55 protein-coding genes (2 of these 55 cut by a window edge) are annotated in these 57,671 nt (G+C 32.0%); 31 read left to right on the plus strand and 24 right to left on the minus strand.

What is annotated here, in order from left to right; all coding sequences use genetic code 11:
- Together ACEN2I_RS14945 and ACEN2I_RS14950 are read left to right on the plus strand one after the other, a co-directional pair.
- Positions 1-808, plus strand: the 3' portion of a protein-coding gene (locus ACEN2I_RS14945; protein ID WP_441766900.1) for a glycosyltransferase family 2 protein. Its footprint begins 83 nt before the window's first position; the window shows 808 of its 891 coding nt (coding positions 84-891); the start codon falls outside the window, past its left edge; it ends in the stop codon at positions 806-808.
- Positions 809-814: 6 nt separating this feature from the next.
- Positions 815-1,750, plus strand: coding sequence for a glycosyltransferase family 2 protein (locus ACEN2I_RS14950; protein ID WP_441766901.1), 936 nt, complete (start codon positions 815-817; stop codon positions 1,748-1,750).
- Here the strand turns inward: ACEN2I_RS14950 and ACEN2I_RS14955 are convergent.
- From ACEN2I_RS14955 to ACEN2I_RS14965, 3 genes are read right to left on the minus strand one after another with little or no spacing between them, the layout of a single operon-like run.
- Entirely contained in the window at positions 1,747-2,742 is a 996-nt protein-coding gene (locus ACEN2I_RS14955) for a class I SAM-dependent methyltransferase (RefSeq protein WP_441766902.1), read from the minus strand. The genes ACEN2I_RS14950 and ACEN2I_RS14955 overlap by 4 nt on opposite strands.
- The gene (locus tag ACEN2I_RS14960; protein WP_441766903.1) at positions 2,739-3,131 is read right to left on the minus strand and encodes a sugar 3,4-ketoisomerase; all 393 of its coding nucleotides are present in this window, start codon (positions 3,129-3,131) and stop codon (positions 2,739-2,741) included. The genes ACEN2I_RS14955 and ACEN2I_RS14960 overlap by 4 nt, the downstream gene beginning before the upstream one ends.
- A complete protein-coding gene (locus ACEN2I_RS14965) occupies positions 3,128-3,967 on the minus strand; it encodes a glycosyltransferase family 2 protein (protein WP_441766904.1) in 840 nt (279 codons plus the stop codon). Before ACEN2I_RS14965 ends, ACEN2I_RS14960 begins: the two co-directional genes overlap by 4 nt.
- Positions 3,968-4,096: 129 nt before the next feature.
- Between ACEN2I_RS14965 and ACEN2I_RS14970 the strand changes: the two genes are divergently transcribed.
- Positions 4,097-5,236, plus strand: coding sequence for a glycosyltransferase family protein (locus tag ACEN2I_RS14970; protein ID WP_441766905.1), 1,140 nt, complete (start codon positions 4,097-4,099; stop codon positions 5,234-5,236).
- An 883-nt stretch (positions 5,237-6,119) separates the two neighbouring features.
- Here ACEN2I_RS14970 and ACEN2I_RS14975 read toward each other — a convergent pair.
- From ACEN2I_RS14975 to ACEN2I_RS15030, 12 genes are all read right to left on the minus strand, one after another.
- On the minus strand, positions 6,120-7,037 hold the full coding sequence (locus ACEN2I_RS14975; protein ID WP_441766906.1) for a hypothetical protein: 918 nt from the start codon (positions 7,035-7,037) through the stop codon (positions 6,120-6,122).
- Positions 7,037-8,470 carry an MBOAT family O-acyltransferase gene (locus ACEN2I_RS14980; RefSeq protein ID WP_441766907.1) on the minus strand — a complete coding sequence of 478 codons (1,434 nt, stop codon included), beginning with the start codon at positions 8,468-8,470 and terminating at the stop codon, positions 7,037-7,039. The genes ACEN2I_RS14975 and ACEN2I_RS14980 overlap by 1 nt, the downstream gene beginning before the upstream one ends.
- A gap of 12 nt (positions 8,471-8,482) precedes the next feature.
- Entirely contained in the window at positions 8,483-9,493 is a 1,011-nt protein-coding gene (locus ACEN2I_RS14985) for a hypothetical protein (protein ID WP_441766908.1), read from the minus strand.
- A 476-nt stretch (positions 9,494-9,969) separates the two neighbouring features.
- Positions 9,970-11,334, minus strand: a complete 1,365-nt coding sequence (locus ACEN2I_RS14990; protein WP_441766909.1) for a class I SAM-dependent methyltransferase — start codon at positions 11,332-11,334, stop codon at positions 9,970-9,972.
- Between the two features lie 6 nt (positions 11,335-11,340).
- A complete protein-coding gene (locus tag ACEN2I_RS14995; RefSeq protein WP_441766910.1) occupies positions 11,341-11,526 on the minus strand; it encodes a hypothetical protein in 186 nt (61 codons plus the stop codon).
- Between the two features lie 103 nt (positions 11,527-11,629).
- On the minus strand, positions 11,630-12,904 hold the full coding sequence (locus ACEN2I_RS15000; RefSeq protein ID WP_441766911.1) for an O-antigen translocase: 1,275 nt from the start codon (positions 12,902-12,904) through the stop codon (positions 11,630-11,632).
- Between the two features lies 1 nt (position 12,905).
- Positions 12,906-14,003, minus strand: coding sequence for a DegT/DnrJ/EryC1/StrS family aminotransferase (locus ACEN2I_RS15005; protein ID WP_441766912.1), 1,098 nt, complete (start codon positions 14,001-14,003; stop codon positions 12,906-12,908).
- Positions 14,000-14,977 carry a GNAT family N-acetyltransferase gene (locus ACEN2I_RS15010; protein WP_441766913.1) on the minus strand — a complete coding sequence of 326 codons (978 nt, stop codon included), beginning with the start codon at positions 14,975-14,977 and terminating at the stop codon, positions 14,000-14,002. The genes ACEN2I_RS15005 and ACEN2I_RS15010 overlap by 4 nt, the downstream gene beginning before the upstream one ends.
- 7 nt (positions 14,978-14,984) lie before the next feature.
- Positions 14,985-15,587 carry a trimeric intracellular cation channel family protein gene (locus ACEN2I_RS15015; RefSeq protein ID WP_441766914.1) on the minus strand — a complete coding sequence of 201 codons (603 nt, stop codon included), beginning with the start codon at positions 15,585-15,587 and terminating at the stop codon, positions 14,985-14,987.
- A 30-nt stretch (positions 15,588-15,617) separates the two neighbouring features.
- Entirely contained in the window at positions 15,618-16,043 is a 426-nt protein-coding gene (locus tag ACEN2I_RS15020; RefSeq protein WP_441766915.1) for a PH domain-containing protein, read from the minus strand.
- Positions 16,044-16,892, minus strand: a complete 849-nt coding sequence (locus tag ACEN2I_RS15025; RefSeq protein ID WP_441766916.1) for a hypothetical protein — start codon at positions 16,890-16,892, stop codon at positions 16,044-16,046. It lies immediately after the preceding gene.
- A 123-nt stretch (positions 16,893-17,015) separates the two neighbouring features.
- Entirely contained in the window at positions 17,016-17,762 is a 747-nt protein-coding gene (locus ACEN2I_RS15030) for an RDD family protein (protein WP_441766917.1), read from the minus strand.
- A gap of 20 nt (positions 17,763-17,782) precedes the next feature.
- Here ACEN2I_RS15030 and ACEN2I_RS15035 point away from each other — a divergent pair, with 20 nt between their 5' ends.
- From ACEN2I_RS15035 to ACEN2I_RS15095, 13 genes are all read left to right on the plus strand, one after another.
- Positions 17,783-18,763: a stage II sporulation protein M gene (locus ACEN2I_RS15035; protein WP_441766918.1), complete on the plus strand. Its 981-nt coding sequence runs from the start codon at positions 17,783-17,785 to the stop codon at positions 18,761-18,763.
- Between the two features lie 12 nt (positions 18,764-18,775).
- On the plus strand, positions 18,776-19,549 hold the full coding sequence (locus tag ACEN2I_RS15040) for a DUF4129 domain-containing protein (RefSeq protein ID WP_441766919.1): 774 nt from the start codon (positions 18,776-18,778) through the stop codon (positions 19,547-19,549).
- Positions 19,542-20,747, plus strand: coding sequence for a DUF4350 domain-containing protein (locus ACEN2I_RS15045; RefSeq protein ID WP_441766920.1), 1,206 nt, complete (start codon positions 19,542-19,544; stop codon positions 20,745-20,747). The genes ACEN2I_RS15040 and ACEN2I_RS15045 overlap by 8 nt, the downstream gene beginning before the upstream one ends.
- A gap of 42 nt (positions 20,748-20,789) precedes the next feature.
- Positions 20,790-21,803: an AAA family ATPase gene (locus ACEN2I_RS15050; RefSeq protein ID WP_441766921.1), complete on the plus strand. Its 1,014-nt coding sequence runs from the start codon at positions 20,790-20,792 to the stop codon at positions 21,801-21,803.
- A 57-nt stretch (positions 21,804-21,860) separates the two neighbouring features.
- Positions 21,861-23,192 carry a DUF58 domain-containing protein gene (locus ACEN2I_RS15055; protein WP_441766922.1) on the plus strand — a complete coding sequence of 444 codons (1,332 nt, stop codon included), beginning with the start codon at positions 21,861-21,863 and terminating at the stop codon, positions 23,190-23,192.
- A gap of 128 nt (positions 23,193-23,320) precedes the next feature.
- Entirely contained in the window at positions 23,321-24,406 is a 1,086-nt protein-coding gene (locus ACEN2I_RS15060) for a phosphoglyceromutase (protein WP_441766923.1), read from the plus strand.
- Positions 24,407-24,516: 110 nt separating this feature from the next.
- Positions 24,517-25,308 carry a TrmH family RNA methyltransferase gene (locus tag ACEN2I_RS15065; protein ID WP_441766924.1) on the plus strand — a complete coding sequence of 264 codons (792 nt, stop codon included), beginning with the start codon at positions 24,517-24,519 and terminating at the stop codon, positions 25,306-25,308.
- 16 nt (positions 25,309-25,324) lie between these two features.
- On the plus strand, positions 25,325-26,863 hold the full coding sequence (locus tag ACEN2I_RS15070) for a serine hydrolase (protein ID WP_441766925.1): 1,539 nt from the start codon (positions 25,325-25,327) through the stop codon (positions 26,861-26,863).
- Positions 26,864-27,025: 162 nt separating this feature from the next.
- The gene (locus tag ACEN2I_RS15075) at positions 27,026-29,245 is read left to right on the plus strand and encodes a RelA/SpoT family protein (RefSeq protein WP_441766926.1); all 2,220 of its coding nucleotides are present in this window, start codon (positions 27,026-27,028) and stop codon (positions 29,243-29,245) included.
- 89 nt (positions 29,246-29,334) lie between these two features.
- Positions 29,335-29,790 (plus strand): Fur family transcriptional regulator, encoded by a 456-nt coding sequence (locus ACEN2I_RS15080; RefSeq protein WP_035649453.1) that lies wholly within the window; start codon positions 29,335-29,337, stop codon positions 29,788-29,790.
- 100 nt (positions 29,791-29,890) lie between these two features.
- Positions 29,891-31,162 (plus strand): adenylosuccinate synthase, encoded by a 1,272-nt coding sequence (locus ACEN2I_RS15085; protein ID WP_441766927.1) that lies wholly within the window; start codon positions 29,891-29,893, stop codon positions 31,160-31,162.
- A 50-nt stretch (positions 31,163-31,212) separates the two neighbouring features.
- A complete protein-coding gene (locus tag ACEN2I_RS15090; protein WP_441766928.1) occupies positions 31,213-31,797 on the plus strand; it encodes an NUDIX domain-containing protein in 585 nt (194 codons plus the stop codon).
- A 139-nt stretch (positions 31,798-31,936) separates the two neighbouring features.
- A complete protein-coding gene (locus ACEN2I_RS15095; protein WP_441766929.1) occupies positions 31,937-32,827 on the plus strand; it encodes a L,D-transpeptidase in 891 nt (296 codons plus the stop codon).
- 120 nt (positions 32,828-32,947) lie between these two features.
- Here ACEN2I_RS15095 and guaB read toward each other — a convergent pair whose 3' ends face one another.
- The 5 genes from guaB to ACEN2I_RS15120 all read right to left on the minus strand — a co-directional run bounded on the left by guaB (position 32,948) and on the right by ACEN2I_RS15120 (position 38,833).
- Entirely contained in the window at positions 32,948-34,420 is a 1,473-nt protein-coding gene (gene guaB, locus ACEN2I_RS15100; RefSeq protein ID WP_441766930.1) for an IMP dehydrogenase, read from the minus strand.
- 368 nt (positions 34,421-34,788) lie between these two features.
- Positions 34,789-36,186: a DUF5723 family protein gene (locus ACEN2I_RS15105; protein ID WP_441766931.1), complete on the minus strand. Its 1,398-nt coding sequence runs from the start codon at positions 36,184-36,186 to the stop codon at positions 34,789-34,791.
- Positions 36,187-36,741, minus strand: coding sequence for a hypothetical protein (locus ACEN2I_RS15110; protein WP_441766932.1), 555 nt, complete (start codon positions 36,739-36,741; stop codon positions 36,187-36,189).
- 83 nt (positions 36,742-36,824) lie between these two features.
- The gene (locus ACEN2I_RS15115; protein WP_441766933.1) at positions 36,825-37,691 is read right to left on the minus strand and encodes a hydroxymethylglutaryl-CoA lyase; all 867 of its coding nucleotides are present in this window, start codon (positions 37,689-37,691) and stop codon (positions 36,825-36,827) included.
- A gap of 107 nt (positions 37,692-37,798) precedes the next feature.
- Complete coding sequence (locus ACEN2I_RS15120; protein ID WP_441766934.1) at positions 37,799-38,833, minus strand: quinone-dependent dihydroorotate dehydrogenase; 1,035 nt, start codon at positions 38,831-38,833, stop codon at positions 37,799-37,801.
- A 462-nt stretch (positions 38,834-39,295) separates the two neighbouring features.
- Between ACEN2I_RS15120 and ACEN2I_RS15125 the strand changes: the two genes are divergently transcribed.
- The 7 genes from ACEN2I_RS15125 (at position 39,296) to ACEN2I_RS15155 (ending at position 48,187) form a co-directional block, all read left to right on the plus strand.
- Positions 39,296-41,740 carry an arylsulfatase gene (locus ACEN2I_RS15125; protein ID WP_441766935.1) on the plus strand — a complete coding sequence of 815 codons (2,445 nt, stop codon included), beginning with the start codon at positions 39,296-39,298 and terminating at the stop codon, positions 41,738-41,740.
- A 137-nt stretch (positions 41,741-41,877) separates the two neighbouring features.
- Positions 41,878-42,465: a hypothetical protein gene (locus tag ACEN2I_RS15130; RefSeq protein ID WP_441766936.1), complete on the plus strand. Its 588-nt coding sequence runs from the start codon at positions 41,878-41,880 to the stop codon at positions 42,463-42,465.
- Positions 42,466-42,507: 42 nt separating this feature from the next.
- Positions 42,508-43,734 carry an OprO/OprP family phosphate-selective porin gene (locus tag ACEN2I_RS15135; protein WP_441766937.1) on the plus strand — a complete coding sequence of 409 codons (1,227 nt, stop codon included), beginning with the start codon at positions 42,508-42,510 and terminating at the stop codon, positions 43,732-43,734.
- 117 nt (positions 43,735-43,851) lie between these two features.
- The gene (locus ACEN2I_RS15140; RefSeq protein WP_441766938.1) at positions 43,852-44,862 is read left to right on the plus strand and encodes a DUF6515 family protein; all 1,011 of its coding nucleotides are present in this window, start codon (positions 43,852-43,854) and stop codon (positions 44,860-44,862) included.
- A 101-nt stretch (positions 44,863-44,963) separates the two neighbouring features.
- On the plus strand, positions 44,964-46,094 hold the full coding sequence (locus ACEN2I_RS15145) for a formylglycine-generating enzyme family protein (protein ID WP_441766939.1): 1,131 nt from the start codon (positions 44,964-44,966) through the stop codon (positions 46,092-46,094).
- A gap of 226 nt (positions 46,095-46,320) precedes the next feature.
- Positions 46,321-47,598, plus strand: coding sequence for a peptidase T (pepT, locus tag ACEN2I_RS15150; RefSeq protein WP_441766940.1), 1,278 nt, complete (start codon positions 46,321-46,323; stop codon positions 47,596-47,598).
- Position 47,599: 1 nt separating this feature from the next.
- Positions 47,600-48,187, plus strand: coding sequence for a YdeI/OmpD-associated family protein (locus ACEN2I_RS15155; protein ID WP_441766941.1), 588 nt, complete (start codon positions 47,600-47,602; stop codon positions 48,185-48,187).
- A 287-nt stretch (positions 48,188-48,474) separates the two neighbouring features.
- Here the strand turns inward: ACEN2I_RS15155 and yajC are convergent, their stop codons facing one another.
- From yajC to ACEN2I_RS15170, 3 genes are all read right to left on the minus strand, one after another.
- A complete protein-coding gene (gene yajC, locus ACEN2I_RS15160; RefSeq protein WP_441766942.1) occupies positions 48,475-48,750 on the minus strand; it encodes a preprotein translocase subunit YajC in 276 nt (91 codons plus the stop codon).
- Between the two features lie 115 nt (positions 48,751-48,865).
- Positions 48,866-49,777 carry a transcription antitermination factor NusB gene (nusB, locus tag ACEN2I_RS15165; protein WP_441766943.1) on the minus strand — a complete coding sequence of 304 codons (912 nt, stop codon included), beginning with the start codon at positions 49,775-49,777 and terminating at the stop codon, positions 48,866-48,868.
- Between the two features lie 244 nt (positions 49,778-50,021).
- Positions 50,022-51,128, minus strand: coding sequence for a Glu/Leu/Phe/Val family dehydrogenase (locus ACEN2I_RS15170; RefSeq protein ID WP_441766944.1), 1,107 nt, complete (start codon positions 51,126-51,128; stop codon positions 50,022-50,024).
- 203 nt (positions 51,129-51,331) lie between these two features.
- On the opposite strand from ACEN2I_RS15170, the gene ACEN2I_RS15175 reads away from it, so the two are divergent.
- The 6 genes from ACEN2I_RS15175 (at position 51,332) to ACEN2I_RS15200 (ending at position 55,599) form a co-directional block, all read left to right on the plus strand.
- Positions 51,332-53,110 carry an ABC transporter ATP-binding protein gene (locus tag ACEN2I_RS15175; RefSeq protein ID WP_441766945.1) on the plus strand — a complete coding sequence of 593 codons (1,779 nt, stop codon included), beginning with the start codon at positions 51,332-51,334 and terminating at the stop codon, positions 53,108-53,110.
- Positions 53,111-53,178: 68 nt separating this feature from the next.
- On the plus strand, positions 53,179-53,547 hold the full coding sequence (locus tag ACEN2I_RS15180; protein ID WP_441766960.1) for a PUR family DNA/RNA-binding protein: 369 nt from the start codon (positions 53,179-53,181) through the stop codon (positions 53,545-53,547).
- 120 nt (positions 53,548-53,667) lie between these two features.
- Positions 53,668-54,498, plus strand: coding sequence for an alpha/beta hydrolase (locus ACEN2I_RS15185; protein WP_441766946.1), 831 nt, complete (start codon positions 53,668-53,670; stop codon positions 54,496-54,498).
- Positions 54,499-54,520: 22 nt separating this feature from the next.
- A complete protein-coding gene (locus tag ACEN2I_RS15190) occupies positions 54,521-55,069 on the plus strand; it encodes an RBBP9/YdeN family alpha/beta hydrolase (protein ID WP_441766947.1) in 549 nt (182 codons plus the stop codon).
- A gap of 109 nt (positions 55,070-55,178) precedes the next feature.
- Complete coding sequence (locus ACEN2I_RS15195) at positions 55,179-55,394, plus strand: SRPBCC domain-containing protein (protein ID WP_441766948.1); 216 nt, start codon at positions 55,179-55,181, stop codon at positions 55,392-55,394.
- A gap of 58 nt (positions 55,395-55,452) precedes the next feature.
- On the plus strand, positions 55,453-55,599 hold the full coding sequence (locus tag ACEN2I_RS15200) for a hypothetical protein (RefSeq protein WP_441766949.1): 147 nt from the start codon (positions 55,453-55,455) through the stop codon (positions 55,597-55,599).
- Between the two features lie 176 nt (positions 55,600-55,775).
- On the opposite strand, the gene ACEN2I_RS15205 is transcribed toward ACEN2I_RS15200, so the two are convergent.
- The gene (locus ACEN2I_RS15205) at positions 55,776-56,111 is read right to left on the minus strand and encodes a tRNA-binding protein (RefSeq protein ID WP_441766950.1); all 336 of its coding nucleotides are present in this window, start codon (positions 56,109-56,111) and stop codon (positions 55,776-55,778) included.
- 130 nt (positions 56,112-56,241) lie between these two features.
- Between ACEN2I_RS15205 and ACEN2I_RS15210 the strand changes: the two genes are divergently transcribed.
- Positions 56,242-57,135, plus strand: a complete 894-nt coding sequence (locus tag ACEN2I_RS15210) for an alpha/beta fold hydrolase (protein WP_441766951.1) — start codon at positions 56,242-56,244, stop codon at positions 57,133-57,135.
- Between the two features lie 117 nt (positions 57,136-57,252).
- Positions 57,253-57,671: the 5' portion of a thioredoxin family protein gene (locus ACEN2I_RS15215; RefSeq protein WP_441766952.1), read on the plus strand. The gene runs 136 nt beyond the window's last position; the window shows 419 of its 555 coding nt (coding positions 1-419); the start codon lies at positions 57,253-57,255; its stop codon lies off the right edge, out of view.

The raw sequence follows: 57,671 nt of genomic DNA on the forward strand, positions 1-57,671 counted from the left end.
AATTGCTTATGAAATATTAGTTCAGGATGACGCCTCCCTTTCTGAATTGAATATTGAAAATGAAAACATAAATACAAATAAAAACTGTTTCTTTTTTGTAAACAAATCAAATCTCGGAAGAGGTAAAAACATCAATTCTCTGGCCAAGAAAGCAAAACATAATTGGTTACTTATTTTAGATTGTGATACCTTTCCTACTCAAAACAATTTTATAAAAAAATATATTACAACAATTACAAATACTGATCATAGAGTAATTTTTGGTGGAATTGAATACGAAAAAGGAAAACCAAAAAAAGAAAAACTTCTTCGTTGGGTGTATGGAAATAAAAGAGAATCACTTTCTTTAAAAACAAGAAAAGAAAAACCAAACAGTCGTGCATTGACTTCTAATTTATTGATTCAAAAGGAACTTTTTATCAAGAATCCATTTGATAATGCAATAACAAAATACGGTTATGAAGATTTATATTTTTTGGCTGTATTAGAAACGAAAGGCATTCAGGTCTGCCATATAGACAATCCTACTCTTCATCTGAATCTGGAAACTTCCGTTCTTTTTCTGGATAAAACAAAAACAGCACTGGAAAATTTAGCCTTTATTGCTGATTCCAAAATTATAAATACTATCGACAGTAAAATTATTACTACACATCGATTGCTAAAAAAAATAATGCTTGTTAAATCGACATCTTATATTTTTCAAAAATTAGAATCCAATATTAGAACCAATTTACTTTCAGAAAACCCTTCTCTATTTCTCTTCGATCTATATAAATTGGGTTATTATTGTACTTTAAAAAAATAATCTGACATGGCTTTTTTTTCTGTTATCATTCCACTCTACAATAAAGCCAGTCATGTTGAAAACACAATAAAAAGTGTTCTCAGTCAAACTTTTACTAATTATGAAATTATTATAATTAATGATGGATCTACTGATGAAAGTGAAGCTGTAGTGCTTGGATTTAATGACAAAAAAATTCAAATTCACAATCAAAAAAACCAAGGGGTTTCTGTCGCCAGAAATCTTGGAATTGAAAAATCTAAAGGAAAACTTATAGTTTTTCTGGATGCAGATGATTTTTGGTTTCCAAATCATTTAGAAGAATTGGCTAATTTATATCATGCTTTTCCGAATTGTGGAATGTACTGTTCCCGCTACAAAATTAAAACAGCGGAGAATCACTTTCAAACTCCTAATTTTTATGGAATAGAAAGCTCTTTTAGCGGAATTGTGGAAGATTATTTTTTTTCAAACAGACCATTTAGAATTACTTGGACTTCGTGTTTGGCTATGCCAAAAGAAATTTTAAACAAAACGGGAGGGTTTACTCCTGCTGTTACAAATGGCCAGGACTTAGAGCTATGGACTAAAGCCGGAATAGAATACCCAGTTGCTATTACAAATACAATTACAGCTATTTACAATTATAACATTCCAAACAGTCTTGCGAAGAACAGTATAAGCATGATGAAATTAATGGATTTTGATCAGTTTAAAATTCCCGAACAACAAAATCCTGATTTAAAAACATTTCTAGATATACATCGTTTTTTTTATGCCATCTTGTACAAAACTTATGGAGATAAAAGCATTGCCAATAAATTTTATCATGGAATAGACAAAAAAAATATAGGTCTGATTAATCGATTACTATTTCATTTGCCGAAAAATTTGTTAAAAATATTATACAAAACCAAGCACTTGCTCAAAAAAATAAGCTTCGAGTTTTCGACTTATAATTAATAGGTTCTTTTTTGATAAACCCCAAATATGGCATCATTCTCGCCAGACAAACTTAAAAATTCATTCTCTTTTTCTATAAGATTATGAATAAGCATTTTAGATTCAACATCTTCAGCCAAAAAATTATGAGCAATTCCTTTAAGAAGAATATGCAAAATGTTTGTCCCTAGCTTTTTTTCTTCCAGAACTTCAAGATTATTATTTAATGACCTTACAAGATTTTCAGAATCTGGTGCCTCAGAAGGATCTACAACTAACATCCTTAGTAATCCTGGTCTAAACACTTTTGTTTTTATGCTTTTACCATCAATTAATTTTTTGAATCTCAAGGGAATACTTTTTAAGATTTTATTAGCTTCATTCAGTTGTGATTTTCTCCATTGTAATCTATTAGGTCCACAATACTCAAACACAATTACATATCCATTTTCATTCAAAATTGGTAAAATATTATTCTTTAAAAAATCTTCAATTTTATCAAAGTGATGTAAACTTGAATCAAATAAGACAACATCAAACTTACCTTTTAAGAGAGTTGTTTTTCTAAAATCATCACAAAAATAATTGATTTTCAGATTATTTTCAGCGGCTAAAATCTTAGCATTCTCTACACTATCTTTTGAAATATCAATACCCACTATATTATTGAAAATTGAGTATTTCGCAAAATTTCTTTCATGTTTACCTTCCCCACAACCTACAGCCAATAAGCTTAGATTTTCTTTGCCTTTAAAATAATTATTACAAACATAATCCTCATAACTCAAAGCAACATTTCCCGAAATTTTATAATTCCATATTTCTGGTATTTCTGGTATAATCCAAAAATCCGACTGAGAAACAAATGAATTCCATTTCGAAGAAACACGATTTTTATAAGAAAATTTAGAAAATTTATAAAGAAAAAATTGGATACCTCTAATTTTAATTTTATGATATACATCTATAAAATCACCAACACTGATTAATGTCGTTTCTTTATTAAAAATCATGATTTATACTCTATAAATTCATCAAAATCCCTAATATAATCGTCTTCAATATAAACATCTGAAGCGACTACTAAACAAACAGAACCCGAAGAAAAATTTTGAAGCTCTCTCCAGATACCTGGATTGATTAGCAGGCCTTCATAGGGTTTGTTTAAAGTAATAATTCGTCCTTCCTTTCCATCATTCAAAACCACGTCAAAACTACCGCTTAGTGCCACTAAAAATTGCTGAAGGTTTTTATGCGCATGACCGCCGCGCTCGGCGCCGCTTGGAACGTCATATAAATAATAAACCCTTTTAATGTCAAATGGAACCGTATCATTTTCTATTACGGAAAGATTACCTCTTCGCTCTTCAATTTTGGGAATTGATATAATTTTAATATTCATTTATATTTTTTGTATGGTTTCAAACTTAAATGTCCCTGATGGGCACTTTTAAGAGCTGTTTTAATATTATTAAATCTTAGTTTATTTTGTTTTAAATCAAAAACTAACTTTATGATTATCCCAAATATATAATTGTTTTTAAAAATCCTTGTAAATAATGCCCCTTGAATATAATATCTTTCAATTATATCTTTCTTAGATGAAGTTGTAAGTCCTTCATGTTTTACAATTACGTGAGACTCAAAAACGAGTTGCTTGTTTTTCCTTTTTAAATCAAACAAAAAAATAGCTTCTTCTCCCATCTCAAAAATTCCTCCTAAGCCAAAATTCACATCAAACTCGACTTTACTTGCATTAAGAATCGCTTTATTCAATGTCATTTCTATTGAACTCGCATTAAAAATATCAAAAATATTTAAATTGCTTTTAGATTTTAAAGGGTATTTTTTTACTAAAATTCCCCTAGAATTTATAGCACAAAAGTTTATCACTGCTGCTTCCGGAAATTTATTGTAAGCATTAATAATCCTGACAAGGAATCCTTCCTGATAAACTACATCATCATCGGCTATAACGAGAATTTTTCCAAGCGCATTTTCTAATGCCAAATTTCTACTCTTAGACAGGCCTTTGTCTGATGAATTTATAACTCTTATATTGAAATAATCAGAAGTTAAAAAAATTTCGTTTTGACTTTGATTAACTATTAAGATTGAAAATTCAGAAAAATGCAAAAACGGAAACATCGGCATTAAAAAATCTAATGAATCTCGATTCATTGTTGAAATCAAAATTTCAACATCCTTAATGGTATAAATATCTTTCAATTGACTCATCTATTTTACAAATGTAAATTATTCTTATACTTAAATACAAATTCTACAGCTTTCATTTGTATCTTCAAATTTATAGTACTTCCCATCAGATTCTCATATATTTGCTATTTTTGTTTTAAAATATAATTTATGCGAATTCTACTTATTGGGGAATACAGCCTTTTACATAATTCTTTAAAAAAAGGTCTAATCGAATTAGGTCACGAAGTCTTTTTGACAGGAAATAGTAATGGTTACAGATGTTATCCTGTTGATTACGATTATGAACCAAAATTCTTTAAAAAAGAAATTTTTACAATTCCCAGAAAAGCAATTTATAGATTATTTAAATTTGATTTAGCAAGCTTAGAATCTGGTATCCGTTTTTATTTGTTGCTTCCTAAATTAAAAGATTATGACATAGTACAATTTGTTAATGAAGCATCTATAAAAACAACAAGAAGCATAGAGCTCTATTTAATTAAAAAAATAGTAAAATATAATAACCGCATATTTTTAGTATCATGTGGACTAGATTATATGACACTTAAATTTTATACGGAGAACAAAAACTACAAGTCCATCTATCAGCCTTCCTTAGAAAGTCCAAAACTATTAAAAGAATTCAACTGGTTCAATGAGTATTTTAAAAAAGGGCACGTTAAAATCCATAAGTATATCATGAATACTTTTGATGGATTAATCGCTACTGATTTTGATTATGTAGATGCAACTAAAAACTATCCTATTTACTCTGGTTTTATTCCTTATCCAATTGACCATACTAAATTAGAATTCAAAGAACTTTATATTGAAGATAAAATTATTATTTTTTTAGGCATCAACAAATACAGTTATTATCAAAAAGGAATTTCTTATTTTGAAAAAGCCCTGAAAATTATAAAAGAAAAATATCAGGATAAAGTTGACATAATAATTACTAATACTGTGCCATACCCTATTTATATTAACCTTTACAATAAAGCTCATATTCTTTTAGACCAGGCTTTTAGCCGGGATCAGGGTTATAATGCTCTCGAAGCTATGGCTAAAGGCAAAGTAGTCTTCACTGGTGCAGAACAAGATTTTACAGATTATTATAAATTAACCGAAAGAGTTTGTGTCAACGCCAAACCAGATGTTGATTACTTAGTCAATGAGCTGTCTTTTTTAATAGAAAATCCGGCAGAAATAATAGCAATCAGTAAACGAGCCAAAGCTTTTATTGATAAGGAACATCATTATTTGAAAATTGCTCAAAATTATTTGAAGACATGGGAAGGCAATTAGATAGATACTCGCTACATATGAGCACTAGTTCGTAATAACAATACAGCTAATTAAGAAAATTCCTAATACTTGTATAATTATTTCTATAAACACAAAAGCCACTCCGTAATGAAGTGACTTTTGTATTTTACCGCGTTGCAAACGCTACGTTTTGTCTTTTAATTTAAGTAGGTACTCGTCACAGACGAGCACCAGTTTGGGTGTGGCACGGAAAGAATTTCCGAGAGATGGTTGCTAAACATGTGCGCGATCGGGCAATCAAAAAAACTTCATCTGTTATCAAAAACTTGACATTACTTCGAGGTTTTGTATTTCTTTTCTTTGTCGATTCTCTTTATGGGCACGGAAAGAATTCAGTGCTATTGTTGTCTACATACTTGCGCAATCGGTATTTTGTACTTCTATTCTTTGTCGATTCTCTTTGCGACACACGAAAGGATTCGTGCGGGAGCGGGGGTATTAGTAGTTGAAATATTTGGCAATACACTTGAAGCTCCTCCAGTACCAGTACTAATCTGGGCATTTAAGGTTGTATTCCAAAAAAGTATTCCAAAAAGTAATATTGTAATTTTATTTTTCATTGTTTGAATTTATTAGTTTTAATTTCATACAATATTAATAAAAAAAATAGATTTATTCTTAATAAAAATAACTTAAAAAACAAGAATGTTGATTTATCCAAAATAGAGATAAATAATTTCTACAAGTATAATTTTACAATAAATTAGTAATGGGAGACTCTAATACTTACAAAATTTTTAATATTTAGTAAGTTGGGTGTAATTGTTTTTACAAAAAGCTCTTTTCGTTTTAATCTTTCAAAATATTTATTCTTGAAATATGTACAACTAAAAATGAAATTTGGATTTTGATATATTCTAGTTTAATTTGACAGAAACTGATTCATTATCAATGAACACTTATTTGCACCTTCATTGTGTAAATGATCTGGATCATAAAAATCATCATCGGTAAAACGAGGATCTTTAAATAAATTCAAATATCGAACATTACTATTAATCTTCTCTAATGTCAAACAGGTTTTAAAAACTTTATTTAATTTCTGTTGGTTTACACCTTGAGCATATCCCTTTGCAACAGGTATGGTTACCAAAATAACCTGAATACCTTTATTTTTGCATTTATCTATAATTGACTGAACCCTATTTATATTATTCTTAAAATCCAATGAATTATCCTCATTTGATTTTAATCTAAATGGAGTAAGCTCCTCAAAATTTGATTTTCTCTTTTCTTTGGTGTAATTTATTCCAAATCCATTTTCATCACAATCAACAATAGTTCCTTCATGAAAATAACGTTCTATCAATTTAACATTTGTATTAAAATCTCTTGTTGATGATAAAAAATAAGATTTGGGATTATAAACAGATATTATTGGAACTTCCAAATCCATATAACTTTTATAGTAATATTTCCTCCAAACATTATCATCTCCATTATCTAATTCGCTTAAGCTTTCATAATCAATATTCAAAATAATGAAATCTAACTTTTTGAATTTACAATAATACTTTTCGAACAAAAGATTATCGAAATATAATGTTTGACTAATATTCGCTAAATTATAAGTCTGTTTACTAAAAAATTTAGGATTCAAACCGTAAAAAGTATGTGAATTACCAAAAATTAAAACTTCTGCATTATCAAATCTACGTTTAACATCCTCCCTCTTAACTATAAAAGTATTTGGAGCAATCCTATAAAATAATTCAATACATAGCAAAACAAGTAAAATAGGAATTGCAAAAAAAAATATTTTTTTAATTAACTTTTTCATTAAAATTGGAAATATAAAAATTGAAATTCTTTACCACTGTAATACAAAACCATTCCTGACAATAAATAATAAAAAACTATTCTGATTTGTTTTCTCCAACTTAATCCGAAGTATTCAATTGCAAAACGATTATTTCTACCTCGCCATTCAATACAAATAAATAAAAACAAATATGCGAAGATCATTTTAGGGAAAATTTCCGGTAAACTAAATAGTGTTTTCGAAAAGATTATAGACACATAATTCAATGCATCATTTATACTATTTGACCTAAAGAATATCCAAGCAAACGTAACCATTCCAAAAGTTAAAAATATCTGACGAATAGTTTTTAAATTAAAATCATTACCAGTAACGATTTTAAGATGCTCACGATTCTTGTTTCTTAATAGTAACGGAAGAAAAAAGATAGCATTAAGCGACCCCCAAATGACAAAAGTCCAGTTAGCTCCATGCCAAAAACCGCTAAGTATAAAAATAATAAAAGTGTTTCTAATTATTTCGTATTTATTTCCATTAGATCCACCAAGTGGAATATATACATAATCTCTAAACCAACTTGACAAAGAAATATGCCAACGTCTCCAAAATTCTGCTATATCACGGGAAAAATACGGGTAAGAAAAATTTTGTAATAATTCAATTCCTAATAGTCTAGCTACTCCTAAAGCAATATCGGTATAGCCTGAGAAATCTCCATAAATTTGAAAAGAAAATAATATTGCTCCAATTACCAACGTACTTCCTGAATAATTTGATGGATTATCATATATCATATTTACATATACTGCACAGCCATCTGCTATGACAATTTTTTTTACTAACCCCCATAAAATTTGTCTCAATCCATTGACTGCATTTTCATAATTAAAATTTCTTTTCATCTTAATTTGAGGTAATAAATGAGTAGCCCTTTCAATTGGACCAGCCACCAATAAAGGAAAAAAACTCACAAAAAGAGAATAATCAATGAGGCTTTTTTCTGGTTTTATTTTATCCTTATAAATATCAATTACATAAGATAATCCATGAAAAGTATAAAAAGAAATTCCAACAGGAAGAATGATTTGTAAACTCCAATGATTAGATTTTAAACCCAGAAGAGTGAGGAAATCAGTAAAATTATCAATAAAAAAATTAAAATACTTAAAAAATCCAAGAAAACTCAAGTTGGCTAAAATACTCAACCAAAGCCATATTTTTTTTCTTGATTGATTCTTTGAATTTAAATAAATTCGGTTTCCTATATAGAAATCTAAGCCAATTGAAAAAAACAATAAAAACAAAAATCTCCAATCCCAAAAACTGTAAAAAGCAAAACTTACAAATAATAAGAAAATATTTTGATCCCTAAGTCTTTTATTAAATACAAACCAATATAAAAGAAAAATTATAGAGAAAAAAACAGCGAAACCAACTGTATTAAATAACATGCATACTTAAATTTAAAATTTTGATTTTCCATTTTCATCAATAGCCATATAAACTTTAGTAAAATCGGATGAATCGTAACAATTATAACTAGTGTTAGGCTGAAGATTCTTTAGTAACCCTTTATTTTTACACAAATTTGCAAAAACCACTCTAAAAAGATTCACTGGTGTCTTCAAATTTCTATCATATTCTACATGCCTTTCATCGTCCCATTTTATGGCTAGTTTAGCTCCAAAAATAGAGTATATAAGTTTAGGATCAATAATTCTATCCTGCGCTTGTAAAGAATATTTAAACCCCACAAAACCACCATGGTCTGCACCAATAATTATAATCGATTTTGGATCATTTTTTTGTATAAATGAGATCATTTTCCGTAAATAATCATTAGCCTTTTTTAATTTCTCAATATACTCAATTCGCTCCTTTTCAATACCTAGACTCCCTTTTTCATATACACTAATGTGCCCTGGTTGAAACATTTCGACAAAGAAAAAATTATTCGTACTCCTATTATTAACTATTTGATTTTCTAAATCTTCATTAATGTTTTTGAAATTCTCCCAGATATCATTAAAAATGGAAATCTCATCGGATTTAAAATTGCAATAATCATAGAACACTTCCGGCTTATTTATTAGTAAATAGGGCTTTTCAGTTATAAAGAATGTTTTGTAATGGTTATTCTTGAAAATTTTCAAAACAGGATTCTCTCCAACTATTAAATCTCTTGCATATTTAAAATTGGAAAATTCATCTGAAAAATGATGTTTCATAAAAAAACAAGAAGAATTTGAAAACAAAGTAGATTCATAATTACTTCTATAATCATTATACAAAGTAAATTTTTCATCTTTTAGCCAGTTGTCAAACACTGAATTATCATATCGATAAAGAGCTCCCTTCAAATTCACATCACTGGCATAACCATCTGGCTGTATATAATAAATATTAGGTTTTTTGATGAATTTACAACTTAAAATATTATCTGGTTGCTGTTGCCATTGAGTAGAATTAATCAAATTCACTACTGTAATTTTTACTAACTTATAAACAGGAATTACGGACATTAGAAAAAGAAAAAGTGTTATATATTTATGATTTTTGATTTTAAACTTCAAAATAATAAAAACAAAAAACAAAAAAAAACTTATCTTTTTATATGAGTACAAAACATTTGAAATCCCAAACAAATAAAACAATAACAACAGCAATGTTAAAATAATAATACTTTGTGACGCAAAAAGGGAAAATCTGTTTTTTTTTAAAATTTTATAGAAAATAATGATAGTGGCAATCGAAATAAAAATATAATAAAAGAGATAAAAAAATAAATGATCCCAGGAATTAACTGAATCAAAATTATTAGAAAAATAAAATACTAAAGAATAAAAACCAACACTAAAACCAGCTAAAAAAGGATAATCCTTTGAATTATTCAAAAAATAATTACACTTTTTTCTAATATTAAATTTCATTTCAACAAATTAAATTATAATTAACGACGTTTTAAACTATATAGAATTCTTTCAGAAGACGGAATTCTTTCTTTCTTAACAATTTCAAAATAAACAGCATATTCTATTTCAAAATTTTCTTCATTATAATAATCAAAATGATTTTTGAATTCTCTTTTACTATCTAATAAAAACTGAACCCAAGAATCATTTCTAGTTGGGAATTCGATTAAAACATTTGATGCCATTGTAGAAAAAAACTGGGCCGATAAGGAAAATGGAATATTTCCTGACAAAGTAATATGATGAATTACAGCCAAAGCCAAACAGCCGTCAAGATTAGCATCTCTTACCCTGTCAATAAAAGAAAAACGTTCCTCATTATTAAAACCATAATTTGCTGCCGGATTTAATACATCTGCAACAATGGGCAATAGTAGTTTTTCTTTGTTTTTTACAATTTGACGATAATTTTGTTCCACTGCATTAGGATCAACATCCGCAACAATTAAGAAGGTTGCCTGCTCTTTCAATTCTCGTGAAAATGTTCCGTCATTACCTCCAATATCAATTAAAGTTTTTCCTTTTATGGATAAAAACCAATCTTTAACAATCTCTTTTTTGAATTGATATGCAACATCATTATAATTGATTTGATTGTAATAATGATCCCATTCTGTTTTTTCATTAACAGATAAATTCGATATATAATCGTAAAGTCCGTCAATTAGTTTTATCTGAGAGGCTTTTGATAAATTATTATTTATGGTTTTCTTGTCAGATTCATATTTCTTGTCATATTTAGCCAATAAATGAATATTAATTAATAGCGTGGGACTGAAATAACTTTTGAAGGGCAATAACCTGGATAACATTTGCAATGAAATTCCTTCCAAGTTTTGGGACAACATTTTCAAATGCTCTTGTCCAAAGTATTTAGACAAAACTAAAGGTCCCAAAAAGTGCATTATAAATTGTTTATAAGCTAGCCACGGATTGTTTTCTTTATAAAAATCAAAAGACAAAGTGTCTATAAAAATAGGTTTTCCTTCATGGAAAGTAATATTAAAAGCCGAGGCATCTTTCAGTGTGAAATTATTTTCCAAAGATAGCTTTTGAATTTTTAACGACAATAAAGCAGCGTGCTTATATTGCAAAAAACTCCACTCATAAGGATAATTCACAAAAGGAATTTTTTGAGTTTCTATAATGATTTGATCTTTATTTTCAGAATACGTTTTATGTGGAATTAAATATTTTTTTTCGAAAAGCGTATTATAAAAGCCACTATCCGTTAAAACTTTGAATTGCTCAAAATAAATTGGATTGATAACTCTTTTCACAATATTATCTTCAATAAAAACATATCCTGAAGGATCTCTGAAAGAAGAAGTATTTCTTTTCAATTCCATCTATTTTTGTTCTTCCTTGGTATCAACATCATCCATGAAGTCGTCCCCATCTTTGTTTTTAATTCCAAAAATAGATTTTATCTTATGCAAAACCGTTCTGTAAAACAGTAAAACGCCAGCCACTGCTGCAGCTAAAAACTGAACAATCAAAGCCCCCGTACCAGGATCGAAATATAATGAAATCATTTTTTATTTATTTATTTTTCAAAAATACCTAAATTTTAGCTATTTCAAATTAAGAGAATCGTTTTTAATTAATTCTAAACGTATAATTTGATTTTTCTGTCAATCAAAATAAACTTTTCCTGAAATATACACTTAAAACTATCAGATAAATAAAATTATCTAATGCTTGAGCCATAACAATTCCCTGTATTCCGAAAAGCAAAACTAAATAACTGCTCAAAATAAACAAGATAACAAGTGATGCTATTTCTGAAATTATAAAAGCTTTAGTCATTTTTTTTGCAAAAAATTGAAATCCTAAAACCCATGCAGCTGCTTTAAAAATATCCCCAAATAATTGCCAAAAAAACAAAGTTGTAACTGGCAGGAATTCATTAGTAAAAAGCAAATTAATTATAAAAAAACGTGCAAGATAAATTATGATTAAAGCAACTGTAAATACTGGTAAAATGTTTTTATAAAAACTCCAAAAAACCTTTTTTGTTTCCTGATTATTTTTAGCAGCAGCTAATTTTGGAAAAAAATAAACGGATAATATTGTTGTTATAAACATCATATAATAGGTAGAAATTCGGGTGATTGTTTCCCAAAAACCGGCTTGCTCCAATCCAACTTCTCCGATTACATTTTTTCGTATTGCTAAATAAACCAATGGTCCCAAGACAGAGGAAACCAAAGCCATAAGCGAATAAGAAGACAAATTCTTTATAACCTGAAAATCAAAATAGCAAAACCTAATTATTTTTAAAAAATTCAACTCTTTATTAATAAAATAAAAAGTCATAAAAAACAATAATGCCGGCGAAATCACTATTGAAAGTAAAGCCCCCAATGTTTTAAAATGCGAAATCATATAAATAGAGGCTAACAAACCTATTGCATTTCCTATGATATTTATCCAAATTACTTCTCTGAATTTCCCAAGACCGTTAATTACCGAAAGCAAAAAAGTAGAAATAGCATACCATGGCAAAACCAAGGCTGTTGCTTTAAAAACTATATGATACTCAAAATTATTTCCAAAAATTTTATCATTCCAAAATCCAGCAAAAAAATACAAAACCAAACTCAAAATAATAGTAACTATTAACAAACTGATAAATGCTGTTGAAATTGTTTTCTGAAGTTGAACTTTATCATCTTTACCTTCAGCAACATATTTTACAATTCCGTTTGAAAATCCTAAAGTAGATATACTCTCTAATGAAGTAACAAAATTACGTAGATTACCAACCAGAGCCATTCCGCTTGAACCAACAAAAACAGCCAATAATTTTGAAGTAATCAGACCTGTACCAATTTTTAATAATACACTCAAACTATTTAAAGAAGTAATTTTAAATAGATCTGTTTGTATTACCTTTTTTATAAAATCCAATTTAATATTTATTTAAAATTGAAATAACAAAATCCACTTCATCATTCGTCATAACAGGACTGATTGGCAAACTCAAAATTTCATTATGAATTTTCTCAGTAATTGGGAAAGATAAATGACTCCAGTTTGAAAATGCTTTTTGTTTATGTGGCGGAATCGGGTAATGAATCATTGTTTGAATTCCGTTTTCTAATAAATAATTTTGTAATTCGTCTCGGTTTTCGGTTCTTATAACAAACAAATGAAATACATGATTGTTCGATAAATCCCAGAAGGGAAGAATGATTTTATCATTTTTAATTCTAGCTAAATAACGTTTAGCAATAACACGGCGTTTCTCGTTGTCTGCATTTAAATTGGGTAATTTCACATTCAGAAAAGCTGCCTGCAATTCATCCAATCTTGAATTTACACCAATATATTCATTTTTGTATTTTGCTTCAGATCCATAATTTCTAAGCGATTGAATCGTTTTTGCCAATTCATCAACATTGGTAGTAACTGCTCCCCCATCTCCCAAAGCTCCTAAATTTTTTCCTGGGTAAAAACTAAAAGCAGCAGCATTAGACAAATTGCCGGATTTACCAAAATCAGAAATAGCTCCATGTGTCTGAGCTGCATCTTCAATTACTAATAAGTTATTTTGATTTGCAATTTTATTAATAATATTCATTTCAGCTAATTGACCGTAAAGATGAACAGCTAAAATAGCTTTTGTTTTAGAGGTAATTTTTTCTGAAATCAAACCTGAATCAATATTATAACTTTCTAATTTTGGTTCAACCAAAACAGGAATCAAATCAGCTTCTAAAATGGACAAAATACTCGCAATATAAGTATTGGCAGGAACAATTACTTCGTCTCCCTTTTGTAATTTCCCTAATTGCATATATCCTTTAAAAATCAAAACCAAAGCATCAAAGCCATTCCCAACTCCTACGCAATATTTTGTCCCACAATAGTTAGCAAAATTATTTTCGAATCTTGTGACTTCATTGCCTAAAATATACCAGCCATTTTCTAAAACCAATTTCAGTTTTTCCTGAAAAGCAGTTTCATACGGTTCATTTATTTTTTTTAAATCGAGAAATTTAATCATTTCAAAACGGTATCTAATATAGTATAATTTGAAGTTTCAACTTCATAAAAATCATGAACAATCGTATTTGCTCCAAAGCTTTCTTTCCAATAAGATAAACCTTCATTGAGTTTTCTTCCCTGATTTTCATTGGAAATTCCAAAATCAAAGAAACGCTTCTTTTTAAAGGCTTCTGAAATCAATTTATAAAATAATAAATCCAGTCCACCCAATTCGTTTTTATCTTCTTTTCCTGAAATATATTGGCTATGAGCCACAGTGGAACTTTCAAAAATAGTGGTTCCGGCAACAATAATGTCATTTTCATAAACATTAAATTGACGTATTTCATTCGGAAATAAAGCTTTCAATCTAGTTATTTCTTCTAAGCTGTGAACTGGTTTCGCCTGATGCTTTTGGGCTAAATTTGGAATTAATATTTCGTTCCAAAAATCAGTAAAATCATTAACTTCTTTAATAATCAAACGATTATTAATTCCGTTTTTAACGCCTCTTTTTCTAAGTTTTGATAGTGAATATGAATTGGACAAATCAACAACAGCCAAAGTATCTCTTCTAATTAAGTTTGCTTCTAATAAAAACAAGATATAATTCAGTTCTTCAGCAGGTTTTTGATGATAAATAGAAGGAATTAATTTTAATTGTAATTTTTGAATATCGTTTCCACTCAAAAAGAATAAAATAGATTTAAAAATTTCTATTACAGATGCCAATTTTATTGTATCATTATAAACCAAACCGCCATAAGTCAATCCCTGATGTGAATACAGATTTTCTCCAGATCTATTAGCCGGCAAAATGGAAACTAGTTTCTCTCCTTCAAAAACCATTAAAGAATAATCTTCAAAACGATCTTTATGATATTCCATAAAATTACGATGAAACAAAAAGGTAGCATTTTTGGCCTGAGCAATAAAATCATTCCATGCTTTAAAATCGTTTTCGGTGTATTTTTTTACGGTATATTTATCCAAGATTTTTCTATTTATGATCAAAGGCAGGTAAATACCATTTGAATTTGACGGCCATTAATCGAACCGAAATTATAACAATTGATGTAGTTAAATACAATATGTCTTCATTTAATTCTAAAATTTTTAAAGCAAAAAATACTATGCCACCAAAAATACAGATAGTAGCATAAATTTCTCTTCTAAAAATGGTTGGAATTTCAGTACACAAAATATCACGTATTACACCGCCAAAACAGGCTGTGATGGTTCCTAATGCTATACAAATTACAGGATGAAGGCCAATTGAGATTCCTTTTTCAAGACCAATCAGCGTAAAAACTCCTAATCCGATAGTATCAAACAAAAATAAGGAAGTACGAAGCTTATCGAATTTTTTTCTAAAGAGAATTGCCAATCCAAAACCTAAAATAATAACATAAACATATTGCAAATCCAGCATCCAGCCAACCGGGGTTCTTCCAATTAAAACATCCCGAAGAGTTCCACCTCCAACCGCCGTAACAAAAGCTATTATAAATACACCAAACGGATCCAGTCTTTTATGCATTGCTGTTAAAGCACCTGACATTGCAAACGCCATTGTACCGATAATATCTAAAAGATGGAACATTTTGTTTTGAGATTCTAAGTTGCTGAGGCGCTAAGATACTAATGTTTTATTCTTTACTTTTACTTCTACGCTAGGATTTATTTTTTGGATTGCTTCCATAAATCCTTGTTTATCTTTCGGAGAAATTAAAACTGTATCGAATTTATTATATAAAATTTCAAGTCTGTCAAAAGATAATGCTGGAGAACTCATTATATTATTAGTTTCCGAAATCTTTTTTATGGATGCAACAGCAATTGAAACATGAAAAAGAAAACCACATTTTATAGTCAATTTTTCATCTTCAATGATGTAAAAAGTAGTGACAAACATATAAACTATACATGCTGTCGTAAAAATCATAAATACTAAACCTCCCCAAAGTCTGTCATAAGCCATTTTTATTATTATGACAGAGAACATAATGCCTAAAAAAAACACAAACCAAAGATCAATTTTCGATTTAAATTTTTCCATTTATTTTTTAACGTAGATTGGGCTTCTTTTTAATAAATAAGTAATAGAATCCATCCAGCTGTCTTTTACAGCAAGAAATGGTTTTCTGGTTTGAGAGTAAATTTTTGTCTTGTTTTTATACATATCAAAATATACCGTGTAGTAATAATACATTTGAGTATTAGCAGTTGTTGTAGAAATATCGTTGGTCTTAAGTTTCTTATTATTGTCACTTACTTTTGCATTTCCGCTATTATAGGTTGTAGCGATAGCACTTTCAGACATTGTAAAAGAAACTTTCGCTGCAATAATATTATCGACTCCTAAAATTTTTTCGAGATCTTCAATTGGAGTTTCATCAATATTGGTATGGTCAATTCCGGCTTTATGCAGTAAACTATTCGTTGTTCTTAAATCCTGAACTGTTAACGGAAAAATATTGGAGGACTTATCCAATAATTTGTTATACATGTCATTCTGTGCAAATTTTGACATATCTTCAGAACTCTTTAAGTTATCTGAATTTACGTAAGGAACCGGTAATACCGCAATTGTATTAGGTTTCATTTCGGCATTTACAATGGTTTGATTTGTGCTTTTTGAAGGATCATTGTTTGAAGAAACATCAAAAGTTTGAGAACGGCCGCTTGCAAAATCAATTCGCGCAATTTGTGATATATCTAATGAAATTTGCATTGTTTCACCCGGTAAAGAATACTCAACTGTTTTATCAGACATTTTTGAGATGGTACATTCAATAATCTGATAATCTCTTTTTATAATTTTATCTAATTTTTTTCCGCTTTGGGCAAAACCAAAAACACAGACAAATAATAACAATGTTACGGTAATTACTTTTTTCAGATTCATAATTTTTAAATTTAATTTCTTACTTCCACTTTTAGTTAATCATCTATTAAACAATATAATAATTGTTAAATTTACAAATTTATATTGTAAGAAAAAACAAGAAAAACTTACTTTACCATTTTGTTACATATTCTGAGTATAGAAATTATAATCTTTTAAAACCGTGCAAATAAAATCGGCAGGATTTCCTATTGATTGATTTTTGATTCCGGTAACACTTTCAATTTTAGAAACTAATTTATAAATGATTTCATAATCATTTTTGGCTTCAGCCCTTAAAAACGTTTCTTTGATAATACGCATATCGTTATCTGATAATTTTATAACCAAAGGATAAGTTGGCACATACGTTTCTCCTATTTCTTCTAAAATAGTATGACTAATATCAACTTTATTTTTTAATGTAATAACTGCTGTTCCTGCGACCATATCACCTAATCGCTGTCCTTTTTTACTTGAAACAACTGTGATTAAAGCTATAATGCCGTTAAAGATTGTAATATCTATTAATCTAAAAAACCAGCGCATCAAATAATCTCCAAAGCCGGCTTGATAACCGTCAATTTTGACAACTTTTATTTTAGTAATTTTTTTACCTATCGTTTGTCCTTCAAACACACTTTCGAGTGTAATAGAATAAATCATAACCGGAAAATAAAACATCAAAAGGATTGTCATTAAAGACCATTGATCTAATTTTGGAAACAACTTGTCTAAATTCAGCCAATAAAAAAATATCCCGTAAACAACGATACAATAAGCTATTTTAATGATCAAATCGAGTAAATACGCTCCTATTCTTTCACCTGCCGATGCCGCTTTAAAATTTATTTTAACATTTTGTGTTGTAGCTATAGATAATTCTGACATATTTTATATTTTAGCCCTCAATGAGAGAAGTTGCATTCATAAAACAAAATAAAGAAAAATGGCTGGAATTTGAACTGGCTATTTTTGGTAAAGCTAAAAAAAATCCTGATGAGTTGGCTAATTTGTACATTCAAATGATGAATGACTTGTCGTATGCGCAAACGTATTATCCGAAAAGTAAAACGGTCGTTTATCTAAATCACCTTGCGTCGCAGATTTATCAAAAGATTTACAAAACTAAACGAACAGAAAAAAACAGGTTATTGGAATTTTTTAAAACCGAAGTGCCTTTATTGCTTTATGATTACCGAAGATATTTGCTGTATGCTTTTGTCCTGTTTTTTGCAACTGTTGCCATTGGGGTAATTTCTGCCAGATTTGATCAAGACTTTGTTCGCTTAATTTTGGGCGACGGCTATGTAAATATGACCTTGGAAAACATCAAAAATGGAAATCCAATGGCTGTTTACGGAACCGGAAGTAACTGGGGGAGTTTTGTAGGCATAACCATGAACAACTTGTATGTGGGTGCAAGATGTTATATTTATGGGATCTTTGGAGGTCTGGGAACTTTTTATATTTCCTCTCAAAATGGAATCATGCTCGGATCGTTTCAATATTTTTTTTACGAACAGAATGTGTTCTGGAAAAGTGTTCGCGGAATCTGGATTCATGGTTCAATGGAAATTTTTGCCATTGTAATTGAAACCGCTGCCGGATTTATTCTAGGGGCTTCCATTTTATTTCCGAAGACATTTTCGAGAGTAAATTCTTTTAAAATGGGTTTTAAAAACAGTTTCAAAATATTCCTGAGTACCTTTCCGTTCACAATTAGTGCCGGATTTCTTGAAGGTTTTATCACCCGATATTCTATCGACATGCCCAATTGGCTTAGCACCTTTATCATACTTTTTACGTTGGGTGTAATTTCTTTTTATTATTTGGTTTATCCTTCTATTGTTCACAAAAAAATACAACATCTACCTGCCAAATCGAATTAACCATAACCAATAATGAATAGAATTTTTCTTCTTTTATTTTTTCTTTTTTGCTGCAACTTATCTAATGCGCAGGATTCTTTGGCTACAGCTGAACCTCCTAAAACAGCTTCAGTTAAATATACCGAAGCTGATATTTATGCCGATACAGATATTATTGAAACCAAAACATTTCAGAAAAATTTTAAAAAAAAATATACAGACGGTAATTTTGTATACGAACAAAAGACACCTGAAAAAAATGCTTGGGATCATTTTAAAGAATGGCTGGCAAGTATTTTTAGAAGAATGTTCACTTTTAAAAATCCGCAGGCTTCACTTAATTTTGTTGCCGTTTTATTAAAAGTATTGGCTGTACTAATCATTGTTTTTGTTATTTATTTAATTGTAAAAGCCCTCATTAACAAAGAAGGGCAATGGATTTTTAGTAAAGAAGCAAAACAAAAAACAATTCACTATTCAGATATTGAGAAAAACATTCACCTTCTGGATTTTGAAAAACTGATTCAGGAAAGTATTCAATCCGGAGAAAAAAGAATTGCGATTCGTTACTATTACCTGTGGCTGTTGAAGATAATGGCACAAAATCATTATATCGAATGGGATATTGAAAAAACCAATTCGGACTATTTATACGAACTTAAAAACCCTGCCCACAAAGAGGAATTCAACTATTTGTCTTACCTCTTTAATTATATATGGTATGGCGAATTTGAAATTGATGAAAGTGCTTTCTTAAAAGCCGAAAACCAATTTAAAAAATCCCTAAAAACCTTTAGAAATGAGTAAATCCATCAAAATTTATATCGCTATACTGGTTTTTATTTTTGCCTTAATTTTATTAGCAGGCCATGATGGACCTAAAAATATTGACTGGTCACCAACATATTCAGTAAACGATAAAATTCCATTTGGGCTTTATGTTTTCGATAAAGAAATCAATGGACTTTTAAAAAAGCAAAAAATTGAAAGAGTTTCTGCTTTGACTCCTTATGAATTTCTGGATTCTAAATATGTACCTGATACTATTGTAGGAACCTATAAAATAAAAGGAACGTTTTTTAATATCACAGAGTTTGCTTCAATTGACGACCAGTCGATGAAAGAGCTTTTCTATTTTGTTTCCCATGGAAACAGTGCTTTTTTAAGTATGAAATCATTCCCTAAGCCTCTCTTAGACAGTTTAAAAATAGAGTTAGATTCAGGTTTTGAACATAATGACAGCACTGCCGTTTTTATGGCTAATAAAAAATTAAATTCTAAAAAATATTATTTTAAGGAACCGCTTGAAGATTTTTTCTCTAAGATTGACACCTCAAATACTACCGTTTTAGGGTATCACGAAAATTATAAAAACAAAAAACGCATTGATTTTATAAAAGTTCCATACGTAAATGGATACTTTTATTTACATATGCAGCCTGCCGCCTTTTCGAACTTTCATTTATTAAAAGATGATCATTATCAATATGCGGAAAGTGTACTTTCATATGTACCAAAAGGTGATGTTTTTTGGTATACAAAAGGGCAAAACAGCGAATCGATCTCCGGTTCTCCATTACGATATATCCTAAGTCAGCCTCCATTAAAATGGGCATTATATTTATCTTTAATCGGAATATTAATCTTTATTCTTTTTAACGCCAAGCGAAAACAAAGAATTGTTCCGATATTAAAACCGTTACCTAATCTGACCGTTGATTTTACCAAAACAATCGGGAATTTATATTATCAGGAAGGCGATCATGATACTATTATTGATAAAAAAATTATTTATTTTCTGGAAAAAATTCGAAATGAATATATGATCGACACCTCAAAACTCGATGATGATTTTATCAAAAAATTGCATCATAAGTCCGGAAAAGAAGAAGCAGATATTAGAGATCTTGTATCTTTAATTAATGAACACCGAAAAAGTTATCACGGAAGTCTGGAAGAAGATTTAATCAGAATCAATAATGCAATAGAAAAAGTTTTACATTAATATTTTTTAACTGAAATTCATCAAAAGAAAACATACCAAAACATGGACGATATCAACACAACAGAAACTGAAATCACTAACGAAAATGTAAATTTTGAAACAAGACTTAATTTAGCTCCTCTTTTAGATCACGTTAACAGTATCAAAAAAGAGCTTGAAACGGTAATTGTGGGTCAGCATAAAATGATTGATCAATTATTGGTTGCTATTTTGTCAAATGGACACGTTCTATTGGAAGGTGTTCCCGGCGTTGCCAAAACCATTACAGCCAAATTATTATCGAAAACACTTAATATCGGTTTTAGCCGAATTCAGTTTACACCAGATTTAATGCCTTCAGATATTTTAGGGACTTCAATTTTTAACCTAAAAAGTTCAGAATTCGAATTTAAGCAGGGGCCTATTTTTTCTAATTTAATTTTAATAGACGAAATTAATCGTGCTCCTGCCAAAACACAGGCCGCACTTTTTGAAGTTATGGAAGAACGCCAAATCACGATTGATGGTTCTGCCTACCAGCTTGAAACTCCGTTTTTGGTTATTGCCACACAAAATCCAATTGAGCAGGAAGGAACTTATCGTTTGCCAGAAGCACAGTTAGACCGGTTTTTATTCAAAATTTCGATTGATTATCCAAAGTTAGAAGAAGAAATCCTGATCATCCAGAGAGAACATTTGCTGCAGGATCAAGGAAAATTAGAAGCCATCAAAACGATCCTTTCTGCCCAGGAAACAAAAGGATACCAGGCTTTGATTAAACAAATTAGAGTGGAGCAAAATTTACTGGAATATATTGCTAGAATCGTTGTAAATACCAGAGAAAATTCTTTTTTGTATTTAGGAGCTTCTCCTCGGGCCTCAATTGCAATTTTGAATGCCTCTAAAGGTTTTGCAGCGATTCGTGGCCGCGATTTTGTAACTCCTGAAGACATCAAAGAAGCTGCTGTTCCGGTTTTACAACATCGTGTAATTGTTGCTCCCGAACGTGAAATGGAAGGGATTACGAGCTCTGAAATAATCAAACAGATTATTGAAGCTGTTGAGATTCCGAGATAGTCATAAGTTATGAGTTAACACTAAACTTGAAACAACAAAAAACATGAAACAAATATAATGAAATTCATAAAAAGTCTATATCTTAATAATTTCTTTTTCTATGTCCTTCTGGGCATTATCGGATTATTTGTTTGTGCTTTTATTTTTCCGAATTTATATGATGGAGTCTGGTTTATTGTTTTAGTACTGATTACTTTTGTCATACTCGATATTATGATTTTGTATATCGCCAGAATCGGAATAGAAGCATCAAGAGAAATGCCTGAAAAACTTTCGAATGGTGATGTAAATCCAATAACTATTTCGATCAAAAATCATTATACTTTTCCAATTTCAATTAAAATAATTGATGAAATTCCCTTTCAGTTTCAGGTACGTGATTTCAAAATAATCAGAAATGTAAAAGCTTCTGCTCAGGATAAAATCGGGTATGATTTACGGCCAACGGAACGTGGAGAATATTACTTTGGAAATTTAAATATTTACGTTTCTTCTCCTTTAAAATTAATTTCCAGAAGATTTACTTTCGATAAAGATAAAATGATACCAACGTATCCTTCTTATATTCAATTGAGAAAATACGATTTACTAGCTTTTTCGAATAATTTATTTCAATACGGAATCAAGAAAATTCGTCGAATTGGTCATACAATGGAATTTGAACAAATTAAAGAATATGTTCAGGGAGATGATCTTCGAACTTTAAACTGGAAAGCAACAGCAAAGAAAAATGCCTTAATGGTAAATCAATTTCAGGATGAAAAATCACAATCGGTTTATTTAGCAATTGATAAAGGCCGCGTCATGCAGATGCCTTTTGATGGTTTGAGCTTATTAGACTATGCCATAAACTCAACATTGGTTCTGGCAAATGTGATTCTCAAAAAGCAAGACAAAGCCGGAATTTTCGCTTTCTCTAAAAAAGTCGAAAACAGAGTTTTTGCTGAAAAAAGAGGCTCACAAATGCAAAAAATCCTAGAAACTTTATACAATATTAAAACCGATTTTTTTGAGAGCGATTATAGCCGATTATATGTTGATATCAAGAAAAATATCAACCAAAGAAGTTTGATTATTTTGTATACCAATTTTGAAACCATGGACGGTTTAAATCGTCAAATGCCCTATTTAAAAGGAATCGCAAAAAGTCATTTATTGGTTGTCGTTTTCTTTAGCAATACTGAATTAAACGAAATCATCAACAAAAAAACCGACACGATTCAGGAAGTTTACGATAAAGTAATTGCCGAAAAATTTATGTTCGAAAAGCGCTTAATTGCAAATGAACTTAAAAAATATGGTATACATTCTGTTCTTACACAACCTGAAAATCTGACTTTAGATGCCATTAATAAATATTTGGAGATTAAGTCGAGAGGTATTTTATAAAAAACAGGAAGTGATTGTTGTCAAAAGGTAAAATGAGTATTATGAAGTCATCAAGTTCATACATTTGATGTTAGAATAATCAAAAAACTTTGAATCTTTGTTTCTATGAACCTTTACAACTCGAAAACATGAAAAAATCATTTCTAATTTTATTCATTCTGGTACATTTTTTAGCTTCGGCACAAAAAACAGAAAACATTATCATTATCACCACAGACGGATTTAGATGGCAGGAAGTTTTTAAAGGAATGGATGCAGAAATTGCTAATGATAAAAACTTCAATCAAGGCGATAGTACTTACATTTATAAAAAATATGGGAGTACTGATTTTAAAGAACGCCGCCTGAAGCTAATGCCTTTTTTGTGGTCAGAAATGGCTTCGAAAGGGCAAATTTATGGCAATCGGGATTTGGGTAATCAAGTTGATGTTTCAAATCCGTATTGGTTTAGTTATCCTGGATATAGCGAAATTATGACTGGAAATGTTGATCTTAAAGTTAATTCAAATGATTATAAACCAAATCCTAATGCGAATGTTTTGGAGTTTTTAAACCAACAGCCAAAATTAAAAGGAAAGGTTATTGCCTTTGGAGCGTGGGATGCTTTTGACAGAATCTTAAATGAAAAAAGAAGTAATTTTCCTGTAATTTCAGCCTTTGATAATGTGGGTGGAAATAAACCAACTGAAATTCAGAAATTATTAAATGAAATGCGCGACAATTCGTTTAAACCTTTTCATGAAGACGAATGTTTAGATGTTTTTACGCATTATGAAGCGCTGAATGAACTCAAAACCAATAAACCAAAAGTGCTTTATATTTCTTATGGCGAAACTGATGAATGGGCACATCACGGACATTACAGATCCTATCTTGATGCCGCCAATCAAGTAGACAAATGGATAAAAGAAATTTGGGAATTTATACAAAATGATCCACAGTATAAAAATAAAACGACTTTACTTATAACTGTTGATCATGGTCGTGGAGACAAAACAAAATCAGAATGGACAAGTCATGGCGATAAAATTGCAGGCGCATCACAAATTTGGTTTGCCGTTATTGGTCCTGAAATTACATCAAAAGGCGAAATCAAAACAGATGCTCAATTGTATCAAAAACAATTAGCTCAGACTATTGCCAAAATTATGGGCTATACTTTTACAGCAGATCATCCTATTGAAAATGAGGTCAAGGAAGTATTTGAGAAATAAAAATATCTAAATTAAATAAATGCCTTAGCCCTTTTACAGCCATAAACCTTTACCATTATTTTAAAAAAATCTCAGTATCTTAGCGCCGCAGAAACTTAGTCGCTTAAAAAATGAAACAAATCACTTCAGTACAAAATCCCTTTATAAAATCACTTGTTTTATTGCAGGAAAAAGCAAAAGCCCGCAAACAAACCGGAACTTTTTTGATTGAAGGATTACGTGAAATTTCATTAGCTATCAAAGGCGGTTACCAGATTGAAACCTTTTTATTTTTACCGGAATTAGTTTCTGAGAATCAGATTTCTAAATTGGTCTCTACTCCTGTTCAGTTCATCGAAATTAATAAAGAAGTTTATCAAAAATTGGCTTATCGCGATACTACCGAAGGTGTTTTAGCAGTTGCAAAAACCAAATCAATGCAATTATCTGATCTAAAATTATCCGAAAATCCATTGATCTTAGTTGCCGAAGCTCCTGAAAAACCAGGAAACATCGGAGCCCTTTTGCGTACAGCCGATGCTGCTAATCTGGATGCCGTTTTAATTGCAAATCCAAAAAGTGATTTATACAACCCAAATATTGTGCGTTCAAGTGTTGGTTGTTTATTTACCAATCAAATTGCAACAGGGACAACAGATGAGATTATTGCTTTTTTAAAAGAAAAAAAGATTAATTTTTACTGTGCTACATTGCAAAATTCAACTCCTTATCACACACAGAATTTTACAGCTCCAACTGCTTTAGTTGTAGGTACAGAAGCAACCGGTTTAACGCAGGATTGGCGTGATGCTGCCACACAAAACATTATTATACCAATGCAGGGCGAAATTGACAGTATGAATGTTTCTGTTGCCGCAGCTATTCTAATTTTCGAAGCCAAACGACAAAGAGGATTTAACTAATTATACATTTCAAATTATGAATTTTAAATTACCGTTTTTAGCATTACTTTTTAGTTTTACTGTTTCGGCACAAATCACGAATACAGAAGTAGATGATTTAGTAAATCGTACAATAAAAGCATTTGATGTTCCCGGAATATCCGTTGCTATTGTTAAAGACGGAAAAGTTGTTTTGGCAAAAGGATACGGAGTAAAGTCGATAAAAACTCAGGAAAAAGTAGACGCAAATACACTATTCGGAATCGCTTCGAATAGTAAAGCTTTTACAAGTGCTGCTTTGGCAATGTTGGTTGATGAAGGTAAAATAAAATGGGATGACAAAGTAACCCAGTATCTTCCAGATTTCAAAATGTCTAGCGATTACATCACACAGGAATTTACGATTCGTGACTTGCTCACACACAGAAGCGGACTCGGTCTTGGTGCAGGAGATTTAATGATTTGGCCTGATGGAAGTGATTTTACAGCAACCGACATCATTCATAATTTGCGTTATTTAAAAAACGTTTCCAGCTTTAGATCCAAATTTGATTACGACAATTTGATGTACATTATTGCGGGCGAAATTGTCCATAAAATTAGTGGTGAAACCTGGGCGGATTTTATCGAACAGCGCATCATGAAACCTCTTGAGATGAATAATAGTGTCGCATCAATCAAAAGATTGAAAGACACTACCAATGTAATTACGCCTCACGTTCCAATTGATGGAAAACTAGTTACCATAAAACGTTATGAAAATCAATTATTTGATGGTGCTGCCGGAATTTATTCTAGTGTAAATGATTTAAGTAAATGGGCAATTTTGCAAATCAATAACGGAAAATATGGTAACAACAAACAATTATTTTCGGAGAAAGAGCACGACGAAATGTGGCAATTGCAAACCATAATTCCAACAAAAACAAGACCTCCATACAATACTCATTTTTATGGATATGGTTTAGGCTGGTTTTTAAATGATGTGAAAGGTTACAAACAAGTTTCGCATACGGGAGGTTTAGAAGGAAATGTTACGCAAACAACCTTAATTCCTGAATTAGGTTTAGGAATTATTGTTTTGACCAATCAACAATCCGGAGCAGCATTTAATGCCATTACCAATACAATCAAAGACAGTTATTTAGATATTAAATCTGAAGATTACGTGAAGATTTACAGCGATAGAATGAAAGCTAATGAAGAATCAGCAGACAAAGTTACCGATGAAGTTTGGGCAACAGTGGCAAAGAACAAAAAAGACAAAATAAAAACTGATTTTTCTAAAATTACCGGAACTTACAAAGACAATTGGTTTGGGGAAATCAACATTACAGAGAAAAAAGGAAAGGCATATTTTCAGTCCAAACGCTCCTCACAATTAGTTGGTGAAGTCTTTTTCTATAAAAATGGAAATTATGTTGTAAAATGGAATAATGCCTTTTTTCATGCCGATGCGCATTTAAACTTCAAATATGACGGCAACGGAAAAGCGGTAAACTTAAAAATGCTTCCAATATCTGAACTAACAGACTTTAGTTATGATTTCCAGGATTTGGATTTCAATAAAAAGTAATTTAAAATTTCAGATCGCAGGTTAAAAACCGAGACAAAAAACTTGGTCAAAAAACTTGAAATCTGAAACCTGAAACATAATAATTTCGTTCTAAAATCAACCTTACATTCCCTTGCGTATATTGCAAGTAATGCTTATTTTTAAGACTTGAAGTATGCCGTCATGATAGAAATAGATATAGAAAAAGAAAATAAAGCAATTGCACAAGAATACAAGGAATTACTTCGGATTAGTTATCAGACTTTAACACCAACTGATAAAAAATTAATTCGGAAAGCTTTTGATGTCGCTGTTGATGCCCATAAAGAACAACGACGTAAATCCGGAGAGGCGTATATCTTTCATCCTATTGCAGTTGCAAAAATTGTAGCTTCAGAAATTGGTTTAGGAGCAACAGCAATTGCAGCTGCTTTATTGCACGATGTTGTCGAAGATACTCCGATGACTGTTGAAGATATTGAGCGTCTGTTCAATCCAAAAGTAGCGCAATTGGTAGAAGGGCTGACCAAAATTTCGATGGTTCAAAAAGACTTGAATGCGTCAATGCAGGCAGAGAATTTCAGAAAAATGATTCTGACTCTGAACGATGATGTACGTGTCATCCTGATTAAATTGGCTGATCGTTTGCACAACATGCAAACCATGGATTCAATGGTCGAATACAAGCAAACCAAAATCGCTTCAGAAACTTTATATATTTACGCTCCTCTCGCCCATCGTTTGGGACTCTACAATATAAAAACCAAACTTGAAGATTTAGGATTAAAATATACAGAGCCTACAGTTTATGAAGATATAGTCAGCAAAATAAGAGAAACCAAAGAAGAGCAAGATGCATATATCAAAGATATTTCGGATGTCCTGAAAAAATCTTTGGATGCTGAAAATATTGATTATATCATAAAAGGTCGTCCAAAATCTATTTATTCGATTCGTCGAAAAATGCGTGCTCAAAATGTGAGTTTTGATGAAGTCTACGACAAATTCGCTCTCCGAATTGTTTATAAATGCGATTCTCATGATGAAAAATTTATTGCCTGGAAAATATATTCAATCGTAACAGACCATTACAGACCTAGTCCTAGTCGTTTGCGTGACTGGATTTCATCTCCAAAATCAACAGGTTACGAAGCTTTACACATTACCGTTATGGGACCAAAAGGCCGCTGGGTTGAAGTGCAGGTTCGTAGTGAGCGTATGGATGAAATTGCCGAAAAAGGGTATGCAGCACATTACAAATATAAAAATGGCGCAACCGAGGAAAGTGGCTTAGATACTTGGCTGAATTTACTTCGTGAGGCTTTGGAAAATCAGGAAACAAATGCGGTTGATTTTGTCGAGGATTTTAAAATGAATTTATATTCTAAAGAAATCTTTGTCTTTACGCCAAAAGGGGAAATAAAATCATTACCAAAAGGGGCTACTTCGCTTGATTTTGCCTTCAGTATCCACTCAGAGATAGGAATAAAAACCAGAGGAACCCGTGTTAACGGACGTCTTGTTCCGTTAAATTATGAGTTAAAAAGCGGGGATCAGGTTGAAGTGATTACTTCGGCAAATCAAAAACCTACCGTAAACTGGCTGGAATATGTTACAACTTCAAGAGCAAAAAATAAAATTAAAAATGTTCTTAACGAGAATACCAAAAAAATTGCTGAGGAAGGAAAAGAATTGCTTACCAGAAAACTTAAACATTTAAAAATAACTATCAACGAACAGGTTATTAACGAATTGGTTAATTTTTTCAGACTTAAAACCAGTTTAGATTTATTTTACAGAGTTGGAATAGGCGCCATTGAAAATCAGCAGTTAAAAGATTATGCCGCACAAAAGAGCAATTCTATTATCAATTTCTTCAAAAATAAAATCAAGCGAAATAAAGATACTGCAGATCAGGACATTCATAAACCCGTAATCAGCAGTAATTATGACATGCTGGTTTTTGGGACTGAACATGACAAACTCGATTATAAACTTTCGCAATGCTGCAACCCAATTCCGGGAGACGATGTTTTTGGATTTGTTACGATAAACGAAGGAATAAAAGTGCATAAGAAAGATTGTCCAAATGCAATCGGAATGCAGTCCAACTATGCTTACCGCATTATGAGCGCCAAATGGATTGATTCATCTCAGGAAGAATTTAAAGCGATTATTAACATTACCGGAATGGATGTTTTAGGACTAACGAATCAGCTTACTAAAGTTATTTCGAACAATATGAGCGTAAACATCCAGAGTATTTCACTGAGTACGGATGCCGGAATTTTTCATGGCCAAATTGCTGTAATCGTAAAAAATAATACGATTTTGAAAAAAATGATTAGTGCCATTAAAAAAATTGACGGAGTAGACAAAGTAACCCGGGAATACAGAACCTAACTTTTTAACGACTCTATTGGGTTTTTTATAACTAAACTTTAAACCCTAAACTTTTATTGATTAAAAATAAAAAATTATCTTTGCCGGATATGACACTCATTTCAACTGACAACACTAAGAATCAAGAAATTGTAAAAAATGTTTTTACAATGTATCTTGAACAAAAAGGGCATCGCAAAACTCCTGAGCGTTATGCTATACTTCAGGAAATTTACGATAGCGAAGAACATTTTGATATAGAAAACCTTTATATCAAGATGAAGAACAAAAACTATCGTGTAAGTAGAGCTACTTTATATAACACGATTGAGTTATTGTTAGACTGTGCATTGGTAAGAAAACATCAGTTTGGACAAAATCAGGCTTACTACGAAAAATCATATTTTGATAAACAGCATGATCACATCATCATGACTGATTCCGGGGAAGTAATTGAATTTTGCGATCCAAGAATTCAAACCATAAAAAAAACAATCGAAGAAATATTTGATATCGAGATTACGAATCATTCGCTTTATTTCTACGGAAACAAAAAGCAAAAATAATAATGCCGAAAAGATATTATTTCGACAAATAAAAGAAGAAAATTAACTACATTAATCAGTAGGGCAAATTAAATTGTCTCAACGCAAATTAAAAAACAGAATGACCGTAGATTTATTACTAGGATTACAATGGGGAGATGAAGGTAAAGGAAAAATTGTTGACGTTCTTACCTCAAATTATGATATTATTGCACGTTTTCAAGGAGGACCAAATGCAGGACATACATTAGAATTTGACGGTATTAAACACGTACTAAGAACCATTCCTTCCGGAATTTTTCATAAAAATTCAGTAAACATCATCGGAAATGGTGTTGTAATAGATCCGGTAGTTTTTCAAAAAGAAATTGAAGGTTTAGAGAAATTTAAACTTGACATCAAAAGCAAACTGATTATTTCAAGAAAAGCACATTTAATTTTGCCAACACACCGTTTATTAGATGCTGCTTCTGAGGCATCAAAAGGAAAAGCGAAAATTGGTTCTACTCTTAAAGGAATTGGTCCCACTTACATGGACAAAACCGGGAGAAACGGATTACGTGTTGGAGATATCGAATTAGAAGATTTTAAAGAACGTTACAGATCATTAGCTGACAAACATGAAGCCATGATTGCTTTTTATGATGTTGCTATTCAATACAACTTAGCGGAACTTGAAAAAGAGTTTTTTGAAGCTATCGAAGAATTAAAAAAATTAGATTTTATTGACAGTGAAGAATATATGTATCAGGCTCAAATAGCTGGTAAATCTATTTTATGTGAAGGAGCTCAGGGATCATTATTGGATGTTGATTTCGGAACTTATCCTTTTGTTACTTCATCAAATACTACGGCTGCAGGAGCTTGTACCGGTTTAGGAATTGCTCCTAACAAAATCAAAGAAGTTTACGGAATCTTCAAAGCTTACGTAACACGTGTAGGTAGCGGACCATTCCCAACTGAACTTTTTGATGAAATTGGTGCTACAATGGCACGAGTTGGTAATGAATTTGGATCTGTTACAGGAAGACAAAGACGTTGTGGCTGGTTAGATCTTGTCGCCTTAAAGTATGCTGTTCGTGTAAACGGAGTAACTCAATTAATGATGATGAAAGGTGACGTTCTTTCAGGATTCGAAACTTTAAAAGTGTGTACTGAATACAACTACAAAGGACAGAATATTTCTCACTTTCCTTATAACATTGAGCCTGAAAATGTAACTCCGGTTTATAAAGAATTTAAAGGATGGCAAGCTGATTTAACCGGATTAACAACTTACGATCAATTGCCAATTGAGCTAAAAGAATATATCGAGTTTATTGAAGAAGAAGTTGGGGTGCCAATTAAGATTGTATCTGTTGGCCCAGACAGAAAGCAAACAATAACAAAATAACACATTAAACGCTCTGAATGATCAGGGCGTTTTTTTTATAACTATTTCAAATGAGAAAAAATCCGGAAATTAAAATAAAAGAAACAAAATTACTGTCTGACAATTGGTATCTTTTAAATAAGATAACATACAGCTATCAAAAGGAAAATGAAATACCTCAAACTCATATCCGTGAAATCTATGACCGCGGAAATGGTGCTGCCATTTTATTATATAATTCAAGTAAAAAAACAATCATTCTAACACGACAATTTCGTTTACCGACTTTCCTTAACGGAAATAAAACCGGAATGATGATTGAAGTTTGCGCCGGACTTTTAGATCAGGATAATCCTGAACAGGCCATTATTCGTGAAACCGAAGAAGAAACCGGCTACCGTCTCGATAAAGTTCAGAAAGTTATGGAAACCTACATGTCTCCGGGAGCCGTTACGGAGATTTTATATTTGTTTACAGGTGAATATGACGAGAGCAAAAAAGTAAGCGAAGGTGGTGGATTAGATGCTGAACAGGAAAATATTGAAGTTCTTGAATATACTTTTGAAGAAGCTTATGCGATGATTGAATCCGGTGAAATTTCAGATGCTAAAACTATTATGTTGTTGCAGCATGCTAAAATAAAAGGTTTGATTTAATTTTAACATTATAGATTAAAAATTTATTTTTTGTACCCATCTAATCTATTAAATGTTAATCCAATAAATATTTTCGAAAATTGTGTAATCAATTTTGGCTGTAAAAAAAATAACTTTACTCTACTAAAAAAACACCATTATGAGAAAGTTATATTACACGTCAAACATTTTATTTTTATTAATTTTAACCTTGCTTATTTCCTGTAAAGAAACCAAAACTGACAAAAACACAACTGAGGAAGCCAAATCGCACAAAACGATTGAGTACAAAAAGCCTTCTTCATCTATTAGCTTTCACTTCGAAAAAACAAAACAATGGCTTGAAGCCAATAAAAATGATTCTTCTAAATTGGATGTTGCTTATGCTATAAACAGAACTGATAAAGCAAATTTTACTAAAATGGATTCTGTTGTAATTCCTTCAGATTTTAGTGGAGATTTGGTTTACTATCTTCCGTTTCCTTTGCATGTAACAGCTTTAGAGGACGTTTCAAAAGTGATTATTTTTTCTTATCCAGCTCAGGTATTTGCTGCTTACGAAAACGGAGAATTAGCGTATACAGGTCCAACAAATATGGGAAGGAAAAAGGACCAAACACCAACCGGATTATTTTTTACCAACTGGAAAGCAGAAAAAACAACCAGTACTTTTAACGACGAATGGGACCTAAAATGGAATTTCAATATCGAAAATAAACTTGGTGTTGGTTTTCACGAATATGAATTACCAGGATATCCGGCTTCGCATTCTTGTTTGCGTTTACAGGAAAATGACGCAAAATATCTTTATAAATTTGCTGATGAATGGATTTTGAAAGATAAAGAGAACGTAAAAGTAAAAGGCACACCTGTAATTGTTTTTGGAAGTTATCCTTTTGATGGTCCAAAACCTTGGTTTCAATTAGCTTATGATGCAAAAGCATTAGATATTTCTGAATCTCAAATTGAAAATGAAGTAAAACCATTTATTCAAAAGATTTTAGAAAACCAGAAACTGAGAGAGACTGAACAACAGACTGCTGCACTTTAAAAATCAACCATAACGTTAGATTGCAACTTCTTAATAATATCTTCTTAGATTTTATAAAAATAAAAAAGGCGTAAGATTTTAAATCCTTACGCCCTTGTATTTTTATAAAAAAACTAAAAATTATCTTGAATAATTTGGAGCTTCTTTTGTAATCGTAACATTATGCGGATGACTTTCTGTAATTCCGCTTGACGTGATACGAACAAAACGTCCGATTTCCTGTAAAGTCGGAATATCTTTAGAACCACAGTATCCCATTCCGGCACGGAGACCACCAATGAATTGAAGCATACTTTCGTTTAATTCTCCTTTGTAAGGCACGCGACCTACGATTCCTTCAGGAACTAATTTTTTTACATCATCTTCGACATCCTGGAAATAACGATCTTTTGAGCCTGTCTGCATCGCTTCAACTGAACCCATTCCACGGTATGATTTGAATTTTCTACCTTCGAAGATGATAGTTTCACCTGGAGATTCTTTAGTTCCGGCTAACAAAGAACCCAACATTACACAATCGGCACCTGCAGCGATAGCTTTAGGGATATCTCCAGTATATCGGATTCCACCATCAGCAATAACAGGCACTCCAGTTCCTTTTATAGCTGCAGCCACTTCAAGAACTGCTGAAAACTGAGGAAAACCAACTCCAGCCACGATACGCGTTGTACAGATAGAACCAGGTCCTATTCCAACTTTTACCCCATCAGCACCGTTTGCTACTAAATATTTCGCTGCTTCGGGAGTTGCAATATTTCCAACAATAACGTCTATTTGTGGAAATTTTGATTTTACTTCTTTTAAAGTATTCACAACACCTTCGGTATGACCGTGTGCCGTATCAATAATAATAGCATCAACACCAGCAGCAACTAATGCTTCAGCTCTTTGAACAGCGTCTCCGGTAACTCCAATCGCAGCAGCCACTCTTAAACGTCCAAAAACATCTTTATTAGCAATTGGCTTTTGAGTCAGTTTGGTAATATCTCTAAAAGTGATTAAACCTACTAACTCATTTTGAGCGTTGATAACCGGTAATTTTTCGATTTTGTGACCTTGTAAAACTACTTCGGCTTGTTCTAAGGAAGTTCCTTCGGCTACGGTTATCAAATCTTTACTGGTCATTACCTCAGCGATTGCTTTTGAACCATTTTTTTCAAAACGTAAGTCACGATTGGTTACGATTCCTTTTAGGATTTTGTTTTCGTCTACGATTGGAATTCCGCCGATTCCGAATTCTTTCATAGCAGCTTTTGCATCTGCAATAGTTGAATTCATTGGTAATGTTACCGGATCGATAATCATTCCTGACTCTGCACGTTTTACTTTTCGAACTTTTGCAGCCTGTTGTTCGATAGTCATATTTTTATGCAAAACGCCTATTCCGCCTTCTTGTGCCATAGCAATTGCCATTGCACTTTCGGTAACAGTATCCATGGCAGCAGATACAATTGGAACGTTTAATGTTATGTTTTTTGAGAATTTTGATTTGATACTCACTTCGCGGGGAAGCACATTCGAGTAGTTCGGTACTAATAATACATCATCGTAAGTTAAACCTTCGCCGATAATCTTGGAGTTGTGTGCTATCATGTTGCAATTTGTAGTTGAATTGCGTGCAAATATAGTGAATAAATTGGAAACTTGCCTATTAACTTACCCAGATTTTTTTGAAGCCTTACCGAAATTGCTGCCTTAAAGCCTTAGCCCGGATGGAAATGAAAAGCCAAGAGAGGCAAAAATACATTTTTTCCTGGATTTAAAAAGCGACCAACGGAAGCTCTTTTAAAACCATTGGAAAAAAGTGATTTTAACCGATTGCTTGCAATAAACAGCCGGAATTGCTTCTTAATTTTTTAAACCAGATAAGTGATGTAAGATAATTTAAGTTTATTTTTTATGTCTTTACAAATACTCTGAATGACAATATAATATTAACTTATATAACTTAAATTCTAAATTTAGTCAGGGTTCTGAAATACAAAATTCACCCCTAATTGAAATGCAATACTATTAGCTTTTGTTACATCTTTATATTCCAATATATTGTCCACAAGCAAGTACATATTTAACTTTCCTATTGTTCCGGAAACTCCTAAACCAATATTTTTATAAGAAAAGGAGTCGAGAGTATAGGTCGTTTTCATCTCTAATTTTTTTAAAATTCTACGTTTATAAAATGCTGTAAAAGCAAGAAATGGATCTTTGGACATGGTCATGGCAAAAAACTGAGCTCCAACGGCATTTACATATTGTCTTTCATTTGGCGGTTTGCAGCTGCATTTGTCATCGAATCGGGATTCTCCAAATGAATATTGAACAGAAGCATTGAACTTTGTCGGTCTCCAGGTGGTGTATTTATTATATAGTGTATCTCTCGGAATAGCTTTTTCAAATTCATCTAAAATATTTTCAGGCTCATCTGTAAAGTCAAAATTTGGGTTGACTCCATCATATTCATAGTTGCCTTTGTACGTCAGAGTTTCGATATCTTTTGTATGTCTGATAAAACCAACATCAATAATACTTGCCGTAAACTGAAGGTTTTTCCTATAATACCAAGTCATTCCTGCATCAAAACCCAACCCCAGGCTTCCATTAAAAAAAGTATTATGAATGAGATCATTTGCTATATTTCCATCATATTCATCTTTTGTAAAAGCAACAATTCCGGAGGTTTTCAATTCCATATTGGAAGAAATGATTTGATAATAAACATTTGTTTCAGGAGTTCCGTCTGTGGTATAAATAAATCCGGAGTTTTTAGTTGACGTGGCATTCGCACCGCTTGAATATAATTTTATTTTTCCACCCAAAACCAAATTTTCCTTTACTTTTTTATGAAAGCCAACGTGAAAAACCGAAAGTACTTCGGTACGCAGGTTTACATCACCTAAATTGAATGCTTTTCCTATGTGATCACGATTTCCATCCAAAGCTAAAATAGCCATATCTTTTGGAAAATACATTAAAAAATCAAATTCCTGATACGCCCCGAAAGAAACATAAGATTTACTGTCTTCACCACCAATCCTGAATCCTCCTGAAAACAATTCGAGTTGTTGGTTGGCATACACTTTATCTTTATTAGAAGATTTATTGACAACATTCCGTATTTTATCATTAAAATCAACTCCGTTATCAGCAAACAAATCATAAGCTGAAAAACTAGTGGAACCAAAATTTGCCGAAACACCCGATAATACCGGGAATCCAAAATAGTATTTATAAGAAACGTCAGCCCCGGGATTTACAAGTAGTGACTGCGGAATAGAAGTGAAATTGTATAGTAGTTGTTTGTTTTGCGAAAAACAAATGATGTGAGTAAATATCAATATGATTAGGTATACCTTTCTCATTTAGTCTTCAATTACAAAATATAGCGTTGCATCAGAACGAAGTTTTAGATTTCCCACACTATTTTCTGTTAGCGGAGGACCAGCAGCCATTGTTAATACGAAACCTATTTTTACGGTTCTTTTAAGATTAGCCAAACGCTGATTTTCGAAAACTTCAGTAAAATTCAAAACATTACTATTTCCGGAATTAGCCGGAGCGTCAAAACTTAGTGTTTCAATGGTATTGTTTTGGGCATCGATTAGGACTAAATCAATTTTATATGCTCTGTTGATTGTATTGGTTATTTCAAAATTAAATTCGGCTTTTATTAAATCTTCACGCATGAGCGAATTCCTGAACGGATTAAAATCCTGCGCATCAAAAGCAATATTTTGCTCATTTCCATTATCTATAAAATCATTTGCCGGGATATTAAAATAAGTTAAATTAGCTACAACAACCGGCTCCAATTTCAAGTCATCGATCTGATCAAAATCCAGATCACTTGAACATGAGAAACTCAGGAATATTAAAACTAAAAGCGATGTGATTTTATGTATACCTGATGATTTCATAACTAAAAGCTTTTGACTTAGTAGAAAATAACGCACTTTAACAAACACTTATTGTGATAGTTATAGTAAATATACGAAAAATCTTAATTAAATTTACCGAATAATTTTGAAGCTTCGTTATAAGCGCTTTCAAAGCTTAAAGAGTTCAAACCTGTAGCTTTTTTATTGGCCGTAAAATAAGAAACAAGTTTTTCTGTAGGCATGTTTCCGGTTAATTTATCTGTTGCCATTGGACAGCCTCCAAAACCCTGAATCGCTCCATCAAAACGGGTACAGCCTGCTTTGTGAGCGGCATCAATTTTTTCGAACCAGCTATTGGGTGTTGTATGCAAATGCGCACCAAACTCTATTTGAGGATATTTTGCAATTAAATGTGAGAAAAGATACGTAATCACTTCGGGGGTTGAAGTACCAACAGTATCAGAAAGCGACAATATTTTTACGCCCATTTCAGATAATTTTTCTGTCCACTCCCCTACAATTTCCACATTCCAAGGATCTCCATACGGATTTCCGAAACCCATAGAAAGATAAGTTACTACTTCTTTGTTTTTTTTATCAGCGATTTCGAGAATCTCTTCGAGAGTAATCAAAGACTGCGCAATGGTTTTATGTGTATTTCGCATCTGAAAATTTTCAGAAATAGAAAAAGGAAATCCTAAATATTGGATGGCTTCATGTTTTGCAGCTGCTTCTGCACCTTGCATATTCGCTATAATTGCTAAAAGTTTGCTAGTTGTCTGAGATAAATCAAGCTGTGACAAAACCTCAGCCGTATCCTGCATTTGCGGAATAGCTTTGGGAGACACAAAACTTCCAAAATCTATCGTATCAAAACCCACTCTAAGCAAAGCTTGTATATACGAAACCTTATTTTTAGATGGAATAAAGTTTTTTATACCTTGCATGGCATCTCGTGGACATTCGATAATCTTGATCTTTTTATTCAAAGTTAACTCTTTTATGAAAGCTAAGTTACTATCTTTTTAAAGAAATAATAAAATTAATTTTCTAAAAAAGAACTCAATAAAATTTAATTAATCACGGCAAACAAAATTTATATTTGCTTTAAAATCTTTTTATTGATTGCTTTAATTAAAGCCGGACCTTCATAAATAAAACCGGTGTACAATTGTACTAAACTGGCACCAGCGTTTAGCTTTTCAATCGCATCATCAGCAGAATGAATTCCTCCTACTCCAATAATTGGGAATGCTTTATTGCTTTTTTCCGAAAGAAAACGAATTACTTCTGTAGAACGTTCTGTTAATGGTTTTCCAGATAAACCACCTACTTCAGATTTATTCTCAGATTGTAATCCCTCTCTTGAAATTGTGGTATTTGTTGCAATGACACCACCAATCTGAGTTGTTTTTACAATGTCAATAATATCAAGTAATTGCTCATCTGTTAAGTCCGGAGCTATTTTTAAAAGAATTGGTTTTACTTTTTGTCTACTTGTTTTTTGCTTTTCTACATTTCTATTTTGCAAAGTCTGCAATAAAGCCATTAGAGGTTCTTTGTCTTGTAAAGCTCTTAAATTTGGTGTGTTAGGTGAGCTCACATTCACCACAAAATAATCAACATGATCAAATAAAGCATCAAAACAAATAATATAATCGTCAACAGCATTTTCGTTTGGCGTAACTTTGTTTTTCCCAATATTTCCCCCAATTAAAACGCCTGAATTCTTTTTTAAACGTTGTACCGCATCCAGAACCCCTCCGTTATTAAAACCCATTCTGTTAATAATACCCTGATCCTCTTTTAATCGAAATAAACGTTTTTTGGGATTCCCTTCCTGACCAACCGGAGTTACGGTTCCAATTTCAATAAAGCCAAAACCAAAGTCTGAAAGTTCTTTGTATAACTTGGCATCTTTATCAAATCCAGCAGCAAGACCAACCGGGTTTTTAAATTTAACTCCGAAAACTTCACGTTCTAATCGAGCATCTTTTACTTCGTAAATTGATTTTATGATTGATGATACTCCCGGAATTTTTGAAATGAATTTAACAAATGAAAAAGTAAAATAATGTACTTCTTCTGGATCAAAACAAAAAAGTATCGGACGAATTATCAATTTATACATAAGAGTGTAGTTATTATTTTGGTTGCAAATTTAATTATAATACTTTAAAATGACTCCTTTTTATATAAAACTATGAAACGGTTTTTCGAGTCAAAAAATAAAAATTCAAAATTAATTTATATAAAATTTCAAAATAAAATATTTGCAGGTTTAATACTGATATCACAACTTCTATACACTTTATAAATTTTTTTGACCAATTTATAAATGAGTAATCAGCTAAAAAAAAAACGTTGCAAATTATAAAATGAAACAAATTCAGAGCATTCTGTAAGCTTTTCTGCATTATTTATTACTTAATTTTGAAGTTCAAGTAAATAGCAAAAAAAAATACCTCATATTCAGTCCTCTATATATTGTTTTACCTGAATTTATAAAAATAAGATTACATCATTTTTGAAATAAAATTTAGACAGAAATAACCAATTTAATACCGTAATAAACAATTTAATACCATAAACTATGAAAATCAATAACACTATTAAAATGCTAAAAAAAAGCATCTTATTGCTTCTTTTTTGTTTTTCCCCAGGTATTTTGACTAAGACTAATGCTCAGGCTGATCCACAACAAGTAACTAAGGAAACTTTTAAGGGGAAAATTAGTCTGGACATTCGTGATTCAAAAGAAGATTGGAGTCCATACAGCCCCAAAAAAGCACCGGCTGGAGCACCAAATATTTTGTTTATTTTATATGATGATACTGGTTTAGCTGCTTGGTCGCCTTATGGTGGCAGAATTAATATGCCTACTATGCAAAAATTAGCAGATAACGGCTTAATCTATACGCAATGGCATACAACGGCACTTTGTTCCCCAACCCGATCTACTTTATTAACGGGACGTAACCATCATTTAAATGGTATGGCAGCCATTACAGAAGCTGCAGCGGGATATCCTGGTGCTAGTGGAAGGTTACCAAAACAAGTCGCTACTATTGGACAAGTATTACAAGATAATGGATGGAGTACGTTTTGGATAGGAAAAGATCATAATGTCCCTGAACAGGATGTTGCTTCCGGAGGTGATCGCAGTACCTGGCCATTACAAATGGGATTTGATCGTTACTATGGTTTCTTAGGTGGAGAAACCAATCAGTGGTATCCTGACTTAGTAGAAGATAATCATTTTACAGAAGCTCCAGCTAGTCCTGAAGAAGGGTATCATTTATCTAAAGATTTAGCAGATCATGCTTTAGAGTACATTCGCGACCAACAAGCTACAAACCCTTCTAAACCTTGGTTTATGTGGTATTGTCCAGGTGCAAATCATGCTCCACACCATGCTCCGGAAGAATACATCGCAAAATACAAAGGAAAATTTGATGATGGTTATGATGCTTATCGTAAATGGGTTTTGCCAAGGATGACTGCAAAAGGTATAATTCCTGCCGGAACTAAATTTGATAAATTTAACCCACTTCCAGCAAACATTGCCAATGAGGGTGATGCCGTTTTAGAATGGAGCAAATTAAGTGCTGATGAAAAGAAATTATTTTCAAAATTAGCTGAAGTTTATGCTGGATTCTCAGAATATACTGATGCTCAAGTAGGTCGTGTAATTGATTATTTAGAAAAAACTGGTCAATTAGAAAATACCGTAGTGATTTATGCTGCAGATAATGGAGCTTCAGGAGAAGGCTCGCCATCAGGATCTGTAAACGAAAATAAATTCTTCAATGGTTATCCTGATGAATTAGCAGAAAACTTAAAATTGATTGATAAATTAGGGGGACCAGATACTTACGAACATTATCCTACTGGTTGGGCTGCAGCTTTTTCTACACCTTTTAAAATGTTTAAAAGATATAGTGAATATGCAGGCGGAACTTGTGACCCTTTAGTCATTTCCTGGCCAAAAGGAATCAAAGCGAGAGGAGAAGTTCGTAACCAATTTCACCATTCAACAGATATTGTTCCTACTTTATTAGATATTTGTGGTGTAGAAATGCCTAAAGTATACCGAGGTGTAGAACAATATCCATTATCCGGAGTATCCATGCGTTATACATTTGATGCAAAACCTGATACAAAAACTCAAAAACATATTCAGTATTTTGCTATGTTAGGCAGCCGTGCTTTGTGGAAAGATGGCTGGAAAGCTGTTGCTCTACATGCTCCATTAACAGGTAAAGGTAATTTTGACAATGATCAATGGGAGTTATATAACACTGATGTGGATAGAGCGGAATCAAACAATTTAGCCAAGAAATATCCAGATAAATTAAAAGAATTAATTGCAGATTGGAATACAGAAGCTGCAAAAAACCTTGTTTTACCATTGGATGATCGTTCTGCTCTTGAAGTATTAGGGACAGAAAGACCATCAACTGAAGCAGTTCGTGATCGCTACATATACTATCCGGGAACTGCACCAGTACCAGAAGGTGTTGCCGTAAATGTTCGTGGTCGTAATTACAAAGTTATTGCTGATGTAGATATTAAGGATGCTAATGCTTCCGGAGTAATTTTTGCTCATGGTTCTCGTTTCGGTGGGCATTCATTGTTTATTAAAGACAAAAAATTATACTATGTATATAATTTCTTAGGCATTCCACCAGAACAAAAATTTGTTTCAAATATTGATTTAACAACTGGTAAGCATGCTTTAGGTATGGAATTTATTCGTGAGAAAGCGGGTGAAAACGGAGAGTCAATTGGGAAAATGAAATTATATATCGATGGAAAAGAAGTGGCTAGCGGCCCTATGCGTACGCAAAGCGGTAAATTTACACTTTCAGGAGATGGACTTTGCGTAGGTTATGATAGTGGTGATGCTGTAAGCCGTGAATATAAAACTCCTGGAACATTTAAAGGAGGAGAAATAATAGGAGTTGGTATTGATGTTGGAAAAATTGAATATGTTGATTTGGATAGCGAAGCTAAAAGAGCTATGAAAAGAGACTAATTTAATAATTATTGTATAAAAGGGGTATTTATTTAAAGTGAAAAATGGAAAGTAAATACCTCTTTTGCTCTAAGAAAGCAAGATTCATTTTGACCTATAAAATAAATGGCTTCACTAACAATAAAAAAATGTTTTATATGAATATGAACAATCATTTAAAAAAAACATTCTTTTTATCCCTAATTCTTTGTTTGTCATGTTTCCTTTCAAGCCAAATTATAGCACAGGATAGTAACGAAAAAGAAACTTTTGTACCTCATCATCAAATTGGAATATCGATTAACCATGTTCATATTTTTGAAGGAAGGGATGATGAAGGAAATAAAAAAGCCTTAACATTACCGGCCTGGGCAGTAGATTATACTTATCATCTGACAAAAAAATGGGCAATTGGTTTGCATACAGATATTATTATCGAAAAATTTAAAGTCGAAAAAAACCTGGAAAGTGGAGGAGATAAAGAAACTGTAGAACGTAGTTATCCTATTGCCCCTGCCGTAATGGGTATTTACAAGCTTAATGAACACTGGAGTTTTCTCTTGGGATTAGGAGGTGAATTTGCCAAAGAAGAAGATTATTTTTTAACACGTGCCGGAGCGGAATATGGATATGAATTACCTAAAGGATGGGAAGTGTTTGGTACTTTCAGTTATGATATCAAATGGAATGCCTACGACAGTTGGGGAATTGGATTGGGAATAACTAAAAGTTTTGGGCGAAAATAAAAATCCCCAAAAAAATTCAAATTATATGATCAAACTAAGTATATGAATTACAGTAATAGTATCATACACCACCGTATCGCAAAATATCTGATTGTTATTTTACTTTTACTTACAGGTATATCTATATCAGCACAAAATACAAAAGATACAACCAAACTAATGAATGTTAGTTATGGAAGCAAAGGAATTGAATTACAAACAAAAGACAATAAATTTCTTTTTCAATTACAAAGCCGATTACAATTTCGATTTTCTACTCCATATGATGCAGATCCTTTAACTTATGATGATTATAATCAGGATGCTCAGACCACTTTTAAAATAAACCGTGCCAGATTAAAGGTTGGCGGTCATGCTTTTGAACCATGGCTTAAATATTATTGGGAATACGAATTAAGTCAGTCTAACTTGCTTGATTTTAGAATTATGATTGAAAAATGGGATTGGCTGAGTTTTAAAGTAGGCCAGTGGAAAACAGAATTTACCCGTGAACGTTTCATTAGCAGTGGCGAACAGCAAATGGTCGAACGATCTTTAATTAACCGCCCTTTTACAGTCGATCGTGAATTAGGAGTTGAAGTTTATGGGCACTTAAAGGGAAAAGGAATTGCTGATTTTAATTATTGGTTCGCAGCACTAACAGGGACCGGAAGAGGAAGTACTGCCAATGACGATAGTAATTTAATGTACTTTGGACGAGCTCAATGGAACTTTTTAGGAAGATTTCTTGATTTTGAAGGTTCTGATTTCGAATTTCATAAAGAACCCACTCCAATAATTGCTTTTTCTGCGATTACTAACCGAAGCCCATATACTCGCTTTTCACAAGCTGGCGGAGGTTCTTTAGATGGTTATGAAGATGGAGAACCCGGACAATATCGGGTAAATCAATGGAATTTAGAAACAGCATTTATGTATCGCGGTTTCTCCTGGCAAAGTGAATGGCACACAAAGGAAATTATTGACAAATTAAATAATAGCGATACCACTACCATGAAAGGATATTATATTCAGGCAGGATATTTTTTTCACAATGCTTTTGATTGGTGGCCAAACCACTTAGAAATAGCAGGAAGACATGCAGCGTATCGTCCAGACAACACAATTAGGAAAAACTTACAAGATGAAACAACCCTTGCTTTTAACTGGTTTTTTAAAGGCCATAAAAATAAATTAACCTCAGAAGTATCGTATTTTAGTTTTCAGGATAAAACCTTGCCTTTAGAACAAGGCTGGCGCTTTAGGATACAATGGGATATTTCATTATAAAAAAAGGTATAGCACTTGTAATCAAAAACATAGATATAAAAAAAATAAAAAAAATGATCTAAATTTCCTAAATTATTCTTATTTTTTTAATAATTTTAATAGACTAAAACACTGGAAATGAAAAGTATAAAAAAAAATATAAGAAAAACAGCACTAATGTGCCTGTTGGGGTCATTTTTTTTGATTTCAATTGATGGTATTGGTCAACATCGTGGCGGTGGTGGTGGTGTGCATAGAGGCAGTGCTGTAAAAGCAAGACCTACAACCCATTCCAGTTCCAGACCCGCTACAAAAAGACCTTCATCTAATAGCTCTGGCATTAAAAGACCCACTACAGCTAAAAGACCTGTATCTCAATCTCACAGTTCAGGAATTAGTAAACCTGGAAATAATAAACTTACCAGACCAGCTACCTCAAACTCTAAACTTGGAGATAAAAAACTAACTAATAACAGAAATTCAAATACCTTAAATAAAAATAAAGTTGGTAACAGAAACACGAATATCAGCGGTAACAAGGTAAACAGAAACAAAAACAATGTCAACATTAATGTCAATAATAGTGTACATGTTCGTAACAACCGGAACACTGTTGTAAGACATGGTTCAAGACCTTATACACGCCCCCCTTACCGTTATGGAGGTTACAGATATAACTCTTACCATCCTTATTTTCCTCGTCCTTACAGACCCTTTTATTGGGGACCCGTTTGGCATCCTTGGGGATTCTTCATTACAACTTTAGCAGTAACAGCAATTGTAGTAAGCGTAGAAAACACTAAATATCATTATGATCAAGGTGTCTGGTATACATCAACAAGCGGTGGCTACACAGCGGTGCCAGCCCCCGTGGGAGGAACGGTAAATAATATTCCAAGCGGTGCTGAAACGGTAAATACCGGAACCGTAAATAATTATTATTACGGAGGAACCTATTACGAAAAAGATGGAGGCAGTTATACCGTAGTGGCACCAACAGCAGGAACTTTAGTAGATAATTTACCTGAAGGTGGTGAAGAAGTTACGATAGGGGATGCCAAATACGTAAAATTTGGAGAAACTTACTACCAGCCTGTTCAGGTTGACGGCGAAGATAAATATGAAGTTGTGAATGTCGAAAAAGAATAAAGTTACAGATACATAATTAACTCTATAAAACTAATAGATTAATTTTATAACTTTGATCTTATTTAACAATCGTATTAATACTTTCGATTAAAATTATGATGATGAAAAATAAAACCTATTGGATTTTTGCCATACTAACCATTTCAATAATCTCTATTGCGTATGGCTATACGAAAATAATTGTTCCAAAGCAAAAGCTTGCAGCAATGGATTGTGGAGAAATTCCAGAAACTTCTGGTGAATCATTATTTAAGCCAACCATTGAGAACAAAAATAAACCTGCAGGCAAAACACCTAAAGGAATGGTCTGGATTCCGGGAGGAGAATTTTCTATGGGAAGCAATGTAGAAGATGAAAGTTTATGCAGTATAAAAGGTGTTACAAAAGATGCTGCACCTATACACAGAGTGTATGTAGATGGTTTTTTTATGGATAAAACTGAGGTAACCAACGAGCAGTTTGAAGCTTTTGTAAAAGCAACAGGTTATGTAACACTTGCCGAAAAAAAACCTACTCACGAAGACTACCCAGATGCTCCACTAGAAAATCTGGTAGCAGGATCAGCAGTGTTTACTCCTACCCCTTCTAAAGTAGATCTGAACAACTATATGCAATGGTGGACTTACGCAAAGGGAGCAGATTGGAGACATCCTGAAGGAGCCGGAAGTTCTATAAAAGGAAGAGAAAAATATCCTGTAGTTCAGGTTTCTTATGATGATGCTGCGGCTTATGCAAAATGGGCCGGCAAAAGATTACCAACTGAAGCTGAATGGGAATTTGCTGCCCGCGGTGGAAAATCAGGACAACTTTATGCTTGGGGAAATACATTAAAACCGAAAGGGAAATTTCAGGGGAATATCTATCAGGGAAATTTCCCAATAGAAAAAGGAGACAAAGGAGAAGATGGTTACATTGGTATAGCACCAACAGCTCAATTTGCCCCAAACAGTTACGGCTTATATGATATTGGCGGAAATGTTTGGGAATGGACAAACGATTGGTATACCGCAGATTATTACTCCGTTTTAACAGAAAGCGATGCAGTAACAAAAAATCCTCAGGGACCAGATTCATCTTATGATCCGGCAGAACCAGGTATACCAAAGAAAGTACAGCGTGGGGGATCGTTTTTATGTACAGACCAATATTGTACACGCTATATGGTGGGCACAAGAGGAAAAGGTGATTATCAGTCTCCAGCCAATCATATTGGTTTCAGATGTGTGCAATAATTTCAAGCTGAGTTATATTATATTTTAACTACCAAAATTCATAGTTAAACAAAATTTAAAATCCCAATTTCACGAATTAAATTTCATTAAATTGGATATTTTATATAAAACTAATTCTTAAAATTACCACGTGCTTCCAGTTGCTCGGTTCATAACAAACTTTTATCTAATTATGAATCTTTAAAAACCCTTAAGATTTGTTTATATTTGCTAAAAAAACAAACAAATGCAGCATATCATAGATCGTTTTATTAGTTATGTAACAATTGATACTGAATCGGACCCAAATTCGCAAACTACGCCAAGTACCCAAAAACAATGGAATCTTGCTAATAAATTAGTTGAAGAACTAAAAGCAATTGGACTGCAAGATGTTACTATAGATGAAAAGGCTTATATTATGGCTACATTGCCAAGTAATGTAGATCACGAAGTACCTACAATTGGTTTTGTTTCCCATTTTGATACTTCTCCTGATTTTAGCGGAGCTAATGTAAAACCTCAGATAATTGAGAACTACGATGGAAAAGATATTGTTTTAAACACCGAAAAAAACATTATTCTTTCTCCAAATTATTTTAAAGATTTACTGCAGTATAAAGGACAGACAATCATCACAACTGACGGAACTACTTTGCTTGGAGCTGATGATAAAGCCGGAATTACCGAGATTGTTTCTGCAATGGAATACTTAGTTCAGCATCCTGAAATTAAACACGGAAAAATAAGAATTGGATTTACTCCTGATGAGGAAATTGGACGTGGAGCGCATCATTTTGATGTTGAAAAATTTGGTGCACAATGGGCTTATACAATGGATGGAAGTCAAATTGGTGAACTTGAATATGAAAATTTTAATGCCGCCGGAGCCAAAATTACCTTCAAAGGAAAAAGTGTTCACCCAGGTTATGCCAAAGGAAAAATGATCAATTCGATGTTAATTGCAAATGATTTTATCAATGAACTTCCAAAAGGAGAAACACCTCAGGAAACTAAAGGATATGAAGGATTTTTTCATGTACATCATTTAACCGGAAGTATTGAAGAAACTGTTTTAGAACTTATTATTCGGGATCATAACAAGAAAAAATTCGAAAAAAGAAAAGACTTAATTGAAAAAATAGCCAAAAAAATCAATAAAAAATTTGCCAAACAATTTGGAGAAGACATTGTAACTGCCGAAGTAAAGGATCAGTATTACAATATGAAAGAAAAAGTACTCCCTGTAAAACATATTGTTGATATTGCAGAAAAAGCAATGAAAGAGTTAAACATCAAACCGATCATTAAACCTATTCGAGGCGGAACTGACGGCTCACAATTATCATATATGGGATTACCTTGCCCTAATATCTTCGCGGGTGGTCATAATTTTCATGGAAAATACGAATATGTTCCCGCAGAAAGTATTCAGAAAGCAACTGATGTAATTGTGAAAATTGCTGAACTAACTGCAATTCAAGGGATTTTTGATGTTACCGAAAAATCAAAAAAAAGAAGATAATTTGGAACGAAATTCGGATAAAAAACATTTTTGGGACAAAGTCAATCAATGGGAAGAAGAACTTCTGTTTCTTAAATCCATTATTGATAAAACCGAACTGGTTGAAACCATAAAATGGGGCGGTCCCATTTACGTGTACAACAAAAAAAATGTTATCGGAATTGGTGGTTTTAAAAACTACTTTGCCATTTGGTTTCTGAACGGAGTATTTCTAAAAGATGAGAAAAAGAGACTTATAAATGCTCAGGAAGACAAAACCAAATCAATGCGTCAATGGCGTTTTACTTCAAAAGATGAAGTAAACGAAAAAGAAGTTTTAGAATATATTTTGGAAGCCATCGAAAATGAAAAGCAGGGAAAAGTTATAAAACCAGCTAAAAAAGAAACAATTGTTTCTGAATTTTTTCAAAAAGAAATAGATCAGAACCTGGATTTAGCGAAAGCTTTTCAAAAATTCAGCCCTTACAAACAATATGAATTTTTAGAATATATTGAAAGCGCCAAACAAGAGAAAACGAAGCTTTCGAGAACTAAAAAGATCATTCCAATGATTCTTGATAATGTGGGATTGAATGATAAATACAGATAATTTTAGAAAGAAATCCAATATTTATAAATAAGCCTTTGTTAAAGGTTTAAACTTTTACAAAGTTTTTTTATGATTCTTGGGTGATTACGAGAAACAAAACAACCCTACTAATAACATTCACAAAGTATATCATCCTGAGAAACAAAGGATGACTAGATTGCGTTTAAATTTTTAACTAATTCCATTTTTGATTTTCCTAGCGTCTAAATTACAAAATGCAAAAAATCCCAAACTCCAATGATTAAATTGGAATTTGGGATTTATATTTTATTTGAAATTTAAAAAAATTATGCTTTTTTATTCAAAGCAGCACTCATTTCCATAGAAATAGCTGAGCGCTCTAATTTTAATTTTCCGGACATTGTTTCAATAATAACGGTTGTTTCAGCAAGTTCTGAAACTCTACCGTGAATTCCGCTTTTAGTAATTATCTTATCCCCTACTTTTAGGCTGCTTTCAAATTCTTTTTCGTTTTTTGCTCTTTTTTGTTGTGGTCTGATCATGAAGAAATAGATTACCACAAACATTAATAGAAATGGCGCAAATTGAGTTAATTGTCCCATAATTTAAATTCTGTTTTTGATTTGATTTATATTTAATATTTTCTTTTCTAATTGACTCTTCGACTTAGTTCAGAGTAAGTGCAATTTGGATTCTAAAAAACGGGATTTCCTGAAATTACATTAATCCTCTTCCAACTTTTACCATTTTTTTATTAGCGGTAAGTTCTTTTACAAGGTTATCTAAAATTCCGTTGATAAAAATACTGCTTTTTGGTGTAGAATACTCTTTAGCAATTTCTAAATATTCATTAAGCGTTACTTTTACCGGAATTGAAGGGAATTTCAGAAATTCGCAGATAGCCATTTTTAAAATTATGGTATCAATCTCAGCAATTCTTTCACTATCCCAGTTTGGCGTTTTATCATCGTATTCTTTAGCCAAAACAGATTCATTTAAAACTGTTCTTCTGAATAAATCCTTTGCAAAATCTTTATCCTCCACATCTTTATATAATTTTGGGACTCTAAAGCTGTCAGGATCTTCCGTTTTTATAGCTTTCAATTGTTTAATAATATGTGTATTTACAACTGGAATATCATCAACCCACGTTAATTTATCATCTTCTAAATACTCATATAACTTTTCATTTGGAACAATAATCTCCGAAAATAAATCAATTACAAATTGTCTGTCTTCTTCAAATGTATTTGTTGAATTGCTCATGTATTTTGCATACAAATCGCTTGCTTTAATGTCATTTAAAAGCAATAAAATATAATCATCATTTAGTGACCAGTTATTGATTTTACGATTTTCTAAAGCGATGCTTAAGGAATTGCTTTCGGCAAGAAGCTGAAAAATTTTGTTTTTGATAAATTTCTCATTCGGATTACGTTCTGCAGCAGTTGCAAGATGTTTTTTACTTGAAAGATGTAAAAAAACAGATTCTTTTTTGCAAATTTCAATCAATGAAGAAAGCATTATAAGATATAAATCCTGAATATTATCAATACTGTAAAAAAGAAATTTCTCTTCTTTTTCCAGATTATCAGAACCACTTTGATGCATTGCATAAATGGATTGCATGACTTTAACGCGTAAGTGTCTTCTATTTACCACCTTGTAAGAACATTTAAAAATTAGTCTGCAAAAATAAGAATTTAACAGCTGATAATAAAATTTAAAACATAAAAAAGCTTTAAAAAAAAGTGCTTTTAAAACAATAAAGCCTAAAAAACAACAAAGCGTTTTTTAGGCTTTTAAACTAATCCTTATTATTCATCAATGAATTAACATAAAAATTACTTCAGGCTTATTTTTTTAAAAAATATTACTTTTTACTATTCTCAATTTTTCTCAAATTAATTCGATTTTGAGCAATTGTAAGCGCAGCTTTATGAGTTGTTATTCCATTTTTCACTGCGTAATCGATAATTTCTAAAGTAGTGTTATAGATGTTTTCGGTTTTACTCATGATTTCGGCTTTACCATAATGCTCTAATTCTGCATAAACATTGATAATTCCGCCCGCATTGATTAAGAAATCAGGTGCATATAAAATACCTCTTTCCTGCAGTCTTGTTCCGTGAACATTTTCATCAGCTAACTGATTATTTGCTGCACCGGCAATTACCTTGGCTTTAATTTTGTCTACTGTAGCATCATTGATTGTAGCTCCCATTGCACATGGTGCATAAATATCAACATCAGCACTATATAAATCTTCGCCAGCAAAAACGGTTGCGCTATATTTTTTTGCTACTTCATATAGTTTTTCTTCATTGATATCAGCAATTGTAACCTTTGCTCCTTCTTTAGTTAAATACTCAACTAAAGCTTCTCCAACGTGCCCAATTCCCTGAACCAAAACTTTTTTACCATCTAAAACATCAGAACCAAACTGACTTTTAGCAGCCGCTTTCATTCCTAAATAAACTCCGTAAGCAGTTATAGGCGAAGGATTTCCTGATCCGCCCCTTTCTTCAGAAATACCCGTAACATAAGGCGTTACATCTCTCACAGTATCCATGTCTTTAGTTTCCATTCCAACATCTTCAGCCGTAATATATCTTCCGCTCAATGAGTGAACAAATTCACCAAACTTACGCATTAACTCAGTTGTTTTCTGTGTTTTTGCATCTCCTATAATTACTGCTTTTCCACCACCAATATTAAGTCCGGTAATCGCAGATTTATAAGTCATACCTCTCGAAAGACGCAAAACATCATTTAGAGCTTCCCATTCGGTATTATAATTCCACATTCTGGTACCTCCTAAAGCTGGTCCCATAACTGAATTATGAATACCAATAATTGCTTTTAAACCTGTATCTTTGTCATTGCAAAATACAATTTGTTCGTGATCGTCAAAAGATAACTGACCAAAAACAGGATCCATTTTTTGAAGTTCCTTTCCAGTTGCGAAAGTTGCATCCATAGCGTTATAATTTATTTGTTAAAATTACGAATTTGTCAAAAAGACATATCAAACATAAACAAAAAATATATATGTGCTATTTTTTTATCTTTAAAATAACAATTTTACAATAGATTTGTTTTAAACAAATAAGATCTTTTATTACTTTTAATTGAAGATTTTAAAAAAAACCAAATCATTTCAACATTGAATCTCTTAAAAAAATGAAAGAATTAAGCTATTTAAACAAATATTTCATTAAATACAAATACAGTTTCTCCTTCGGTATTTTAATCACTATAATCGCACAAATTTTTTTCTTGTTCACTCCAAAATTGGTCAGCCAGTCTTTTGACACAATTGAAGAGTTTTTAAAATTATCAGAAACTGACCGCCATTCTTCTATAATTATTGGTTACTACAGACAAGATTTAATTCATAATGTACTCTTAATCATTGGTAGTGCAATTGTCGCTGGGTTTTTAACTTTTTTAATGCGCCAGACCTTAATTGTAATGTCGCGTCATATTGAATTTGATTTAAAAAATGAAGTTTTCAAACAATACGAAAATCTTTCTCAGAATTTCTATAAACAAAATCGCACCGGAGATTTAATGAACCGTATCAGCGAAGATGTTTCTAAGGTCCGAATGTATGTAGGCCCGGCAGTGATGTATACCATTAATACTTTTATTCGTTTTACAATTGTAATCCTATATATGTATAATGTTTCGCCATTATTGACATTATATACTATTTTGCCTTTACCCCTTCTCTCGTATTGTATTTTTAAACTGAGTTCAGAAATCAATAAAAGAAGTACAACTTTTCAGCAATATCTATCTAAAGTTTCGAGCTTTTCTCAGGAAATATTTTCAGGAATCCGTGTTATAAAAGCAAATTCATTAGAAAATCAACATCAAAACAACATGATAGCTCTAGCTGATGAAAGCAAAAAGAAGAGTTTAGATCTGGCTAAAGTACAATCGTTATTTGGCCCTTTGATGATTGCTTTAATCGGAATCAGTAATTTGGTTGTAATCTATTTTGGAGGTGTAATGTACATTAACGGAACTATTCCGAATATTGGGACAATTGCAGAATTTATTTTATACGTAAATATGCTAACCTGGCCTGTAGCGTCTTTAGGTTGGGTTTCGTCAATGGTTCAGGAAGCCGAAGCTTCTCAAAAACGATTAAATGAATTTTTAAAAATTGAACCGGAAATCAAAAACAACAATCAAAATTCATCAGATATCCAAGGCACAATAGCCTTCAAAAATGTGAGTTTTACTTATGAAGATACCAATATTGAAGCTCTTAAAAATATATCATTTACTATAAAGAAGGGTGAAACGCTGGCCATTTTAGGGAAAACCGGTTCAGGAAAATCGACTATTTTATCTTTGATTTCACGTTTATATGATGTTACTGAAGGAAGAATCACAATTGATGACAATGAAATTAGTATTCTAAACTTAAATGACCTCAGAAACAACATTGGAATTGTGCCTCAGGATGCTTTTTTATTCTCAGACACAATTAAAAATAATATCAAATTTGGTAATCAGCATGCAACTGATGAAGAAGTAATTCAAGCTGCTAAGAACGCTGTAGTTCATGACAATATCATCACTTTCAATAGACAATATGACACTGTTTTAGGAGAAAGAGGTATTACGCTTTCGGGCGGGCAAAAACAGCGTGTATCTATTGCGCGGGCTATTATTAAGAATCCGGCAATTTTACTTTTTGACGACTGTTTGTCTGCTGTTGATACTGAAACTGAAGAAACTATTTTGAATAATTTATTTGAAATTTGCAAAGACAAAACGACCATTATAGTAAGTCATAGAATATCATCTGCTAAAAATGCTGATAAAATAATCATTTTAGAAGATGGCAAAATTATTCAACAAGGTTCTCATAATCAATTAATAAATCAGGATGGTTATTATTCATCGTTATATTTAAAACAACTTTCAGAAAAAGAATTACTTTAATTGTTGCGTAATAGATAATTTTTTATGATTTTTGATTACTATTAATTCCAAAAATGATAGAACGTATTATGAGAGAAAATGACATGTTAGAAAAAGAAGAGATTTTTTCTAAAGTATTACGAGCAGGAAGAAGAACTTATTTCTTTGATGTAAGGGCTACAAAAGCAGACGATTACTACATTACCATTACCGAAAGTAAAAAATTTACAGAAGAAGATGGTTCTTTCCATTTTAAAAAGCATAAAATTTATTTATACAAAGAAGATTTTAGTGCTTTTGCAGAAATATTAGAAGAAATGACTTCGTATGTCTTGAACCACAAAGGCGAAGAAGTAATCTCTGAAAGACACCAGAGAGACTTTAAAAAAGAATACGGTTCCGACAAACCTGAAGGGCAAAGATCCAGTTTTACAGATATTGATTTTGACGATATTTAGTCAATAAACTTTATAAAAAGTACGAGTCCAAAATGTTCCGCATTTTGGACTTTTTTTATATATTTAAACTTAGGTTTTTTTTATAAATCTAATCCATCTAAAAATCTAAATAATCCAAAGATGAAAAAGCTTTTTCTATCACTTACTTTCTTCTTTCTATACTCAAATTCCTTTCCCCAAAAAACAGGTTATGAAACGAAATCGAATATTCAATACTACAATTCAGCAATAAATAAATCTGACTCTTATATTAGCGAAAGATGTGTTTTAGATATTTATTACCCTAAAAACAGCAAAAGATTTGCCACTATAGTTTGGTTTCATGGTGGAGGATTAACAGGTGGAAGCAAAGAAATTCCCGAAGCATTAAAAAATAAAGGCTTTGCAGTTATTGGTGTTAATTATAGATTATCTCCAAAAGTAAAAGCCGCAAAATGTATTGAAGACGCAGCTTCTGCCGTTGCCTGGGTTTTTAATAACATTTCAAATTATGGAGGCGATCCATATTTAATATTTGTTTCAGGGCATTCGGCTGGAGGTTATCTGACTTCGATGATTGGTTTAGATAAAAAATGGCTTCAAAAAGAAGGTCTTGATGCTAATTCAATTGCAGGATTAATTCCGTTTAGCGGGCAATGTATTACTCATTTTGAAATTAGACGAGAAAATGGAATTCCTGAAAAACAGCCAACCATTGATGCTTTTGCACCTTTGTTTCACGTTCGAGCAGATGCTCCACCTCTTTTATTGATTACCGGAGACCGTGAACTGGAAATGTTAGGCCGATATGAAGAAAATGCCTACATGGAACGAATGATGAAACTTACTGGACATAAACAGACCAAACTTTTTGAATTAGACGGTTATGGTCACGGAATGACTGAACCTGCATTTCCTTTACTTGTAAATGAAGTAAACCGAATTATAAAAGACAAACAAACCAAAAAATAATTATTTAAAAAAATCCATGGTAATGGAAACAAACTTATTAATATTACCCGGTCTTGGAAATTCTGGCGACAAGCACTGGCAAACTTTTTGGCATAAAAAATTCGTCAATTCAATACGGTTGGTTCAGGATAATTGGGATGAACCGATTCGAGAAGAATGGCTCGAAAGATTAAATGAAGAAATAGCGAAACTCAAAAAACCAACAATTTTAATTGCACATAGCCTGGCGGTTTCTCTGGTTTTACACTGGGCAGAAACGAATAAGAATAAAAACATTATTGGAGCTTTATTGGTGGCTCCTGCCGATGTTGATTCACCTCAGCACACACCAGAATGTGTACGCAATTTTTCTCCAATGCCAATTTCAAAACTCCCATTTCCTTCAATTGTTGTTGCGAGCGAAAACGATCCTTACGCTTCTTTTGAAAGAAAACAATACTTGGCTGAGAAATGGGGAAGCGATTTTGTAAACGTTGGTCAAAAAGGTCATATCAACTCTGATTCTGATTTAAAATATTGGGAAGAAGGGCAGTCAATTTTGCAACAGCTAATTAATAATATTAAAAAATAATTAGTATTTAGATTTTAACTCATTGCCATTAAGGTTACTTTGCGACAGTTTGTAGCCACAGAAAACCGAAATAAAATTGATGAAATAGAGCGAATTAAAATTTAAAATTATGGCAACAAATATTTCAATAATAAAAATAAATGCTCCAATTCAAAAAGTTTGGAAAACTGTTACCGAACCAGAAATGGTACAATTATGGCAATTTGGAAGTGATTTAATAACAACTTGGAAAGTTGGAAGCGAAATAAGATTCGTAACCAAATTGGAACAACAAGTATTTGAACAATGGGGAATAATTAAGGAAATTCATGAAATGAATTGTTAAAATATAGTTATTTGCGCTAAGACCTGATTTGGAAGATAAACCCGAAAATTATTTTATAATGAGTTATGTTTTAACCGAAGAAAATGGAATTACAAAACTTGAAATTATAAAAGAAGATAATCGACCAAATGCAATTCAGGAAAAACAACAAGGAGAACAAAATCAAATATTGAAATCATTAAAAGATTCAGCCGAAAAACAATAAAACAGAACGCACAAAAGAGTTTGGCACTATTTCGAATTTTATGGTAAATTTGATTTTTGCGTTCCGTAAGAAATTTTATCTTTAGTTGAAAATAAACCGTTACTAAGTTCACATCCACGCCAAGTACCAGAACGAAAAGCCTAACCTTTAAAAACCTGAATACTTACAAATAAAGTCTATCCAATTCTCAATCCATTTTCAATCTTAAAATCCGGAGCCAATAGAATTACATCTCCCTCTTCGCCTACCGCGCCCAAAACCAGACATTCACTCATAAATTTTCCTATTTGCTTTTTGGGAAAATTCACCACAGCCACAATTTGACGATTTAATAAATCTTCTTTTAGATAACGTTTGGTAATTTGTGCTGATGACTTTCTAATCCCTATTTCTAAACCAAAATCAATCGTAAGCTGATAAGCCGGTTTTCTTGCTTCAGGAAAATTATTAACATCAATTATAGTTCCTACACGCATATCGGTTCTTTCGAATTCGTTCCAGGTTAAATCCATTTTTGTTTTAATTATTTGATTTACAAACGTATTAATTTTGTAATTGTTATAACTAATTCTATAACCGTTTTTTTAGCTGTGCTTTTAATTTTACAAATCAAATTAGTGAACTAACTTAAAAAACACAGAAATGGAAAATAGTCTAATAAATACCAATACATCATTTAAAGATTCAGACTTTGATCTTCGGCTTCAAAACACAGATAAATATATTGAAACAGCTCAAAATGTAAAACTATATGTAAAAGATTATGGTAAAGGAAAACCGGTAATTTTGATTCATGGATGGCCTCTTTCAAACGAAATGTGGGAATATCAAATCGAATTTTTAGTTCAGAATAATTTTAGGGTAATTGCATATGATCGACGCGGTTTTGGTAAATCTTCACAGCCTTGGGAGGGATATGATTATGATACTTTAACTGATGATTTAAGTGAAATTATTGAACAGCTTCAATTAGAAAATGCCACTCTTGTAGGTTTTTCTATGGGAGGTGGCGAAGTAGTTCGTTATTTTAGCCGTCATGGTGGAAAAGGGGTTACAAAAGCAGCCTTAATTTCCTCAATCATTCCTTTTTTAGCCAAAACTGAAGATAATCCTGAAGGACGTACAAAAGAAAAAGGAGAAGCAACCGCAGCTGCAATTAGAGAGGACCGAATAGGATTCCTTGAAAATTTCGGCAAAACATTTTTTGGTGTAAATATTATCAACAAACCGTTAAGTACGCCTTTACTGGAATATTACAGAAATTTATGTTCTTTGGCTTCGCCAAGAGCAACACTAAAATGTTCTGAATCATTATCTAATACAGACTTTAGAGACGAACTGGAAAGCATTAAAGTTCCTACTTTAATTATACATGGTGATGATGATAAAAATGTTCCAATCGAAGTGAGTTCAGAAAAAACGGCCGCTGCCATTGCTAATAATACTTTCATTGTGTATGAAGGTGCACCACACGGACTATTTTACACAGAAAAAGACAAATTAAATCAAGATTTACTTGACTTTTTAAATTCATAAATACATATGATATCCAAAGAGAATTTACCTGACAGTGAAATTTCTTTGGATATTTTTTTTTACGTGCACTCTTTACAGAATTAAAAAGTTATTTTTGATTAACTAATTCTTTAGAAAATGGCACGAACTCCTTCCAATATGATTCCGCTTGGCACCCTTGCTCCAAACTTCAATCTTAAAGATACCAATTCAAATAACGAATACTCTTTTGAAGATTTAAAAGGATCAAAAGGGACACTTGTTATTTTTATATGCAATCACTGTCCTTTTGTACTTCACGTTATCAAAGAAATTGTAATGATTGCTAATGATTATCGCGTTCAGGGAATTGGCATTATCACTATTTCAAGTAATGATATAGAGAAGTTTCCTCAGGATTCACCCGAAATGATGACTGAATTTGCTTTTGAGAATAAAATAGATTTTCCTTATTTATTTGATGAGACCCAAGAGGTAGCTAAAGCTTATAATGCTGCCTGCACACCTGATTTTTATTTATTTGATAATCAAAACCGTTTATTTTATCGAGGTCAATT

The organism is Flavobacterium sp. W22_SRS_FK3, assembly GCF_052113665.1.
Classification (GTDB): Bacteria; Bacteroidota; Bacteroidia; order Flavobacteriales; family Flavobacteriaceae; genus Flavobacterium.

Excerpts from the sequence above, each read along its gene's own strand:
- ACEN2I_RS14950 (WP_441766901.1), top strand. The coding sequence starts at position 815 with ATGGCTTTTTTTTCTGTTATCATTCCACTCTACAATAAAGCCAGTCAT.
- ACEN2I_RS14955 (WP_441766902.1), bottom strand. The coding sequence starts at position 2,742 with ATGATTTTTAATAAAGAAACGACATTAATCAGTGTTGGTGATTTTATA.
- ACEN2I_RS14960 (WP_441766903.1), bottom strand. The coding sequence starts at position 3,131 with ATGAATATTAAAATTATATCAATTCCCAAAATTGAAGAGCGAAGAGGT.
- ACEN2I_RS14965 (WP_441766904.1), bottom strand. The coding sequence starts at position 3,967 with ATGAGTCAATTGAAAGATATTTATACCATTAAGGATGTTGAAATTTTG.
- ACEN2I_RS14970 (WP_441766905.1), top strand. The coding sequence starts at position 4,097 with ATGCGAATTCTACTTATTGGGGAATACAGCCTTTTACATAATTCTTTA.
- ACEN2I_RS14975 (WP_441766906.1), bottom strand. The coding sequence starts at position 7,037 with ATGAAAAAGTTAATTAAAAAAATATTTTTTTTTGCAATTCCTATTTTA.
- ACEN2I_RS14980 (WP_441766907.1), bottom strand. The coding sequence starts at position 8,470 with ATGTTATTTAATACAGTTGGTTTCGCTGTTTTTTTCTCTATAATTTTT.
- ACEN2I_RS14995 (WP_441766910.1), bottom strand. The coding sequence starts at position 11,526 with ATGATTTCATTATATTTCGATCCTGGTACGGGGGCTTTGATTGTTCAG.
- ACEN2I_RS15005 (WP_441766912.1), bottom strand. The coding sequence starts at position 14,003 with ATGATTAAATTTCTCGATTTAAAAAAAATAAATGAACCGTATGAAACT.
- ACEN2I_RS15015 (WP_441766914.1), bottom strand. The coding sequence starts at position 15,587 with ATGTTCCATCTTTTAGATATTATCGGTACAATGGCGTTTGCAATGTCA.
- ACEN2I_RS15020 (WP_441766915.1), bottom strand. The coding sequence starts at position 16,043 with ATGGAAAAATTTAAATCGAAAATTGATCTTTGGTTTGTGTTTTTTTTA.
- ACEN2I_RS15025 (WP_441766916.1), bottom strand. The coding sequence starts at position 16,892 with ATGAATCTGAAAAAAGTAATTACCGTAACATTGTTATTATTTGTCTGT.
- ACEN2I_RS15030 (WP_441766917.1), bottom strand. The coding sequence starts at position 17,762 with ATGTCAGAATTATCTATAGCTACAACACAAAATGTTAAAATAAATTTT.
- ACEN2I_RS15035 (WP_441766918.1), top strand. The coding sequence starts at position 17,783 with ATGAGAGAAGTTGCATTCATAAAACAAAATAAAGAAAAATGGCTGGAA.
- ACEN2I_RS15040 (WP_441766919.1), top strand. The coding sequence starts at position 18,776 with ATGAATAGAATTTTTCTTCTTTTATTTTTTCTTTTTTGCTGCAACTTA.
- ACEN2I_RS15045 (WP_441766920.1), top strand. The coding sequence starts at position 19,542 with ATGAGTAAATCCATCAAAATTTATATCGCTATACTGGTTTTTATTTTT.
- ACEN2I_RS15050 (WP_441766921.1), top strand. The coding sequence starts at position 20,790 with ATGGACGATATCAACACAACAGAAACTGAAATCACTAACGAAAATGTA.
- ACEN2I_RS15055 (WP_441766922.1), top strand. The coding sequence starts at position 21,861 with ATGAAATTCATAAAAAGTCTATATCTTAATAATTTCTTTTTCTATGTC.
- ACEN2I_RS15060 (WP_441766923.1), top strand. The coding sequence starts at position 23,321 with ATGAAAAAATCATTTCTAATTTTATTCATTCTGGTACATTTTTTAGCT.
- ACEN2I_RS15065 (WP_441766924.1), top strand. The coding sequence starts at position 24,517 with ATGAAACAAATCACTTCAGTACAAAATCCCTTTATAAAATCACTTGTT.
- ACEN2I_RS15070 (WP_441766925.1), top strand. The coding sequence starts at position 25,325 with ATGAATTTTAAATTACCGTTTTTAGCATTACTTTTTAGTTTTACTGTT.
- ACEN2I_RS15075 (WP_441766926.1), top strand. The coding sequence starts at position 27,026 with ATGATAGAAATAGATATAGAAAAAGAAAATAAAGCAATTGCACAAGAA.
- ACEN2I_RS15080 (WP_035649453.1), top strand. The coding sequence starts at position 29,335 with ATGACACTCATTTCAACTGACAACACTAAGAATCAAGAAATTGTAAAA.
- ACEN2I_RS15085 (WP_441766927.1), top strand. The coding sequence starts at position 29,891 with ATGACCGTAGATTTATTACTAGGATTACAATGGGGAGATGAAGGTAAA.
- ACEN2I_RS15090 (WP_441766928.1), top strand. The coding sequence starts at position 31,213 with ATGAGAAAAAATCCGGAAATTAAAATAAAAGAAACAAAATTACTGTCT.
- ACEN2I_RS15095 (WP_441766929.1), top strand. The coding sequence starts at position 31,937 with ATGAGAAAGTTATATTACACGTCAAACATTTTATTTTTATTAATTTTA.
- guaB (WP_441766930.1), bottom strand. The coding sequence starts at position 34,420 with ATGATAGCACACAACTCCAAGATTATCGGCGAAGGTTTAACTTACGAT.
- ACEN2I_RS15105 (WP_441766931.1), bottom strand. The coding sequence starts at position 36,186 with ATGAGAAAGGTATACCTAATCATATTGATATTTACTCACATCATTTGT.
- ACEN2I_RS15110 (WP_441766932.1), bottom strand. The coding sequence starts at position 36,741 with ATGAAATCATCAGGTATACATAAAATCACATCGCTTTTAGTTTTAATA.
- ACEN2I_RS15120 (WP_441766934.1), bottom strand. The coding sequence starts at position 38,833 with ATGTATAAATTGATAATTCGTCCGATACTTTTTTGTTTTGATCCAGAA.
- ACEN2I_RS15125 (WP_441766935.1), top strand. The coding sequence starts at position 39,296 with ATGAAAATCAATAACACTATTAAAATGCTAAAAAAAAGCATCTTATTG.
- ACEN2I_RS15130 (WP_441766936.1), top strand. The coding sequence starts at position 41,878 with ATGAATATGAACAATCATTTAAAAAAAACATTCTTTTTATCCCTAATT.
- ACEN2I_RS15135 (WP_441766937.1), top strand. The coding sequence starts at position 42,508 with ATGAATTACAGTAATAGTATCATACACCACCGTATCGCAAAATATCTG.
- ACEN2I_RS15140 (WP_441766938.1), top strand. The coding sequence starts at position 43,852 with ATGAAAAGTATAAAAAAAAATATAAGAAAAACAGCACTAATGTGCCTG.
- ACEN2I_RS15145 (WP_441766939.1), top strand. The coding sequence starts at position 44,964 with ATGAAAAATAAAACCTATTGGATTTTTGCCATACTAACCATTTCAATA.
- pepT (WP_441766940.1), top strand. The coding sequence starts at position 46,321 with ATGCAGCATATCATAGATCGTTTTATTAGTTATGTAACAATTGATACT.
- yajC (WP_441766942.1), bottom strand. The coding sequence starts at position 48,750 with ATGGGACAATTAACTCAATTTGCGCCATTTCTATTAATGTTTGTGGTA.
- nusB (WP_441766943.1), bottom strand. The coding sequence starts at position 49,777 with ATGCAATCCATTTATGCAATGCATCAAAGTGGTTCTGATAATCTGGAA.
- ACEN2I_RS15170 (WP_441766944.1), bottom strand. The coding sequence starts at position 51,128 with ATGGATGCAACTTTCGCAACTGGAAAGGAACTTCAAAAAATGGATCCT.
- ACEN2I_RS15175 (WP_441766945.1), top strand. The coding sequence starts at position 51,332 with ATGAAAGAATTAAGCTATTTAAACAAATATTTCATTAAATACAAATAC.
- ACEN2I_RS15180 (WP_441766960.1), top strand. The coding sequence starts at position 53,179 with ATGAGAGAAAATGACATGTTAGAAAAAGAAGAGATTTTTTCTAAAGTA.
- ACEN2I_RS15185 (WP_441766946.1), top strand. The coding sequence starts at position 53,668 with ATGAAAAAGCTTTTTCTATCACTTACTTTCTTCTTTCTATACTCAAAT.
- ACEN2I_RS15190 (WP_441766947.1), top strand. The coding sequence starts at position 54,521 with ATGGAAACAAACTTATTAATATTACCCGGTCTTGGAAATTCTGGCGAC.
- ACEN2I_RS15195 (WP_441766948.1), top strand. The coding sequence starts at position 55,179 with ATGGCAACAAATATTTCAATAATAAAAATAAATGCTCCAATTCAAAAA.
- ACEN2I_RS15200 (WP_441766949.1), top strand. The coding sequence starts at position 55,453 with ATGAGTTATGTTTTAACCGAAGAAAATGGAATTACAAAACTTGAAATT.
- ACEN2I_RS15205 (WP_441766950.1), bottom strand. The coding sequence starts at position 56,111 with ATGGATTTAACCTGGAACGAATTCGAAAGAACCGATATGCGTGTAGGA.
- ACEN2I_RS15210 (WP_441766951.1), top strand. The coding sequence starts at position 56,242 with ATGGAAAATAGTCTAATAAATACCAATACATCATTTAAAGATTCAGAC.